Source organism: Armatimonadota bacterium (genome assembly GCA_039679645.1).
In the GTDB taxonomy this organism is placed as follows: Bacteria; Armatimonadota; UBA5829; order UBA5829; family UBA5829; genus UBA5829.
In genome coordinates, this window is the sequence record JBDKUO010000062.1 from 1 (window position 1) to 57,671 (window position 57,671).

The window sequence follows — 57,671 nt, forward strand, 5'->3', positions numbered from 1 at the left end:
CGCCAGGACGAGCAGTTCGCCGAATGAATAGGCGTAGACATAGAACGGTGAGCCGATGAAGTGGTTCACATACATCCACCAGACCTTGTGCTCCTCACCCATCTCGACTGAATCAAGGAACATAGCCTGGATATTGCGCTGCCACATATCGCTGATCTCGTCAGTGGTCAGTTCGCCCATCTCGCGGCGTGATTTGTGAAGTTCCTGCTCGAACCGATACATAGCCGCCTGGCGGAAGATAGTCGCGAAGTTGCCCTCTATCTTCTCGGCATAGAGAGCAAGTTTGTCCTCAAGACCGGCCTTGGAGACGATATTCTCAAAGACCAGCATCTCTCCGAATGTGCTTGCAAGCTCGGCTACCGGCAGCACACTGTGCATATTCAGATATCCAAGTGGACGGGCAAGATATGCATGGACGCCGTGGCCGAGTTCATGGCCGAGAGTCATGATATCATCCTGGCGGTTGAGATAGCTCAAAAGCACATATGGGTGCGTATCCGCAGTGACATATGAGCAGAACGCCCCACCCCGCTTGCCTTTGCGCGGCTCGGCGTCTATCCAGTTATTTGCAAAGAACTTATCCGCCGTGTCCGCCATAGTCTGCGAGAACTTGCCGAAGGAAGTAAGCACTGTCTCGCGTGCCTCATCGAAGCTGTATTCCTTCTTGGACTCGAAGAGGGGCGCATAGCGGTCGTAGTGCATGAGTTTATCGACGCCGAGAATCTCGCGCTTGGTCTTATAGTACCTGGCGACCAGAGGGAAATTGTCCGTGCAGGTCGAAATAACTGTCTCGACTGTCTGGGCGTCGAGCTCGTTGGATGTGTTGCGAGCCTGCTCGGGATATTCGTAGCGGCGGAGGCGGTCGTCGACTGCTTTATCGTACACCAGGGTATTGAATATAAATGTCAAAAGATGGCCGCTGGCATTCAGACCTTCTGAAAGAGAGCCGGCGGCAGCTTTGCGAGTTTCACGGTTGGGATCACGCAGGAGAGCGAGGACTTCAGGCTCTGTCATTGTCTTTTCCTCGCCGTTGACCGTGACTTTGAACGTTATATCCGAGACCATCTCCTCGAAAAGACGCTCGAAGGCGCGGCCCCCGGTATTGGCCTTCTCTTCAAGAATTTTTTCCTCAGGCTCGGAAAGCCTGTGCTCGCGGAAGAGCCGCATAGCCCAAATAAAGTGACGATATCTGGCCAGGATATCGTCCTGCATGAGCCGGTCGATGATCTCGGGCTTTGCGGCCATAAGCTCCAGGTCAAAGAACAATAGTTCCAGCGCGATCTCGGTCTGGCGCTCCTGAATGTGCTGGAGCAGCGCGCCGTGCTCGGGATTGCTTGTATCGGCGGAAAAGACCAACGAGGCGTAGCTCGCAGGCTTCGCCATCTCCTGCACCATGTCTTCGTATTCTTTGACGGAATCAAACAGGGTCCTGGCGGTCAGGTCATCGCTGTCTATCTTGCCGCGATAGGTATCTGCGAACTGCTTTGCGCGGGCAAGGGATTTGTCGAGTGTTTCGTCTATTTTGGGATCGTCGATTCCTATATAAAGATCGCTGAGGTCCCACGCGACTTTGGTCATATCAGGCATATCTATCTCCTTGAGGTTAAAACCTATCAATATATGCCACATTATACTAGCGGCCAAACAGACAGTCTAGTCATTTATATCAATGCCCTCGGCAAGACCCATGAGGTCTCTATCGGGATCGGAGCCGGTCGGGCACTTAGGACATTTGAGTATTTTCACCCACTTGATTGCGCAGTCGACTGAGACTATCACGGCAAGGATCATCATGATTATCGTCAGGCTTCCCTTGAGCCAATCCGCTTCGGGACCACTCAAAATGCCTATTGTATACTGCACCCCGGAGGTCAGGACCGTGACTGCCATAAAGAGAAACGGAAGGAACGTGGTGAGGGCATAGACGCGCTTGGCAGAACGCTGCAGGATGCAGGTTGTGCCGATAGCCAGAGCGATTATGCTCAGAAGCTGATTTGCGATACCGAACATCGGCCAGATGGTGCTGATGGTGCCGCCCTTGAGCAGATAATACCAGGAATATGTCACCAGAAAACTGGTAAAGATAACACCCGGCATCCATGTTCCCTTGCCCAGAGGCTTATATACGGAACCGAGCATCTCTTGCACTATAAAGCGAGCGACACGCGTGCCGGTATCGATGGTGGTCAGTATGAACAGCGCCTCGAACATAATTGCAAAGTGATACCAATACGACATCAGGTTCGTCATACCCGGCAGCTTGGAAAATATACGCGCCATACCGACCGCAAGAGTGACCGCGCCGCCTGTCCGGCCTACCAGACTGTGTTCGCCTACCATTCTGGTGAGTTCAGTCAACTGAACCGTATGATGGGCGAAATCTGGGAACTTAACGATGTTGGCATTGATTGCGAAATAGTCGCCCTGATACAAAGTGCAGGCGGCTATAAGGGCAAGCAGGCTGACGAAACCTTCAATAAGCATGCCGCCGTAGCCGATGGGCTTGATATCGGCTTCACTGCTGATCATCTTGGGAGTGGTGCCCGAACCTATCAGGGCATGAAAACCCGAAATTGCACCGCAGGCGATGGTCAGACACACATACGGCCATACGGGGCCTGGGACGACCGGGCCGCCGCCATGAATAAAATGAGTGGTCGCAGGCATCACCAGATGGGGATGCACGAAGAAAATCCCTATCGCCAGAAGCGCAACGGTCCCGAGTTTCATATATGTGGACAGATAATCCCTCGGGCACAGCAGCATCCACACCGGCAGGACCGCGGCAATAAAGCCGTATGTGGGCAGGGCAATCTTTATGGCATCCGGCGATAGCACAAAGTAGTGCGCAATGCTCTTAGGAAGCCAGCCTCCGCCGACTACACCTCCGATCAGCAGCACCACGCCTATTATAGTGGCCTCGGTCACCTTGCCGGGTCTGATCTTATACATCCACTGACCCATCAGGAACGCGATGGGTATGCTGCAAGCGATCGTGAATGTACCCCAGGAACTCTCCTGCAGAGCATTCACCACAGCTCCCGCAAGACCGGCAAGCGCGACTATGATAATAAAGAGGACCGCAAACGCCGTGCACCAACCGGCCACAGGGCCTAAGAACTTATGCGCGATCTTGGAGATCGACTCGCCTCTGTTTCTGACGGATGCATACAGAATGATATAGTCCTGAACTGCGCCTGCAAAGACAGAACCGATGAGTATCCAGATTGCTCCCGGCAAATAGCCGTATTGAGCGGCCAAAACAGGCCCGATCAGAGGTCCTGCGCCTGCAATGGCGGCGAAGTGGTGACCGAAAAGGACATACTTGTTGGTTGGATGATAGTCCTTGCCGTCCCTGAACTCATAAGCCGGAGTTTTTCTTTTTTCGTCGCAGACAGCTACTTTGGCAGCGAGAAAGGCGCCATAGTAACGATAGGCGAGCGCAAATACGCATATCGCGATGATAAGAAGAGTGAGTGCATTCATAATACCACCTGGTAATATCGTAGAGGTTTGTTTGACATAATTATCTCGCCGGACGGCGAATGTGTCAACCGTGATAAATCAGAGGGTTGTGCAGGTGTTTCCCTCCAGGTAAGATACCCGGAGGGATTGTAAACTCGCCCGCCGATAAAGTCTTAGCTTCCGGCGGGCCTGCCGTTTCGCGATTGCGAGAGCAGGGACGGAGCCTCATGCGGGGCACTCACCGGTTTTGGAAATGCCTGTTTGAGGACGGACCACCAGTCATAGTCGCGGACATACACCAGATCGAAGAGCATGCAGCCCTGAGTCTTATCCAGACACTGCCTGATCGCCTCAAGAAACTTATCGGGCCGACCGTTATACTGGCGCAGGTAGAGGCTGCCATAGACGAAAGTCTCGTCCTTGACGGCATTCATAGACTCCTGGGCAGCCGCCTCGACACTCTTCCACTCCTGTTCGCCTTTATCCAGGGCTTCTTTGCGAGTAGGGTAAGTATAATAACAGCCCGTGCAGATATAATCCGCAAGATCGGCATAGCCTGTCTCTTCGTAGCCGTTAGGCCACCAGTCCAGATCCGGTGCGCTGTGGCTTGGGCTGCCCCAGTTTACGCCCACGTCGAAATAGACCGGATACCATGACCCAACATATACACCAAGCTGGACTCCGCGCCTGATAGACTTGACCGTGGCTCTGACCTGCGCGAGAAAATCGCGTATCACCTGTGCTCTGAACTTCAGCCAGTCTTTGAATAACGGCCCGCGCGCGATATCACCGGGAACAAGCGGCCTGGCGAAGATATCTTCTGGCCAGCTTTGCACTTTCTTGCCGATGAAGCTCTCGAACTGTTTGCGCGTGACATCACTGAAATCGGTGTAAATATTGGGGTAGCGCATCCTGTCGAGCACTATGCCGTCAACATCGTATTTCTCGACGATCTCACGCATAATGCTCAACTCGTATGCCTGAACATCAGGATTGCAAGGGTTCACGAAAACAGCTTGGTGGAGGTTATCGGTCTCGCTGACACGGCGCATGGCTGCCTTGCCTTCGAGTGTAAACTTTGCCCCGCTGTCGGCTGTCTGCTTGAGCCAGCCACCCGCATCATTATTACCCAGTAAGATAAATCCGCCGTCAGGAGCGCAGAGATGCGCGCGCCCTATTACCTGCTCGGCACGGCTCGCCCGGCCGTCACCGGATACTCTCACATAGGTGGTGTCGGGAGGAAGATCACCGATAACACCTGAGTTGGAACCGTAGGCGCAAATATCTCCCTGATAAGGACCGTCGGCTGAACGCAGAGACCTCTTCTGGCCGTCACTTGTGCAGACGCAGCGGTCCATTTCATACTGAACGCACTGCCAGTCGCGATTCTTAAATGCGGGACCGCCGCCTGCGCTCTGGGATCCCTCTGAAAAGACATTGATGGAAGCATGGACCGCAATGCCTGCCTTGTGGCCCTCATCTACCACGGCTCTTAGCAGATCGTAATCGCGCGGATATGCGACCCCATTCAAACTGGTCAGGCGAGGGGCTATCCTGCTCTTATACAGCACCAGCCCCGAGAGGGGTTTGACGTCCACGATTATGGTATTGATATTGGCTTCACGGCATTTTCGGACGGTCTCGGCGACGCCTTTGCGGCTCGAAAGCTGCCGTAGGTTCGCCTCGGCATCAAACCAGATTATTCGGCCCTGCAGGTGTTTTTGCCTGCAAATCTCATTTAGACAGCTATCCGCCGCAGCGCCCGGCAGAACCCACATAAGCGATATCCCCATCAAAAAAAGTGTGTAACGCATCTTGCATATGCCCAAACGACCGGGCATATGTTTTCCCGGTCGTTATGACCTTACAACTAGAGTTGCGGGGTAGTTCGATCCAGCCACCGGCAGAGTCACGATCCTTACATACCTCACTTCGCCCGGCCTGAGCCGGTATGACTTCAGCGAAAACTCTGACGGCGGCTTGACATATTTCGTCGACACGAACTCTCCGTCAATAATAAATACCCCGGATGCGAGTCCCGCACTCGGATCGAACACCACTGTCACTTTTTTTGTAGTATCGGTCGGGTTGGTCACCTTGACGTTGATCTGATACGTTACGCCATAATTGCCGTAGAGCTTCTTCTGCTGGGTCACATCAGTGAGCGCTTTTTTACCTAATGGAATAAATGCCCACTGCTTACCTACTTCATAGTCCGCACTCACTTCTTTTATTGGCAGAGGATAGACGTGCTCGGACATTGTCAGCACCAGAGGGTTCGGAGCCGCGGCTATATCGCCCGCGGCAACGTTATCAAGACCCGGCGGGTTGGCAACGATCCTTATATAAGACTCGCCGCCGTCGATCTGGGTGATTTGCAAGATGCCGCTGGTGGTGTCCATGTGGCCGAGCATATCGGAGACGAGCACCAGGCGTGACTCGGGCGGGATAGTCTCGATTACACTGACATCGCTGCGATCGTCCTTCAAAAAAGAGAGGCTGGCTTTGTAGCCCACCAGCACTGTGTCTGTAATCGGACTGGATACGGCTCGCGCTACTTTGACCTTGATCGGCATAATATTAGGATTTATAACATCCACCAGGAAATGCACGCTCTTGCCCATGGCGTTCTGGTGATGGAAAAGTACTCTGGTTGGCTTGTTATCGGTCAGTTTGCCGGCAAAAAGGACCTGATACTTGAGCAGGCGCTCGGGATCGTTGCTGTAAAAAAGCTGGCTCACCTCGGTGCGACGCATCGCAATGTTGCGCACACTGACATCGGCCTTAGTATTGAAAGGTATGTAACCGGGGCCGCTGATACTCACGTCTACTTTTGCTGTGCGGTCTTTGGCGCAGGCCAGCGCATCGCCCTGGCAATTGACTGAACCGAGTTCAACCCTGGCTCCAGGCTCAGCAATTACATTGCGCGAGAGGGCCTGCCTTACGGCATAGCAAATGGTGGATGTCGGACAGGGATTGCCGGTAACCTCCGCGACAGCCTTGCCTGTAATATAACCCGCGTATTTTTTTACGCTTACAGGCAGGCTTACTCTCTCGCCATCTATGCTGACATCGACTAAAGTATCGCCAAGCCGGCGGCCTGACACCTGAACATAACGTCCGTTGGCACCGGAAGCGGCAAATGCAATATTCTCATCCTGGGATTTTGACATGATCTGGCCGATGGCCGCCCCACCGACTGAGACTGTCCTGTTTTCGCCCAGGGGAATGGTGAGTCTTTTATCACTGAGAACGACGGCAGGCATTGAGAGAAGCGACTTGATATTGGACGCCCAGGTCACCGCGAGTGTGAGCGCGTCTGATTGATTGGTTTTGGCGTCGGCGGCAGTGGCGATGCAGATCATTGTATCGCCCGAATATATGCGACCCTGCGACTTGTCGCCCTTGGCATACAGACTTTTGGGGTCCATACCCGAAGCTACCAACTGGATCAGTCGCCCGGCTGTGATCTCAGCTCTTTTGGCGGGGGCGAGAGCGCCGTTGCCGACTTTGAACTTTATTGCGGGCAGATCGTTGATCGTAACAGTCGAGTCAGTGACACTTACCCTCGGCCTGAATGCAGCCGATGCCGAACCGGCCAGAAACAGGGACAAGGCAATAACCAAAACAAAACCAATTACTTTACGATCAAACACACACATAACAGCTAAAAAGGGAAAAAGCCCATGAGCCTTTTCCCACGTACTCCTCTTGATTTATTTGCGCTTACATGGCTATTCTATATGCAGGCATTTCGAGTGTCAAGGCTAAGCGCACATAGTTATAGTTCCATGCTTTTTGGGTAATGCCCAAATCGTGGAGGACTCGTTTGATGAGATCGATTAGAACATTTTTTGTGGCGGCGTTGGTAATTGCAGTCTGCACTGCCGCATCGGCTACTCTGACATGGTACAAAACATTCGATGATCTGTACAATCCAAAGCCTGACAGCGCTATCACTAAAGCCAGGTGCGCGCTTTGCCATACCTCGCCGACAGGAACAGACGGACTCAACTGCTACGGCAAGATGCTTCAAAAGAAAAAAATCGAGCCGGCCAGCCTGAAGACCGTTGAGAAGAAGGATGCAGATAAGGATGGGTTCAGCAACATAGCCGAGATTAGGGCGGGCACGCTGCCGGCAGACCCAAAGAGCAAACCTCGAAAAAAGTAATATCGGAGCATGATATACTTTACATGCTGATATGAAACTCAAAGCATTACCACCATACATAAATAGGGCGATAGCCGTCATAATCGGCTTATTTGTCGTGCTGTCTCTGGCTTACTCATTTGCCGACAGACTTAAACTCGGGCCGGATGAGCCCGCGCATTTTATATACATACGCTCTCTTGCCATTGAACACACTCCACCGCCCATATCACATACAAAGACAGACTCCGAAGAAGCGACTTCAAGCCACGAAGGTCATCAGCCCCCACTTTATTACGCATTGATGGCTATCCCCTACGCGCTTCTAAATGCCCTTGGCGCTGATCAAGACACGATATGGCGTGTGTTGAGACTCTTGAATATCGTGTTGGGAGCTGTCTGGATATATCTTGTGTATCTGCTGTGCCGGGCTTTCTTTGCGGAATACGACCCAGCGGCAGACAGATACGCTCTGGCTTGTGCTGCGTTTACGGCGCTTATTCCAACTGCATCTTACATGGCGGCGGTAGTCAATAACGATATACTTATAGCTCTCCTCTTCACCTGGGCCATGATCCCAATGCTCGCATTCTTTAGAACAGGCAAGCTGACAGTGAAATCGGCTACGCTTTGGGGCGTTATAATGGGGCTTGCTATCCTCACTAAGGCTCAGGGGCTTGTATTGCTTATGATGAGCGTTATTGCGGGAATATGCGCCTGCGGGCGAACAGGCTGGAAGAATTACAAAGGCATCCTGCGCACGCTGGGCATCAGTCTGGGTATGGCAATACTGGTAAGCGCATGGTGGTTTGTGCGGTGTCAGATTATTTATGGAACACCAATGCCGCATTCACTATATCAACCCGCAATAAAAGGTGGCTTGATTCAACTGATATTTATGCATGAAGCAGTGGAACTTATCTGGAGAACAGCAGGACTGTTGATAGGTTACTTCTGGCTGCCATACTGGCTCATTGAAAAACATCTTCCATTTATTCCTTATTTGAAAGCTCTTTGCTTTCCCATAGTCTTCTGGCTTGTGGGGCTGATTATACGAATCAGGCGAAAAGGCAGTGTGGACTGGCGATCACTGTGCTTGTTATGCATCGCTCCGGTGATTACTTATGTTTCATGGATGCAGTATGCGCTGACTGTCGACTGGGGAACAAACCTGCAGGGCCGCCTGCTGCTGCCTTCGGCGGCAGTGATCGCTATTGCATCAATACTCGGCGCTGACGGCTGGCTTAAGAGCGTCAAGGCCAAGAAGATAGGCTTTGCTGTCGGGTGCGCTATTATGCTAATAGTCAACATACTCGTGCTGTGGAGCACGGTTACTCTCAGGTGGGGCGCATAGAGACTCACAACGCGTATTTGTATCGGTTGATCACGTGCTCCTGATACTCGGGAGCAAGCTCGCAGAAGTAACCGCTCCAGCCCCATACCCGCACGATCAGGTCACGATGTCTCTCGGGATGAGCCTTTGCATCCATCAACTTCTCATAGTTAAGTGTGTTGAGCTGAAGCTGCTGGCAGCCTAGCTGGGCAAAGGTGCGCACCAGCATGGCCACTTTGCGGACTGAGTCCTGATCGCGAAAGACGGCATCTGAAAGCTCCATTGTGATCGGTCCCCCATTGCATACGCGCTTATAGTCGATCTTAGAATAGGTCTGCAGCACACTTATAGGGCCATGCACCCGGATGTTGGGAGCCGGAGCTAGATTGGCACTGAAATACTCGCCTTTCTTGCGACCCTCGGCAGTTGCGCCCACCTCGTCGGCCATGTAAAGGTAGAACATGGCTGAGCCTGTGCCGGGGCGCATGATCCATTTGCCATCATGATCGCCAAGTTTCTCACAGGCATCGGCAAAGTAGTCGAAGAGTGTAGTGAGCATACTATCCGCTGCATCGTCATTGTTGCCGACCTTTGGAGAGTCGTTCTGCAGCTTTTGCTTTATATCCTCGAAGCCATCATAGTCGGCGTCCAGTGCGGCAAGCAGATCGGCAGGGTCTATATCGTGCTGATCGAAGACATGCTTCTTGACTGCAGCCAGTGCGTCAGCCGCGCTTGCTGAGCAGGCGCCATGAATGCCTACGTTGTTGTATTTGACTCCTGAGGACAGATCTCGTCCATTTTCTATACAGTCATCCATCAGTACTGAGTAGAAAGGCGCGGGCGGCAGTTGCCGCTTAGAATAGCAGTCGGCATAACGTCGTGCAGCCTCATCAATACCTACTTTAACGCGGTTCAGTATTCCATCGAACGTGTCTCCGGCGGCAAGGCCATTGCGGATAGCTTGGTCTACAATTTTCGGAAACCGCATTGTCTCGTAGTTTACTATCTCCATACCCTTACCGGGAATAATGAACTCCCAGCACGCAGCTACGGAATAATCGCGCGCATCCTCCAGGTCGTAGCCGTGGGCGACCAGAGACGGGATCACGACATCGTCATTTGCGTACTGTGGGAAACCCAGGCCCTTGCTGGTAAGCTCGGTAGCCAGGCACAAAAGATCGAGGTCCGTATCGGCGTTAATCCGAAGGTTAATCTTTGGATCGATCATGCCAACATCCCGCACCACCCGCAGGACCATGCGCGTGAGAGGGTTCACAGCGTCGGAGCCGTCGCGCTTGACGCCGCCGAGCATGATAGACTGGCCGTTATCGCCGCGCTGGACTCCGTAATAAACATCAGTGTCTTTATTGAGCGAGATGAAAAACTCGGCAAGCAGGTCTTCGGCATCGGATTCGGTAAGCACGCCGGATTTTAGATCGGCTTCGAGGTACGTCCACATATACTGGTCGAACCGGCCAAGGCCGACATGATAGTGCCCGGCAAGCCAGAGAGCGGAATGCATGAACTTGAGCGACTGCAGAGCCTCATGAAATGAACGCGGGGCATTAGCCGGGACGTTTCGCAGCATTTGGGCTATATCGTGCCTGCCCATCTGCTCTGCGGCTTGGGCGTAACGCGCGGCGAGAGCCAGCACGGCGTCGATTGACTCTATCGCGCAGTCCAGAAATTCAGATGCCTGAGGATTATCTTTATACCGCTCCCGCGCATCGGCTGCGGCTTCTCTACGCCCGAGCAGGCCCTGAGAGAGTGCCATCTGCCAATCGGCGCAGATATTGTTAATCAGACACACAGGGTCCATATCGGCATAAATTCGCGGTATGCAGGGTATTGTGCGCGTGAACACTATTCTCTCGCCAGGTTCTATCACAACGCTCTCCGCCTCGCACTGGCGCTTTATGAGCAGCGCTGCCCGCCGCATGCCCGACGAGTTCTCACGCTCGCATTCGGCCAACACATCCGGCGGGGCCTGCTGCCGGAAGCGCTTATGCTCACGCTCTCTGACGCTGTGTTTTTTCTCTATTAGAAGCTCGTTCATGCTACCCGCACTTCCACCTGCTCTTTCTTGAAGCAATCAATATTTAAATTCAACTGGGCGGACTCATCATAGCCCGGGTCAAAGACCATCCCGGCAGACGCGTATTTGCCGCCTGCAGCCTTATTATAGGGCAGCAGATCCACCCTAACCAGCCCGGGCAGGCCGCGGACTGTTTTTGCTATCGCGGATAAATTTTCATCCGTATCCGTAACCGTCGGCACAAGTGGGATCCGGATCACAAACGGTTTTTCAAACTCACTGAGGGCACGCAGGTTGCACAGAATAGGATCGTTGTCCACACCCGTATACTTGACATGCGCCTGGCGGTCGATCAGCTTCAGATCAAAATATACCATATCGACTCTTGCGGCAAGCATTTGAAAATCACTGTGTGTGCCGCAGCCGGATGTATCGAGAACGATATGCAGTTTCTTGTCGAGCAGGTCGATTATGTCTTTAACGAACCGGGATTGCATAAGAGGCTCGCCGCCGGAGAAGGTCACTCCGCCCTCGTTGGCGCAGAGGATATCCGCCTGGCTGTTAAGACGATCTGCCACCTCGGAGGCTTGATACTTCTCCCCCACTATGCGCCGGCTGCCCGCGCTGTTAATCATCTGAGGCTCGGCTGACATGCCCTCGGGGTTGTGACACCACTTGCAGCGCAGAGGGCAGCCTTTTAGAAAAACCGTCGTGCGGATGCCGGGGCCGTCGTGTATACAAAACTCACGAATGTCAAATATAATGCCCTCAGACACGTTAGCTTTACCCCCGGCAATTATCTACATGCATTCTAGCTGCGATAGATTATGTGGTCAATCCTAATCTTATAGCTCTGTCAGATTAATTTTACGACATCCATTTTCGAATAAATATTGACCACATTAGTGCGCCGATGTTATACTTAGAGTATGAAAATGGAGCAGGTGAGATAAGCTCCTGATTCACCGGACAAGATAAATTGAACTTATTTGGGGCATGGCTTAAATACCTCGCGGCTGCGGGGTGGACCAACATTATTTCAACATTTTTTGACATCATATTCGTGGCCGCGCTTGTTTACTGGCTGATTATGCTCTCCAAGCGCAGCCGCGCATGGCAAATCATCTGGGGACTGTTACTCTTCTTATTCCTCGTTCCGATTACCGATTGGCTTCATCTGCAGACTCTCAACTACCTGCTGCGCTCATTTTTGCCTTTGGGACCGGTCGCAATTGTTATCCTTTTCCTGCCTGAACTGCGTCATGCGCTTGAAAACATGGGCAGGTTCGCCGGATGGGGCGCAGGACTTGCCGTAATGGACGAAGAAGACCGCTCATCTCTGATAGATGTAATCGTGAAGGCGACATGCAGGATGTCGGAGAGGCAGATAGGCGCGCTGATTGTGATCGAACGCGAAGGCTCGCTCGACGATATAGCCGCTACAGGGACCCGTCTGGATGCGCAGGCAAGCGAGGGATTGATCGGCTCGATCTTTAATCCCGGCAGCCCCCTGCACGACGGCGCGGTCATCATTCGAGGCAACAGAATTATAGCCGCAGGCTGCACACTCCCCCTGAGCGAAAGCGCCCATGTCGGGACAATGATACATACCCGTCACAAGGCTGCGCTGGGTGTAGCTGAGGAAAGCGACGCTGCAGTGGTGGTGGTCTCGGAAGAGACGGGCACGATCTCGCTTGCGCTCGAAGGCAAGCTCCATCGCGGTCTGACCGAGGAATCTCTGACGCGCAGACTTAAGACTCTTTCGGGAATATCGGATGAAAAAGAGAAAAAATCGGATTTCGCACGCAAAGTCAATGGCACAATCAGGAAGGCGAGGTCCAGACTGAGATGATCCGCCATAATCTCTTCTATAAACTGCTTGCCCTTGGCGTGGCTGTCGGCCTGTTTTTGTATGTAAACGCTGAACAGAACCCAAGAGCACGAAAGACTTATACTGTCCCACTGACTGCAGGTAATGTCGCCAAGGGTTATGTGGCTGAGATTAGTCAGGATGAAGCAAGCGTGACAATAAGCGGTCTCAAATCGGTCATGGACTCTATACAAAGGGTGACCGCCGTTGTTGACCTGAGTTCAGCTACACCGAGTTTCGGCAGGGATGAAAAGACATTTAAGATCAAGGCAAACGTATTTGGAGTGGCTCCGGCAGATTTGGACAACCTTGATATCAAGGTTAGCCCTCAGTCTGTCAGGGTGCGCATAGAAGCTCTCAGCGGCAAAAAGCTGCCGGTCGAGGTAAAGTTCCCCGCCGCGCCGCCGCTTGGTTACTCATACTCCAACCCTGTGCTCATACCGGGCAGCGTCAGTGTATCGGGTAAAAGCACGGAAGTATCACTGGTAAAGAGAGTGGTGCTGACCCTGCCCAACCGGTTTTCCGACCAATCCATTGACGATTACTTTGCTTTGACGCCTCTCGATTCGAGCGGAAGCAAGGTGGAAGATGTGACTCTATCGCCTGAAAAGGTGAGGCTGAAAATCGAACTGGTCGAGGTCCCTGCAACCAAAACAGTGATAGTCAGCCCCAACATTCAGGGGGATCCGAAATATCCGGCCAAGGTCAATCGTGTGACGGCTGTTCCGGCATCGGTGACGATAATGGGCAAACCCAGCGCATTGGCGGCAATAAGCACAATTACTACGGACAGGGTTTCTATCGAAGGAGCAAGCGATACTGTTACCAGCAATGTTGACCTGAGGGTCCCGCCTGGCGCAAAGGTATCAGGACATGGAAGCGCAAGGATAACAGTCTATATAGGAGCGCACGATTGATGGCTGAGAGGACTTTCATAATGATCAAGCCCGATGGAGTGGCTAGAAAGCTCATCGGTGAGATAATAGGCCGGATCGAACGGCGCAACTTCACGATTGTCGCGATGAAGATGCTTACACCCTCTCGCGAGATTGCACGGAAGCACTATGCAGTCCACGAAGGCAAAGACTTCTTCGAGGGTGTGGTGGACTTCATTACCTCGGGACCGGTGGTGGCTATGGTGGTCGAAGGCGAAAATGCAATAACTCTGATGCGAAACACCATGGGCGCTACAAAGCCTGAAAACGCCGTCCCTGGAACAATCCGGGGAGACCTCACGATAAGCACGCGCGAAAACCTCATTCATGGCTCGGATTCACCGGAAACTGCCGCATGTGAAATTGGTCTGTGGTTTCCTGAGCTGCAGAGCTAATCGGAGTGTTCTTATTGCGAGAACACGTTCGCGCACAGCAGATTCCTCGACTTCTCTCGGAATGACATAACTTTCAGCTACGGCTCTCTCAAAACCTCGGCATAGGGCTGGTTTACTTTTGCTCCCTCGCCCATGAGCCTTTCAAGAAACGCCTTGCGGATCAGCATCCAGTAATACCACGGAGTCTCGGTGCGGTGCGCTCGGAGTGACTTGAGCTTAACCTGATAGATATCCTCACCAAAACCTATCCATAGATCAGGCTCGCGTGTGCCATAATAGAAAACATGGCTATCTGCCGACGCAATGCGGCCGGCATAGGCGGCAGCCTGGTGATCGGGGTGAGGATTGTAGATATAGTCCGGGTCCCATGAGAATATGAGGTCGGGGTCGGCGCTCTCGATGAGTGTTTTGAGATCGGAGGCGTAGGCGTCTATGTGCTCGGTGAGGGATTTATCGGGATAATCATAGAAGATGACATTGACGCTGCCTAAAATTGCCGCAGAGTCGAGTTGGTTGGATGTCCGCATACTCTCAAGCCGCCGCTTCATCCAGCCCTTATAACCCTTGCCTCCACGCGTGCCTATTGCGAAGGTGACATTAGTCCCGTTTTTGCCGAGCATGTGGACCAGCCCGCCGCAGTAGAACTCTATATCGTCCGGATGCGCGCCTATAAACAGGACTCTCTTCGCCATGAAGAGCTGATCCAGTCGGGGTGAGTTGTCTTGGGCCGGATTGTTCGCAGATACGGGCATAGGATTAGCGGGAGGTTTGTCCCACGGGCACCTTCATTAATCGATTGTAGTTATCAACAACAATCTGTGCAGCCTCTTTGAGCGTATTGGCGGTCCTGATATGGGTCTCGTAAATCAGCGGACCCTGATAGCCTATTTCAATAAACGCCTCAAGGACTGCGCTCCAGTCCAGTTTACCCTCAAAGGGCAGCCAGTGACGCTCGTGATCGTCCTGGTCGGATATGTGTGTGCTGAATATTCGTTTGCCCGCTTTTCTGATCATACCAGGTATGGCTGCCGCGGGAAAAAGATGATTGACATCTATATTTACGCCTGCGTTCGAGCGGTCTACCTGATCTAGAATCCAGAGGACTTCCTCAAGAGTGCTGCCGGGCTCATCATTGGGCAGGGGTTCGACTGCGATTTTGATATCGAACTTGGCGGCATAATCCGCGACCTTGGCTATGACCTCGGGAACCAGCTTTAGCCTCTCGGGCTGCGGCATGTCATACTCCGCTTTTGCTCCGGGGTGAGCCACCACCACTTTTGCGCCTAATCGATGCGCAACATCGACCCCCGAGCAATAGGCTCTATAGGCTGATGCGCGGATATCGGGATCGGGCGAAGAGGGGTCATTCAGGCGGCCATACGGAGCATGCACCGACCAGAACTCGACATTCGGGTTATCCAGGATCGGCTCGAGGACCATGTCTGCATCCCATATTGTTGAATGATAGCACTCCATGGCGGCGATATCGGAGCCGTTTATGGCGTCCATCATCTCATGCGTGAAATCGACCATCATTTTGTTTTGTCTGTCATCGAGCTGCTTAGCGGGTCCCATACACTCGACGATCTCTCTGGGCATCATGTAAATAAAGGCGCTGCTTGACAGGCCAAGGCGTAATGGTTGCTGCATTTCTACTCCTGAATAAATACTACTAGGTAATGCTTACCCAGGGCTGGAGTGATGTCCTTCGGCCATGCGCAGTGCATTTTGACCGAAAAAAAGTGTACACCCTCTTGACTACATATGTAGACCATGCTATATTGCATTCAGTCTACACATGTCGACACTAATTGAGGGTCAAATGAAAAAAGCTTCATTGGGAGAACAGGAACTCGAACTGCTCAGGTTTGTTACAGAGAATGCGCCAATCGCTCTGAGGGATGTGGCAGAGCGCTACGGAGCGCCGAGAGGACAGGCGCGCACGACAATTCACACCATGTTGGAACGGCTGCGCAAGAAAGGTTACCTCTCTCGCGAACAGGTCGATGGTGTTTTTCAATACTCTCCGTGCATTGAAAAGTCGGAGCTGCTCACTGACCTGGTCGGAGAGTTTATGCAGCGGGTCCTGAAAGGCTCACTCAAGCCTTTTACGGCATATCTGGCTCAGAACTCCGATCTGAACTCAGAAGAGCTTGATGATCTCAGAAAGATGGTAGATACGCTGGATGAACGCCGGAAAGGGGAGAAGAAAGATGCTTGATCCGCATGTATCTAGATGGATATGCGAAGCGCTCTGGCGAGCCAGCCTACAGGGAGGAGTCGCGCTGGCGGTCGCATGGATAATCTGCCGCTTTTGGATTCACATGCCCGCATCAGCCAGAGTCTGGATATGGCGAATTGCCTATCTGGAGATGATAGTGAGTCTGTGCTGGGCCGGAACCATAACGCTGGGGTTCTGGTCGGTCTCAAAGAGCAGCACATACTCGCCAGGAACTAGCAGGCAGGCGATTGTGCAGCTATCACAAACCAGCCACAAGTACAGTCCTCCTTCAATCCGGCATTCTAAGATTATTAAACAGCAAATGACTGATAACCGCGGCGCACTTACAACTCAGCGCTCAGATCTTCATATAAGTAATTATTTGTGCGGCATATGGCTCTTAGGTGTTTGCTGGGGTTTTGTGAGACTGTTGATTGGAAGGCGTTCTGCCAGTAGGCTTTGGCTTGCGAGCAAGCTTGTGGAGCGGACAGAGCTATATTCCACAATAAGTGAACTATGCAGCGATATGAAAATACGCAATGAGCCAAGGCTTTTGGCTGGAGATGCTGGACCAATGATTGTGGGAGTCTTGCATCCTGCGATCATACTGCCTGAAAGCATGCTTGAGAAAAACGACCGGCAACTGCGAATGGCGATGGCGCATGAATTAGCGCATGTGCGCCGCAGGGACCTGCTGTGGAACCGGCTGTCCGCATTGACTGAGATCATCTTCTTCTTCCATCCGCTGGTGTGGGTTGCCGCGAGCGAATCGCAGCTTGCGCAGGAGATCGCCTGCGACGAGACGGCAATTCGCTATACAAAGTCCGCAGGCGCCGAATATGCGGAAATGCTTGTTGCCGTCGCTGCAGGTTCTATTCGCTCACCGCACTATGCGACTGCGGCGCTGGGAGTATCCGAATCATTTGCTGCGCTCAAAAGGAGGCTGCACGCAATGCGCATGTATCATGAGATTACTCGAAAGCAGGTGGTAATTGCCGGGTTGGTAGTGTTAGGGCTTGGAGCCATTTTGCTGGCATGGAGGGTAGTTCCCCAGCCGCCAAAGAAAGGCTACTCCGGTGGTTATTTGTCGGAGCTTATTGTAAGCCCGGACAGCAGGCATGTTGCGGTGATGTATAAAGAAGACCTCACGAGCCGACCAGGTAAGAGAATCTATGCTGGAAAGTTAAGATACAATGTAATGATCCAGATCAGAGATATTGCCACAGGGAAGCTGGAGCATCAAATTGATAAGCAGAACTCCGGCAAGGTTTTTAAAATAGCGTTTACTCCGGACAGCCGTTCACTGCTCATCACATACCAGAAGCCAGTAATATCATTTGTACCGCATTCTCAGTGTGATCGTTTCGATCTGGCGAGCGGTAAAACGTATAGTCAGATGGATGACCTCAGATACTTCTGGATCAGTAAAAACGGCACAACACTCTGGACTGATGAAGGAGGGCCATGCATAAATGACGGTTATGAGTATCATGCATATCTCGTTGGGCGAGACGTGAACATAGGTAAGGAGCTTTGTAAACTCCCGCCTTTTATAGGACGCGTCGTAGATGTCAGCCCGGATAGGACAAAGGCGGTAACCAACTGCTACGGCTATACACTAGCTTCTGATAGAAGAGTTACCGGCTATACGAAAGTTGGCATGATCGTATGGAGCCTGGCAGATGGGAAGCAGCTTGTAAAACTGGAAGGAATAGGCAAATACCCAAGTTTTGCGACTGCAATAAGCCCCAATTCAACCATGTTCGCTGCATCCGAACAAAACGAAGACTACAGCAGCTATCCCCAAAAAACACTGCCGGTAAGGATATGGGACATGCGAACCGGAAAGACAATATGCACACTGACCGGAAACACATCCAATCTGCGCAATATCGAATTCAGCCCCGACGGCAGAAAGCTGGTGGGTGTAGACTTTGACGGTCATGTTATACTCTGGGACATTCAAGACAAGAAGCCGGACTGGGTATATCAAAATGACGAGCTAATGCGTGTTGCATTCACCCCCGATGGCGCAAAGATTATTGCCGGGGCAGAGCACAACACGAGAACGCCCTCCAAGCCGTATTGGATTCCTGCGCCATTGACGATAATGGATGCAAATACAGGGCAGGTGTTACAGAAAATTAATCTGTAGGGTTCAGGAGAATATTGCTGCTGATTGAGCGAATGCTGCTTCGATTTCCGCTTTAGGTAAAATCATACCGAGGTCGCGCAGAGTGGTCAGAAATTCTTTGTGGGGGCGGTGTCGGCGATATTCCGGCTCCTTTGCCGGATGTCTCAATATCGCTTCCACCAGATCAAAGTCAACATCGACAAGGATGGTACCGTGAAGCAGTATGGCATGCCATTTACGCGCCTGAGCGTTTCCTGATATCTTAAAATCGCCCACTGCGACATCTGATATTCCGCGCTGCCGCGCATTGACTCCGAAATCAGAAAGGACGCTGACAATCAAATCCGCTCCCTGGCTAAATACTTGCTGCATATCCAGGCGGCCATAACTGGGAGCGGTATACGAGTAGTTGAACACGCCGTGTGTTTGCAGCACAGTGCCGCCGCCGGTGATTCTCTTTACCCAGCCGACTCCGAGGCGGGCGCAATTATCCAGATTAAGAGACTTTTCGGGCTTGTCGGCGCAGCCAAGGACGGCAGTTATGCCGCTTCCCCACCAGAGGCGAAGGACCCGTCTGCCGGTGAGCCCGGCTTCGCGGGCAAGGCTCTCGTCTATTGCAAGGTTACCCTCGACTGTCGGCTCGGAGGATCGCATGATCTCAATATTGTCCTGATTGTCGGCAGACTTATGTGTTTTACAAATGTGATTTATCAAGCTCATATCCACTATTGTTACGTTGCGACATAGATAAGATAGACTCCGCCGCACATGACCAGCGCGCCGCAGGCTCGCTTTACTATATTAGCGCCTTTGGACTTTTCGTTCCAGTTGAGATAGTTTTGCACTGCTTCAGCCGAAGTGCCTGCAGCTACTATAACCGCGCAGTGCCCGATTCCATAGGCAGCCAGCAGCATGACTGCATATACGGCATTGGCGGCTGCAACTTTGAATGTGAGAGTGAGGACCGGAGCCATATATGCGAACGTGCAGGGACCGAGAGCGATACCGAACACCAGACCGAGTATGAACGATGCGAGCAGGCCCTTTCGCTGCATTCTGACGCTGCCGGGGCCCGAAAACGGCATTGGGATAACTCCGATCAGATGGAGACCAACTATAAAGAAAACTGCCGCCACGATATAGTTGCCGTATCTGCCTACATCACCCATCATCCGGCCCATAACTGCTGTCACGACACCTATGGCGGCAATCGTGACCAATATGCCGAGGCCGAACAGGAACGAGAGGCCGAACGCCTTTCGTGTAGTCAGATTGCCCTGCTCGCTGATGAACCCGATTATCAGAGGTATACTCGAAAGGTGGCATGGACTCAGGATCACACTGAGTATGCCCCAAATAAGAGATGCACTCAGTGCGACAGGCGCTGCGCCCTCAATTGCCCTGCTGAGTGTTATGAATAGTTGCTCCAAAATTAGTTGACACCTATTACTTCTTTTCAGGTTTCTTGGACTGGACGGATTTCTTGAGCTTAATGCCGTGCTTATCGAAGGTCTTAATGATATCTTCCTTTGGGAAGAAGCCGACGTGTCGTGAGAACTCCTTGCCCTTGGCATCAAAGAATATTTGGGTGGGAATGGTCTGAACTTTGTACTTACTTGACGCCGACTGGTCTTTCCATATATCGATAAACCGGACGTCGAGTTGTCCCTTGTATTCTTTTCTCAGATCATCGAGAACAGGAACCATCATCTTGCATAGTATGCACTTTGTCGCGCCGAGGTCGAGCAGTCGGGGAAGCTGCTTTGCGATCTTCTTTGCTGCAGGCTTCTTAGCGCTCTTTGCAAGCGCTTTCTTGGGAGCCACCGCGCCGGTCTTTACTTTGGGGGCAGGCTTTGGAGCGCTCTGAACCGGTGCGCTCACTCCAATCGCCGCAATCAATGAAACCAGAACAAGTAATTTGATACAATTGCTCTTCATGATTTTCTCCTGTAGGTTTTGTATGCCAAGATCAGAGCCGCCTTATAGGCGTTCTCTTCTTCAGGCTCGATTGCGTGATATATACGCACGGTCTCAAGGAGCTTGTCGCCGCATTTGTCATCCGGCGCCAAGCCGTTCACGGCCAGATGATCGAAGATAAGAGCAAGCCCGGCGACTGTAATGGGCTTGCCGTCGACCAAAATCTCCATACCCGGAACCGGCTTGGAGCATGCGCAGGTGGCGCTGTCCGTATCATCTTCTGAGTTGCAACAGCCGCCGTTTTCGGTAAGAATCGAATCCACAGCTTTGGCGATCTCTTCAGAGACCAGCCAGACGGCTTCCTTGTCGCTTTCGGTGCGGTCCTTTGCCGACCTGGCGCAGCATGAGCACTGACTGTCCAGTATATCCGAGACGACCAGCGCGGCGCTTACCGGACCGCTGTGCTTCTCGGTGCCTTTCTTGGCGCACAGCTTGCCGCAGCCGTCTACAGTTATCGTCGGGTGCTTGCGAGCAAAATCCTGCTCTGCCTCATTGCCTGCAAGGAACAAGGGCAGGCAGATGGTTACTGTATTACCCGGACGCATAAGTTCCAGAACCCTGCGCGTTGCAAGGCGGGATATTGTGCCCTCGGGGATCTCCTCACCGCTGCATGAAATGATACCTACTTTGATATCGCCATCAGACATATTTACTTGACCTCACTTTTGCCCAGGCCACACGCTATATCCGCTGCGATCTCACGCACTATCTTCCAGCCGTCATCGGCAAGTGCGGTCGCAGTGCCCGGCTCGGCTCCACGATGACCCCTAAATGAATCGACCACGCGCACGGACTTGACGACCCTGCCCCCGGCCATCTCCACATTTTTGGCTGCGCATAGCTTGGGACAGCCGTCTATCGCGATACAATCGGCATCCTTGATTTTAGCCCGAGCATCTTTATCGCCTGAGACCAGCAGAGCCAGACAAAGAGTCTCGGCGTTGGCCATATCCGCGGCGGCGTAAGTTGCCTCGCGCGCTATGAGGCCGTGGACCTTACCGATCCCGCTGCATGGCATTATGATTGTCTTTCGTTTACTCATATCACTCACTTTCAAAATCGCGAAAGCACGAAACCGCGAAATTCTCTCTTCGTGTTTCCTATTTTTGCACTTCCGCAGCTTTCTTCTCGACTATCCTAGAGTAAGATTGAGCGTCTAGAAGCAACTCTTTGTCGGAATCGAAATCGGCGAGTTCTATCTCGGCTATCCAGCCATTGCCGTATGGGTCCTCATTAACGAGTTCAGGCGAATCGGCAAGCCGTATGTTGACGGCAATGATCCGCCCCGAGACAGGGGAGAGGACATCCGTCATGGATTTACCGGACTCGAGTGAACCGACTTCATCGAACTGCTCTATCTGCGATCCTGCCTGCGCGGGTTCGAAATAGGTGATGTCGGTGAGGTTTTGCTGGACGAAGTCGGTGACACCTACTCGCGCTCTGGAGCCGATTACTCGCACCCAGGTGTCGTTTTCACTGAAGAGGTAGCCCTGAGATGGAATTTTGAAGATGAACTTGTCGTGCGTTACGCTCAGGAAATCGACCGGAGACTCGAAATCGCCTGGGATTAGCTCCTGCGTTGAAATATCAGACTCACGCGCGGCAAGATCATTAATCATCATATCCACAAGCTGCATCCCGACCGGGTCGGGGCGTAGTGAATCGCCTATCTCCAGACCGGAGCTTTTGGCCTGCTCGGAGACGAGTATCTTATCATCGACCTTAAGGCCGAGATTGTTGGCGAGCTTGGATGCGCAGCGGGTCGGACAGCCGTCTATCACCAGAAGATCCGACTCTGCCAGAGTTTTTTCATACCTGGCGGGAGAGTTGTTGAGCAGCACTGGACAGACTATTTGAGCGCCATTCGTCTCGCAGAGCTTCAGAGCCAGCTCACACGAGAGCACACCGAATGCTTTATCCAAGCCATTGCATGGCAAGACGACACGTTTCATTGCTCGCCCTCTTCCTCGCGGATTTTCTTGATAGCCGCGATGGTATCAGGCTTGCTGGGAAACGATATAGCGTCAGGCCCGCATGTCTTGGAGCAAGCCCGGCAGAAGACCACGCAGTTGTGCGGATTTGCTACCACCAGCTTGGGGTCTCCATCTCGCCGCTCGAACACTTTGTGCGGGCAGAACTTGTCGCACTCCATGCAAAAGTCGCACTTGGAGTAGTCTATGGTCGGGCACCAATCGATCTTGTCGCGCTTTACGCCCATGAATGTGTCGTCAGCCATCCTGGCTTACCTCCATATCTGCAAGGGCCTTCGAGACTTTTTCGACAGCTTCGTCTGTTGTCATCTCACGAATATCCAGGGGGACCATATCCGTCTTAATATTCATTCCCGCGGCCTCAAATGCGTCGCGGAAAAGCTTGATCTGCATATTTGGAGCGCACCCTGCTATGACCAGTTTCCGGCCTGCCTTGAGCATATCGGCCAGAAACCTGTCACCGTCTTCTTCGCAGAGCTGAGGGTGAATGAAGCCGTATTCGAGCGGAAGCTCGACGCGCACGCGGTTGATGAAATCCCAGATATCCATCCTGGCAAAACCGGGGCACTTGCCGGTGCACACGCACATTATCAGACCGGGAAGCTGCCTAGACATTTGACTCTCCTAAAAATTTCTTTATATCTTCAGGCGAAAGGAGACGACCTGCGGCTTTGACCTCGCCATCGATCACAAGGCCGGGAGTCATCAGAACATTGAACTTCATGATCTCCTTGATATCCTCGATCTTCTCAATCTCGGCTTCCACTCCCGCCTCATCTACCGCCTTCACAGTGTTATCGTACAGAGCTTTGCACTTGGCGCAGCCGGTGCCTAGAATCTGAATCTTTATCATACACATCCTCCAAAATATACTTGCGCTTGTTGGCTTGTTGGCGTAATAACCAAATATCAAAGAAAAAAGAAATGCCCTTACGAGCATGTTTCTTTCTGATACGAACTCACTAGCCGATCAGTTCCATCTTCTCTTCGGCGTTGTGTTTCATGACGGCCTCGACGCAGCCGAAGAAGCTGACAATGCACGGGCAGCGGAGGCTGTAAAACACCTGTTGGCCAACTTTGCGGTCATCGACTATGCCCGCCTCTTTCATGAGCGCCAGGTGCTTGGAGACGGTGGAGATGTCGGAGCCGACAAGATCACGTAACTCACAGACGCACTTCTCGCCGCCCACGAGCGCATCCACCATCATCAGCCGGCTTGGGTGCGCCAGCGCTTTTATAATCTTGGCTCTCTCTTCATATATACGTCTGTTCATACCCAATGTTTCCTTATATTTGGCATTATAACCAAATATCCCGCGCAAGTCAAACAATAGACAAGGCGAGAACGCATGTTAGATTTCGAGATGATCTTGTGGTATCCCTGTTTCAACTGCAGAGGCCCACGGGCTATGCGTTATGATATGATTGAGTTATAATGGCGGAGGTTGATTTGGAGGTGTGGTATGTCACAGTTGGCTAGAGATATTATCGAGGCGGGAGTGACGCTGGTCATTGCGGCAGCATTTGTGATCGGAGTGCGGATCGTCCTGGCAATGCTGGCTGACAGGTTCGACCAGAAAAACTCAAGCCTTACCGGCGATCTGCTTCGTGCTATGAGGCTGCCCGCCTCTATCATAATTTTGCTGGCGGGCGTATATGTCGCGCTCCTCCAGGTTGACCGGGTCGCCGATTACATAGTTAAATATAGCTCGCTCTTTGATGCAGTGACGGCTGTGGTCGTGCTTGTTGCAATTACAAGCATTATCAACCTGGCTATGCAATGGTACATAGGGTCGGGAACAGACAAAAAATCGCAGCTTTCGATGTTCAGGAAGCTGGCTGTTCTCATCGTCTGGCTGATAGGTGCGGTCCAGATACTCTCGATGATGGGTGTTAAGGTGACCGCGCTGGTCGCTAGTTTGGGTATCGCCGGTTTGGCAGTCGGCCTGGCTCTGCAGGATACGGTAGCCAACCTATTCGCAGGTTTCTACCTGGTTGTAGACCGGACAGTGCGGATGGGTGATTATATTAAGCTTGACAGCGGGCAGGAAGGGTTTGTGGAGACTGTCGGATGGCGAAATACCCAGATAAGGCTTGGGTCAAACAACCTGGCTCTCGTTCCGAATGCGAAACTGATACAGTCTGTCATCACCAACATGACCCTGCCGAACCCTACTCTGAGTGTGTATACATATGCCGGTGTGAGCTACACTAGTGACCTTGAGCAAGTTGAAAAGATAGCCATTGAAGTTGCAAACGAAGTGCTGCGCGCATTCCCCGGAGGCGACATGACATTTGCGCCGGTGCTGCGGTTCAAGGAGTTTGCGGACACAGGCGTTACGTTTGTCGTGATATTCAGGGCAATTGAAGTCGATGCGCAGTATGTACTGCAGCACGAGTATATAAAGGCTCTCCACAAGGCATTTAAGCAGGAAAATATTGAGATTTCAATGCCGGCACGGAAGCTCAACTAGAAAAAAGCAGATTCCACACATTCGGAGAGTTAAAACGCACAGTTTTGCAATCGGCTCAATCCGCATTAGGCGTAAATAATCAATACAAAATACTCAATATTAAATCAGCTGCCCCAACCCTCTCCCGCCATTGGGAGAGGGAAAACAGGTTAGAAGAGATTTCCGCGATTGAGTCTGGATTCGGGATCAAAAAGAGACCTGAGAGAGCGCATCTCGGCGATGCCCTCGTCACCGTACATCACTTGCAAAAACGGCGCTTTGATCTTGCCGATACCATGCTCGGCTGAGACCGAACCGCCCAAGGCTACCACTTGTTTGGCCCAGTCCATATACAATGATTTGCCTCGGCGGTAATCACCCATATCGTGCGGAAGGATGTTGACGTGGACATGATTGTTGCCAATGTGTCCGAAGATCACTGATTCAAGTCCGTCTTCACTCAAATCGGAGTTGTACATAGATATGACCTCTTCAAGACGGGCATCGGGGACGGACATGTCGGTGCCTAGTTTGGTAATATCCGGGCACTGGCGCTTGCGCAGGTCTATCAGCAGGTTCACAGCCTCGGGGACTGCATGGCGAAAGGCTTTGATGGGTTCGAGTTCACGCGCGGTGGTGGCGAACCAGGCATCTTCATCGCTGGCTCCAAGCTCCATAAGAGGCTCCATTGCTGCCATTACCGCCTCTTCAAGCTCCTCATCGCTCGACCCATGAAATTCGGCATAGAGAGCAGTATGGAAATCGGGCTTTAGGGCTGGTATCTTCTCAAATGCGGGATACTCGCCCTTCATACGGCGCAGCAGATTCAGCGCATCGGAGTTGAAAAACTCAATTCCGACCGGCCTTGCAGATATCGGATCAAAGCCATCGACCTTCTCGCCTCGCAAGACTCGCACGGACTTGAGCGCTGCTTCCTCTGATGGCAGGAAGACAGTCAGAGCATTGATTTCCCCTGGAGCAGGAATCAGCCTTAACTCAATTTCTGAGATCACGCCGAGTGTGCCCTCCATGCCTATCATAAGGTCGATGAGGTCCATGTTGTCTGCGACATAATAGCCTGCTGCGCTCTTTACATCCGGCTGGGTATAATTCGGCAGATTGCCTGAGATGACGCGCCCGGAATCGGTTGTGATGGTAAATGAACGACCTTGGGCAACGCACTCTCCGCGCTTGAGACTTATGATATCGCCATCGGCAAGCACTACGCGAAGGGACTCGACCCATTTGCGCGTAGGACCATAATGGAAAGTAAGCGCTCCGGAGGCGTTGGAGGCGACCATTCCGCCTATTGAAGCTGATGTTTCGGTAGGGTCGGGTGGGAAGAGAAGGTTGTGCTTGGCTGCAACTTCTCGAATTTCTGTTAGCAGCACACCGGGCTGGACTATCAGACGACCATCTCCCGATTTATTGCGCATAACCGCACTAATTGATTGCATCCGGCTGAGATTGAGCACGAGGCCGCCGGCGGGCACTGCGCCTGCAACGATCCCCGTCCGAGCGCCCTGTGTGGTTATGGACATGCCAAGCTTTCGGGCATATTTGACGGCATCGATTATGTCCTGCTCGCTCGTCGGAAACACTATGGCGTCGGCGCTGCCCAAGAGGCGGGACTCGTCGCGCAGATAGTCAACATATTCATTTGAGTAGGGAATTATCATAGCATATATTTCTTTATAAAGCTTTCGGCGCTGCTGTTGGGCAATCCTCCTGCTCCGCCTGTAACAAAAAACCGGAACGCATATATGAATGCGCTCCGGCTGTTGTTACGTTGAACTGTGGATCGGCCTTGAGGCGGCAAGCCACCCACTTTACCGCACTACCATGTTTTTGAATGTGCCCACGGCCATGAGCCACCGGTCCAGGTGCCGTTGCTTTGAGTAGCCGTATAGTGGCAGACCTGAACTGTAGTATCAGTTATACGTATTACATTTACGCCGCAATTTGCTGATGCTGAGCCATCATCATATATGTCTATACCATTCCACATATAGTGCTGTGAAGCATGCGTGTGACCGTTGAGTATGGCTATGACATTGTAGCCGGCGTTGAGCACATTAGCCAGGTACTGGCGCTGATTGGCAGTCCACCAATCGCTGTCAGAGAAGTCATAGTGCAAAAACAGAACTACGGGGGCATCGTAACCTACGGTCGAAAGATCATATGTCAGCCAGTCCAGGACAGCCGGGCTTGGATAACGCCCGATTGCGCAAAAATGCACGCCGCCCAGATTGAATGAGTAGTAGACATTGCCCTGCTCGATTGCATTTGTCGTGTAACGGGCTTTGAGCTTTTCGGCAACATATGTCGAAGTGCCGAGTGTGTAACCGCACCATCTCCAGTAATCATGGTTGCCCGGAACGCAGTAATTCGGGTATTTCAAACGATTATTGTCGCCGGCAACTCCATTTTTGGGGAAGTTGTAATCGAACCCGGTCCACTCATGCTGGTAGTTTCGATTGCTGTACCACTGAGGGGTATCGGTGGCTGGAGTTGTGCTTGACTTTCCGCCATCGCACAGATCCCCGCAGACTATAACCGCGCTTGGAGTGGGTATAGTGCCGCCATACGGCCAAGCCATGCCGGCTAGGCCATTCATCGCCTGAACAGTCGCTTTGGTTCCATTGGTCGGCGACGTGCCTTCGTAGTGCGTGTCCGACGTTTGGAATATTGTCAGGTTAATAGCCTGAACCCCGACAGACAGAACCATACATACAAGCATGGCAAACAATGCAATTCCGACAAATTTTCTTACATTCATCTCCCAATACCCTCCCTGAAATAGTTCTCTGACGGTCGCCTCACCCGCCTGCTGCTCAGACACTACTCTGATTTACACCCAGACAATGCCTAAGTGCTACAATATACCCTACATTTGTTTGCATGTCAATATGTATATACTAAAATATACATTATTATTCTTTTCACCGCGCATTCTTGTATTTGATCGTTTATGCCACAGCAATGATTATAGCAATTGTCCGTATGCAACTGCACATTATCTTATTAAAAACACAAACGGTGAAATCTCAATGGCGATCATTTGGGGGTGACCTTTTATAGGAGCGATATACTGCCACACAAAGTAAAATAAAAATCACAGCCAACAGCACAATTGCGAGCTTGCCATATGACATGGACCATATTGAGGTTATGCGCCTAGTTACCCCAATAATGATTCCCGCCAGCAGCACTGCGGCGATGTTGATCAGGCAGGAAGGACCGGATGCATACAGCGGAACTGTTTTAAGATCGGAAAATTCGCTTTCGCTTGGAGGAACATCAAAACGGCGCGTGCCGGGAGATGAAGAATCGTTTTGCCAAGCGCTCAAGGCTGAGAAAAGCGATTGTACATAGTTTCCCTTACCAGCGACATGAAGAGAGTCATACGTCTCAACGGCGGTTTCCTGAACTCCATCGATTCCGGGATGTGTCCATGAAATGATGACTCTTGTAACCTTCAAACCAAATGGAAGAATGCCGACATGGAGCGATATATCAGAAACCTGCACGTTTTTCAGCTCGAAATTGATCAGGTCGCCATAGAATACAAGCTTGCCGGGCTCTATAGACAAGAAGCCCACATCCATTACAGTATCGCTGCCGAATAGCCTCAGCATGCGCCCGGGGCAGATACCGACAAACCATGCTGAAGAGGGATCGACTTGATATTTCCGATTTATTTTATTGCCTACTCTGGGACGTAGATAGCCATGGATAAAGGCTCCACTGTATTGTATACTCGCTATGCACAACCCGATTAACAATGGGATAATAGCGAACAATACAGCGGAGCCCACAGCTATATAGCCATGCCGCAATAGTACATATCCTGCCGGAAAAAGGGCAGCAAACAGCCCAAGAAATCCTACCAGCGTAAAAAGCAGCAAAGCCATCTGAAGCCGCTTTCTGAGCTTCAAGTTATAGACTTGATCTGAAGACTGATATCTGCCGAAAGGATTAGATGGACTGTTGTTCATTATCTATTCCGTCTGAGCAAACGCACGAGTATTCTATGTGCGACTACGATAATAATCAACTTGATGTTCGGGCGTTATATCCGACAATGCACGAAACACGACTCTAGGGATTTGAAATCCCGAGATTCTGTTTCGCACGCGATCAGATATCGCGCGCGATCAACGAATAGTTTGTTAGGTCTCAGCACTTCTTGGAATCGTTTTTTTCATAGACGACACGCACGGCCTTGCCTTCATTACGAGGTAGGGTGCCCGGCTTATAGACATCACCCTTGGGGCTGAAGCCCAGGACTTCCTTGAGCTTCTTTTCCACCACAAAGCCTGTCACGCCCTCTTCGGCCTCGACATTAATGCGGACGTCCTTGACGCCGTCTTTCTCCTCGATGATGATCTGATAGTTGCTGCAGACGCCCGGGATCTCCATAAGAGCCTGCTCGACCTGTTTGGGGAAGAAGTTGACACCCTTCACGATGAGCATATCGTCTCTACGGCCTGTGATCCGGTCGAGACGCAGCGACGTCCTGCCGCACTCGCACTTCTGTCGCGTAAGAATGCGGGTAAGGTCACCCGTCTTGTAGCGGATAATCGGTATGGCCTGGCGGTTAAGCGACGTGAAGACCACTTCGCCGAACTCGCCGTCGGGGACGGTCTTGCCGGTGGTCGGATCGACTATCTCACAGATATACTGGTCTTCCCAGACGTGGATGCCTTTATGTGCCTGGCAGTCCATACCTGTAGTCGAAACACCGCCCGTCTCGGTCATGCCGTAGATATCGAACGCCTCGATCCCAAGGCCGTTTTCGATCTTCTCGCGCATCTTGTCGCTGAAGGTCTCCGCGCCAAAGATGCCGATTTTAAGGCTGGGTATCTCAGCTTTCTGGTCCTCTAAGACTTCCATAATCCTGATGCCGTAACTTACAACCGACATCAGAGCCTTGACGCCGAAGTCGTTCATCAGCTTTATCTGCCTGGGTGTGTTGCCGGCGCCTGCCGGGATTATGAACATGTCGGACTTGCGCCCGCCATGGTAGAACCCGAAACCACCGTTAAAGAGACCGAATGACGGCGTGATCTGAATAGTATCACCACTGACAAGCCCGGCCATATAATAGCAGCGAGACATGCACTCGCCCCACTGGTCGAGGTCGTGCTCATTATAGGCCATTACGACGGGAGTGCCGGTCGAACCTGAGCTCATATGCATCTCGCGCAGCTCGGACTTGTCTACACACAGCATTCCGAGCGGATACTGGTCACGAAAGTCGTTCTTGTCAATGAACGGCAGATTACGTATGTCCTCCAGCATCTCGATGTCCGCCGGTTTGATGCCAGCCGCGTCCATCTTTGCCTTATAAAACGGGCTGCGGTCGTATGCCCTTTTCACCGTTTCCTTGAGTTTTGTGAGCTGATGCGCCGCGAGCTCATCGCGCGACATAGTCTCTGCTTTTTCGTTCCAGTATCCGTTCATTGTCTTCACCTCGTTATTTCCCTCCAGGAAAGATTCTTGGAGGGATAGATTCTCTTTTTCTCCATCCCATCTTCGGCAGGTGGTTAGGAATCGTGGCATGAACACTCTCGCGATTCTCCTGTGGAGAACGCTGCCGTGTTCGCCACGAAGGAAACGAAAATGTTTCGCATTTTCGAAGGAGATAAGATAAATAGTGTCACGCTTTTACCTCTCCCCGGTTCCTGCCCAAAGACCCAGTAAGTAGTCTCAGCATTGCCCCAGCGAACATGACGTTTGCCATCTATCTACAAACGTACTTTTGTTATTTGAACTCAACTCAGGTCGAGCTCTTGGCGTATCGCTAAAATAAACATTATCTCAAACAAAACAGCTTGCCGCCGCCTGGGATTAAGTCGACATCAATTGCGCTGCCCGGTATCACGGACTGCACTTCAATCCACTCGCCGTCGGCTATGGAGAACTCCATCAACTTACCTTTGCCCATATCAAGCGTTAAGTGCGCGGTAGAATTAGTCTTGTAGTCACGGTTCATGATCATAAATGCATTGAGCTTGCCTTCTTCCGCGAACATACCAACCACAAACTGCCCACCGGTAACATAAACCGGACAACCATTGGCAATACTTTGCGTCCCTAGTGGCAGCGGGTCGGTATGATAAACCTGTGTCCCACTCAATTTCATGAGCTGTGGTCCCAAAGCCTTTATGTCCTGGTTTACGTTCGCCACCCAATCTGCGATAGGCATTCTTTTTTCATCTTGATACAGACCGCCTTGGGACACGGTTCCTGAATGGAGGAACCAGCATATTCCCCGTCCGCCATAGGCCATTGTTGTGTAGGCCAGCCAGCGAAGCTCATTCTGATTAGGGAGTCTCCATACCTTTTCACCGGAACAACACTGGACAATGTTCATGAACGGCACTCCTGCTTTTTGAGACGCATTTTTTATCAGTTCCAGATTCAGGAAATACTGTTCTCCATCGGGTGTGTCCTCAAAATTGAGAAAATGATAATGGTCGTAGCTAATGAGTTCCGGGTTGACGGTCTCTATATAAAGCCTCAGATGTTCGTTGTAGAATTTGATTGTTTCCTCGTAATCTCCAATTCCCGCGAAGTTGTCCGGAATACCTAGAGGACCACTTATAGGTTCCGTCAAAAACACACCCAACTGCTGCTGGCTGGCATATGTCGGCAGAAGGTTTATGTATGCAAGATGTTCGGGGTCTCTTTCTTTAAGATACTTCACCAACCTGGCCCAATCCGAAAACATAGGAGCGCTTGGTTCATCGGCCAGATGATATCCTTCGAAAGCCGGGAGCTTCCTGAGAATATCAATCAGTTCGTCGAGCTTCGCCTTCTTCGCAGGGTCATCCAGACTGTCGGGAACCAGGAGCGGATCGTAAAACAGCGATTTGATGCCATGATTTTGCGCCAAGTCGAGCAATCCAATGGGATTATTTACAACCTGTCCCCAAGAATTTGCAAATGCAACATTTGTTAGGTTATAACCGTCACGCAACAGTGTATCGATATTTTGGTCAGTTGCCGGCGGCGGACACCACATAGTTATAATAAACTCTTTCTGTTTCCAGCCATTTTCTGTTGCCATTTTGTTCTTTACTCCTACTGAATCGATCCCATCACCAACGTTTGAGAACTAGAACCAATTTTCGCTCCACATCCGGTCGAAGAGGATTATCCACTGCCTTAAGGCAACGGCTGGAACTACGACCCCGCTCCCCGAAGCGGGGAGCGGAGCAGGATTGCGATTATTTAATCAACGTCCACTTGCCGTTTTTGACTTCTATCATCACAAGAGAAGTGCTGCTCAGGCCGCAGTGGTCTTTTTTGGACATGTTATATATGCCGCTAACCCCTACATAGCCCTTTGTGTTTTCTATAGCTGAGCGAAGCTTGACCGGATTGGTGCCGACTTTCTTCATGGCGTTCGCAATTATCTGAATGGCATCCCAGGCATAGCCGGAATGGGTGCTGACCACGCCATAACCTCTCTTCTTGTACTCCTTTGCAAAAGCAATCTCAATTTTCTTCTGCGGGTCGGAATTCGGAAGCTGGCTCGCTACCATCAGCTTGGTCGAGGGCATGACCGTTCCGTTTGCAGCTTTGCCCGCGAGCTTAAGATAGATCGGATCGGGCTGACCATGGCACTGCACAACCTTAAAAGGCACCTTAAGCTGCTTCGCGCTCTTGGCGACGACCGCGCCACCGGGACCGATAGTCCAGACGATCATGGCCTGCGGCTTCTTTGAGGCTATCTTGCCAATTTGGACCGACGTGTCGGCATCATTGGGATCAAAGCGCTCATGGGCTACAATTTTCATCTTATAGCTGGGAGCAAGCTGTTTGAGAAGCTCTTCACCCTCCTGGCCGAACTTGTCCATAGCAGTCAGAAGAGCTATCTTGTTGATCTTTTTGCTCTGCAGATATTGATATATCCGCACTACGGCAGAAGAGCTCTTCTGAGGGCTTTTGAAGACCCAGGGACGCACGGGTGTGACCGGAGCCGCGCCGCCGACGCATGCGACAGTCGGGACTTTGGCTGCCTGGATCGCCGACATACACGCCATGATCTCACCTGTGGTGGTGGGACCGCAAATCGCCGCAACCTTGTCTCTTTCGACAAGTTTCTTCAGAGCGACAACAGCCTGAGACGGTTCGGAGCGGGTGTCGGCCACAACCAACTGCAGCTTCGCACCTTTTATACCGCCCTTGCGGTTGATGTCGTCGATGACCATATCGGCCACCTGCTTGGTCGTCACGCCCACATTGGCAGCTTTGCCTGAGAGCGCGAACAGGCCACCGATTTTGATCACCTTCGCCGCGCAGGCTCCGCCTGCCGCCAGAAGTGAGATCATAACTACTAATGCAACTACCTTCGCCAGATTCCTCATTTCCCTTTTCCTTTCGTTGTGTGTTTTCCCCTCCAGGTAGGATACCCGGAGGGATACGAGATATTTGTTATGGGTTGTGAGTTATGGGTTAGACTCCCAAGTATGCCTTCTGTATCTGTTCGGAGGACTTTAGAGCGTCCCCGGTGTCTTCCAGTATAATTCTGCCGTTTTCTATTACGTAACCACGGTCGGCAATATCCAGCGCCTTATGGACGTTTTGCTCGGCAAGCAGAATGGTCATGCCCTGATCTTTGAGAGCGGCGATCTTCTCGAATAACTCCGCTACAAGCACTGGCGCAAGACCCGTAGACGGCTCATCCAATAACAGGATTCTCGGACTGCTCATCAAAGCCCTTCCAAGGGCAAGCATCTGCTGCTGGCCGCCGCTCAGCTCCCCTGCCCTGCTCGCCAGACGCTTCTTCAGATCAGGGAAAAGTTCGAAAACCATATCGAAACGACAGTTGGTCTCCGAGCGAGACGCACGCGCTGCATTCGCGCCGACTTTGAGGTTTTCATAAATTGTCATGGATGAAAACAGCGCTCTGCCCTCGGGAACCAGAGCAAGTCCCATCCGTGCTATCTTCTCTGCCGGCTGACCAGTGATGCTTACACCGCCAAGCATTACACGCCCCTCGCTGACTTTTACAAGCCCCGCTATGCTCCTAAGCAGTGTGCTCTTACCCGCACCGTTGCCGCCCACCAGCACTACGACTTCGTTCTGCTGCACTCTCAGCGAGATGGACTTAATTACAGTGAGCTTATCGTAACCTGCGCTCAGGTTTACTGCCCTCAGCATTCGGCGACCCCCAAATAAGCTTCTATGACCCTTGGATTGCTGCTCACCTCGGATGGGTTGCCGTCCGCGATGAGCGCGCCGCTGTCGAGCACTATCACGCGCTCCGCAAGCCTCATGACAAGCTGCATGTCATGCTCGACCAGCAAAACCGTGATCCCGCTGCTGACTATATGGCGTATCAGCTTGGAAAGCTGGGCACTTTCGGTTCTATTAAGACCGGCTGCAGGTTCGTCCAGAAGTAGCATCTTAGGCGAAAGAGCGAGGGCGCGCGCGATCTCAGCAAGCCTCTGTTTGCCGAAAGGCAGGTCCCCTGCCCTTGTGTTTATATCATCGCCCAGACCCATATCTTCGAGTATATAGTTTGCGCGCTTCATACGCAGGCGCTCATCTTCCCGATACCGGCCGGGCCATATAGAACAGCCAATAAAAGAGCCTGTGTTCCAAGCGCACAGGACATTTTCGAGCAGAGTCATATCGTGAAAGAGCCGGACGTTTTGAAATGTGCGCGCTATACCCCGCTTTGCAGCCTTATGCGGCTGAGGCGGCAGCTTCTTGTCCAGAAAGCTGATGTGACCATCGCTGGGCGGCATGGCAGCGGCTATCAGGTTGAAAAGAGTGGTCTTACCCGCGCCGTTTGGCCCGATGATAGCAGTAAGGCTCCCCTCATCTATCGAGAAGCTCACGTTATCCACGGCGCGCACGCCGCCAAAGGTTTTGGTTATGTTAGTCAGTTCAAGCATAGCATAAGCTGAGAGTAGAGAGTGGAGAGCTAAGAGCTTGGCTCTGCGCGTTCTACTCACTTTGATCCCAATAATCGAGCGCGATATCTGATCGCGACCGCGGAGAATATCGCGATCTGAAATCGCACAGTTCTTTTTCGGGCTGGATCGGATATCCAGCCCGATCAGAGAATATTACACCACCATGCCCTTGTTTCGGCCAACCATATGCAGGTAATCGTGCTTCCACGCGAAATCTACCAATGTGGAGAGTTTAGCGGTAGCAAGGCCGACTACAGTATCGGCGGCGCCATAATACATCCAGACTTCATCACCGCGCACTACCGCGCCGCATGTAAAGACCACGTTAGGCACCAGGCCATACTGTTCGTAATCGACCTCAGGGGCGAAACACCAGTCCGATGCCCTTGCGAGCACCTTGCGCGGGTTCTCAAGATCGAGCAGCGCCAGCCCGAGTCTGTAGACCGGATGACCCGCCGCCTCTTTTACGCCGTGATATATCAAAAGCCAACCCTGATCGGTCTTGATAGGGGGCGCTCCGACGCCTATCCTGAGGCCGTCCCACCAGGGTCCGCCGCGCTCGGGAATAAGCACACCCGGCTGGCTCCAATAGACCATATCATCGGGCGAACTTGCATACCATATGTGCTCCTGGCCGCCCGTGACGGGCCTGTGAAGCATTATCCAGTGGCCATCGAACTGCTCTGGAAAAAGGCAGGCGTCCTTGTTTGTCGGCGGGAGAACGGTTCCCAACCTCTCAACAGTTAAGAAATCCTTGGTCCTTGCCAGAGCTACCGCCGGGCCGTATCTGGAATAAGCCGTATAGGCGATGACCCACTCGCGCGGGGCGATCTGCGTGACTCTCGGGTCTTCACAGCCCCACTCTTCGTATGGAAATTCGGCTTGGTCAGGACAGAGCAGAGCTTTGTCGTCAAAGCGCCATGCATCGACCCCGTTTTTGCTCCTGGCTACGCGAATCTCTGAGATCCCTCGGCGCACCTCTATACGCAGCAGCAATAGTGTCTCGCCGTCGTACTCGACAACACCGGGATTGAACACCGAATTTGCCTTAACCGGCACATCCATCGGTGTTATCAGCGGCTTATTCGTCATTCTTGTGAAAGGCCCATCAGACATACTCATCACCTCCGAAAGATATGTCCATCATTTCCTTCTGACTGCACCCGCAATACGGGCAGCGGCTCTCTTTAGTCCGGGAATCATCCCTGAAGGAGACAAAATAAGGATCAGCGCAAGCATAATCCCAAAGATCATATGCTCAATGCGAGATGTATCTGCTGCGCCCGCTGCCGTGCCGACAAGATTGATTATCTCGTGCAGGACAGTCAAAATCACTCCGCCCGCCACGCTGCCCCAGATGCTGCCCATGCCGCCTATCACGACCATCATGACAAGCTGCACGTTCATCATCAGACTGAACTCTTCAGGCAACAGCATACCGTCGGACTGGACAAACGCAAAGAGCACACCCGCAATTGCGGCGAGTACGCACGATGCGGTAAACACCTTGACCTTGAGGGCGAATGTATTGATTCCAAGCGATGCGGCCGCGGACTCGTCACCCTCGATGGCTCTAAGGCTCCTGCCCTGAGGCGATTCGATAAGCCCAATCGCCCAGACTATGCATAAAGTCACCATCGCCCATATGAAATAGAACTTGCTGAGACTGTCTTTGACTAAACCGAAAAATGTGATCTGCGGAAGACCCAGAATTCCGTCGGCCCCGCCTGTGATCGGGAACTTGGATATCCCCTCACCTATTATTATGCCTATCGCCAGAGTCGCCAGCGCAAGGTGGTTGCCCTTGAGCCGGAGTATGGAACTGCCTACCAAAAACGATATCAATGCAGTCCCGATGATCCCAGCCAGAATTGCAGACCACATCGGCCAATGCAGCGATTTGATCAGCACCGCAGGAATGTATCCGCCGAGAGCATAGAAACCGGCATGACCGAGAGATATCTGACCAGTATATCCCATCAGCAGCGTCAGACCGCATACGATGATAACATATATCCCGCAAAGTTGAGCCAGATCGAGCAAATATGAGTAGTCACCAGGCAAGAGTCTTGGAAAAACAATAACCGCCAGAGCCATAGCCAGCGGACCCATATATATCTTCCAAAGCGGCTTGGGGCGCGGATATTTGCTGATCATCTCGACAGAATCCCCCTCGGCCTGATCAAGAGCAGCACGACAACAATCGCAAGCGCAAGGATATCTTTATAACCCGAACTGAAGAAGCATATAAACTGCTCCAGCACCCCGATAATCAGCCCGCCAAGCACACATCCTATGGGATTTCCCAGTCCGCCAAGTATCGCTGCCGAAAAGCCCTTGATGCCGATCATCGTACCGCCGTCGAACTGCATGCTCATGATCGGAGTAATCATCACACCGCCTACCGCCGCAAGCGCCGCACTGAGGGCAAAAGACATTGCCGAAGCAGTATCCACGCTGATCCCACAGAGCCTTGCACCCTCACTGTTTTCCGCACATGCGCGCATGTTCATGCCGAACCGAGTGAACTTGAAAAAAACAACCAGCAAAAGCATACATATGCCGGCCACAGGGATTACCAGCAGCGAGTGGGCATCCACTTGGCCCGCTCCTATTTTGACTGAGCCATCCATCAGCTTGGGAAGGGTATATGGATCAGTCCCCCATATGAATGAAGCAGTTGACTTGGCCACAATTGAGAGCGCAATTGTCAAAATTATATATGTGACCGGCGAAGCGCCCTTGGCTGGGCGCAAGGCAATCAAATATGAGAGCAGGCCTATAAGAGCTGCGACCAAAATCCCCAATCCTATAGCATACGGCATTGGGAGTTTGAGAGCGACATGACACCATGCGCTGGTCAGCGCTCCAATCATTACAAACTCGCCCTGAGCAAAGTTGATGATCCCGGTCGTTGAGTAGATGACGTTAAACCCGAGCGCTACGAGCGCATAGATGCTGCCTATCACCACCCCGTTTGAAAAAAATAAGCCGATGTAATGTCCCATATATTAACCGATACTTAAGCTCCTCAATAAGCATAACGCAATATGAAAACAAGTGCAAGACAGCGCCTCAGCGCCTATAGAAGTGAAGACGTGGGGTGGTAAATACATCAACCGCGAGTCCGCCTCGCACCCAATTACAAACACAGGCCGGAGAGAGGTCCGGCCTTGTGTTGATTTCTGTGATGACTACTCGAAAGACGGCGGGGAAGGTGGAGTTTCACCCGGCACTTTGAATGTGCAAGACGCCTTAGAAGTATTTCCCGCCGTATCTGTTGCGGTAATAACTACTGTGTATGTTACTGAAGAAGTATTACCATTTTCGGCAGCCTCATAGCCGCTGCAACTGAAAGTGCTGCCTGTAGTAAGACTCATAGTCAGCGTGGAAGATGATTTATCATAAGGGTCCGTAACAACCGCGGTTACTGACTTCACTGCAGTGTTATCGGTAACATTCGCCTTAATTGTTACATCGCCGCCCGCGCAACTGCTTGGAGATGCAGCCGAAGCGCCGGATATCGTGGGACCGGTGGTGTCGCCGGAGTTTGTGCCGCCTCCACCGCCTCCGCATCCTGCGATCATTGCAATCGCCAGCAGCACACCGCAGGCAATTAGAATACGTCCTTTAATTAACATAACATTTAACCTCAATAGTTTCTATAATGAATTACCTTGTTGCGCACATATGAGGTTCCCGACTTATGGAGCCGGGATTACCAGATAGCACTCCTGCAGCGCCTTAATCCAATAAGCGCGCCAGGGCGCCATCTTATCGGTCGCACCGGAAATTGCACCAGGATTACCTACAAGGTAGTATTTGCCTGTGAGAGGATTATCATCGTCCTGCTGCCAACCCCAGGCATAGCTCTTTACGTATGTTCCAGCTTTATTTAACGCCATCGATGCACTATCAACCGTTTGGACCGTGATCGCTGTCGTATCCCATGTAACTGTCTTCATAAAGGGCTGCCCGATAAGGTTCCAACCCTTATAAAGATGAATTGAAACCACATTAGGATCTTTCTCGGTTGAAGCCGCTTGATCCGGAACTTCACCACAAGGCTCTATGGGCGTATCTTCAAACATAGCCCAAAATCCTCTTCCGGGTGTTGCGCTGGTCGGATCAAACCAGCAGTAGTGGTTCGTATCGTTGCCGTAGCCGAAGTACTTACCGCTCTTCGTCCTATACATCATCCAATCCATATCATAGAAGCTCACTACGTTTTTCGGATCGGTATCGTCAGGAATGATCGGCAGAGACACCATGACCATACCCTTCCAGGCATCTTCGACCGGAGTGGACTCTCGAGTAACCTGAAGAGAATCAAATGCGCTCTGGCCGGCTGCGTCACGCGCGGTTACCGTGATAACATTCGTGTCTCCCTCGACAATCTCAATTCCGTCTATCTTCCAGCTTGTGGCGCCGGATATCGTCCCGGATGCGCCGGTTCCCAAATTAGCCCACTTGATTGTCGTAGTATCGTCCGAAGCGGTCCCCGACAGATTGATGCTCGCCCCGGTGCGGGTGGTGCTGTCGTCGGAAGTCGGACCGGTTATCGAAATTATTGGCTTCGGATTTGTTACCGTAAGAACAGCAGTACCGGTAGCCTTGGTTGTCGAAATGCTTGTACATGTGGCAGTGCATGTTATGTTAATATGCTTGTCACCGTCGGTGGTGTTTGTGGGTGCGGTATAGGTCGGATTCTGAGCGCTCACACTCGGACTGAATGTGCCGCCTGCTCCCGAATCGGACCATCGATACTTAAGCAAGTCGCACCTGGAATCTATGGCTGTGATAGCACAGACCGTTGTCTTTCCGGGATCAATAGTTGATGGAGTCAGTGTCGGACCCGTTAATGTTACCACATGCCCGCCGGTCACAATCAACTGAGCGGAGGCGCTGCCGGTAATAGCGGAATCCACTTTGCATACGGCATGACAGGTGATGGTAACGACCTTGTCTGCGCTGCTTGAATTGACAGGAACCGTATAGGTAGTGCTTGATGCGCTCGGATTTGCGAATGAACCGCCGGCACCTCCATCAGACCATGAGTAGGTTACGTCATGCCCCTGCGAATCGACCGCAGAAGCGCCGACCGTCGTTGTCGACCCCGATTCAACAGTTGAAGGATTCAAAGATGGCGTTGTAACCACCAGCGCATGAGCATTTTGCGTATAGTAAATAGTCAGAGTCTGCTTCACTTCATTGCCAGCGGAATCCTGTGCGGTTATGACTATATTATTGCGGCCCAAAGTAAGAGGCACACCAGCCACCGACCAAGTGCGGACTCCCGTGCATATGCCGCTGTCACCGGTAGTGGAGTTGGACCATGTCAGCCCAACCACGATTCCGGTGGTTGTCCCGACAACGGGTATGCTTGAATTATGCCAGAAACCGTCAAAACCAGCCTCCGGAGAAGTGATAACAACCGTAGTATCTTCGTCCGGAACAAATTTTTGCACGCGGTCGTTGTTCATATCGACGACGTAAACATTGCCGTCCGCATCCTGCCTGATCCCAGTCGGCTGAACAAATTGGCCGCCACTGGTGCCGTATTCTCCCCACTTGCCGACAAAATTGCCTGTTGAATCAAAAACCTGAACGCGATTGTTGATATAGTCGGAGACAAACACATCACCGGTCATGCCGACTTCTATACCGGTAGGGTTCATAAACTCACCGTCTCCAATGCCGCCCGAACCCCATGGTTTAACCAGGTGATAGGTAACGCTCTGACTTAAGCCGGTATTTGTCACGCCCAACTTGCTGTCGTAAAGCACCGTCGTAAGTGAGCTTGAGGTTGTTTCGGTAAACATAACAACTCGATTGTTGAGTGTGTCAACCACATAGATATAGCGAGTTCCATCCTTGTCGACGACCGAAACGTCACGCGGCCATGAGAAATCAGCACCGGTGGTGGTAGATGAAGAAAGTTGAGCAAGATAGTTGCCGTTACTATTAAACTTCTGGATTCGATTGTTGCCACTGTCGGCAACATATACGTTATCGCTTCCATCAACAGCGATGCCATGCGGAGATACAAATTGCCCATTGCCTGTGCCGTATGAACCCCATCCGGCAACAAGCTCCCAATCGGGACTGTATTTTTGTATGCGGTTGTTTCTGGTATCGCTGATGTAAAAGTTGCCCAATGAGTCGATTGCAATGCCGCGCGGCGTATCGAACGGATCGGAGCCGATGCCGGAAAACGAATCATCATAGGAGCCGGTCGAGCTGTATTTCTGTATTCTGTTATTCAGGCTGTCGGCCAGATATACCGACCCGTCCAGACCTATCGCTACGCCTATCGGTTTATCCACATTGCCGCCCCACCAGCGTTCCAGCGCGTAACCTCCGGCTTTCGTCGCAGAAAACACCTCAACGTTCACCTGAGATGCCGCACTGCCGGATTTTACAGTGACTACACTCGACCCGGAACCCGCTTTGAACAGACCGGTTTGAGAGTCGATTTCACCGGTTGTGGCAGACCAAGTCAACGATGAACCCTCGGCAAGGGGCCTGATATTTCCATTGATGTCTATTGGAACCGCCTTAAACTCCTGCGACATTCCCTGAACCAGACCGACCTTACTGGGAAAAACCCGGATATCTTTCAAGGCCGGATAATGTGTGACAGTGAGAGTGTCGGTGGCTGTGTGGCCCGCCAGATCGGTAGCCGTAACTGTTATGACATTAGCGTTTTCACCATCCGCAAGCGCAAGTCCCGAAGCGCTCCAGGTGGCGTTTTTCTTGCAGTCGCAGGTATAGGTGCCAATGGCTCCCGTACCTGAATTGAACCAACTCACACTCACTACACCAAGGTTGTCGGAGGCAGTCCCACCGATATCGATTGTCGATGTTTCCGGCCAGTAGTGGTCCTCGGATGTCGGACTTGTGATAGTAACGCTCGGGCTTATCGAATCATTAATTATGGTAATAGAAGCAGTAGTTTGATTGCCGTCACTATCGGTCGCAGTAAAGACTATGTTGTTGGTGGTGTTAGGCTCAATGTTAATATCACCAGTCCACCAGGTCGTCCAATCTCCACCGTCCTGACATAACTGCGCTGGAGTTCCCTGAGTCGTATTCTGCCATGTTACCGACGAGACCGCTCTGTTGTCGGATGCTATGCCACAGATGTTAATGGTATTCTGCGATGTGCAGTAGGTCGGCTCAGTGGTAGGGCTGGTTATTTGCAGCTCAGGAGGAACCGTCGCTGGGGAACCCGCATAAACCTTCAGACAGTTGTTAATCTTTTTATCAGAATAGTCTACCCAGTAGTCTTCCCAGTTGTTACCATCCGGACTTATATAACTCTCACCCGGATTGGATGTGGCTGATGAAGCATGACGATTATCATCCGCCAGTTCGACCGGAACAGGAAATGTATAATCCGGAGTCGTCAGTTTTACCACCGCTGAAAACTTCTGGCCCTTGGTAACGCCGACCGGTGTATCAAGCTGTATGGTCGTATATCCCGGATTGGCGACCGTGCCGGTTTGTTTAAGCGCATAGCCGCCGGAACTAACAGGACCGGATGTAGGATCCTTGTAGATATAAATCTCATACGGCGAGTTCGGCTCGGCAGTATACCAGCCGACCGCTGTCAGCGGCTGATTATCGGATGCGGTAAACACATTTGCAAACCACGCTGTCTCATTATTGTAGCCAAAACGGGACACCCAGCCAAGAGGATCATACTGGTAGATTTTAGAATAGTTGTCCGTTGAATCAGCCGTAAAAACACAGCTCGCAGCCCACATCATCAAATTGGCATCATAATAAGAGATATAAAAATAGCCGTGGTCTCCCCAGGAGGCTGCCCAACTGTTCTTTACGATAAATGCGCCATCGCCGGGGGGTGTTATGGTGAAGTTTGACTTTGAATAATTGTCATCCCAACCAACTATACACACCCCATGATTGGTGCCCACCGCCATATCCATATAATATGCATAAGTTGCCGGGTTGTAGAAACCATAACCACTATAGGTATAAATAGCAAATGATACAGCCACCGCGCCATAAGTCATTATTGCCTGTTTGATATTGTCATTATCCAGAGAGGATTCACGCGGCGGGATCTGAATATATTCCTGAACATGCTTCTCTGCTGTGTAAGATGTGTGACTTGTAGAAACACAAGAATTCTCATCATAGGGGTCGTCTGATTCACTCACGGGGCCGGCCCACCTTAGAAGATAGGCTGCAGCCATATCATAATTACCGCCACTGCAGCAATCATAGTCTTCTCCGGTAAAACCGGACAAGTTTTTCATATTATTCTCTGAAAAATCCGTGTTCTCAGCCGACAGAAGACTCGATTCCAAAGAACCTATGGCCGCAAACGCCCAGCAACTGCCGCAACCGCCTTGGTTTTTGACAGGAGTTACCTTGTTGTGATCGCGAAGATCATATGAGGTGGGAAGAGTGGCCATCAGCCGATTTCCGGTAAGATTCAGGTGTTTGCCTTTTAGGTAGGACGTGTCACAAAAAGGCGGTATCAATCCTGTGCCGTGCTCGCCCGTCTCTTGAAGCAATGACGAGACTTTGCTTTCACCCTTCAGGTATTTTGCATACTCCGGATTTATCGGCGCCCGCTCAAGCTGTAATTTATCGGCAAAGCCTGCAACCGACAGAAAAAGCGCTGCAGTAAAAATTAACAATGTAGTAGATATGCTTCTTACGAATGACCTGCTTACCTTCATTTCTTCTTCTCCACCTCTTGAGTCGGCATCTCATCAAGCCGATGTAACACAACTGACCTTATTATTCGACACAGTCGGGAAAACTCATTCCGCCACAGTAGTAAATTGAGGCAGGCTGCCTGCTTGGATAATTGCATTGTATCCCCGCTGCGAAGCTAAAGTCAATAGCCGAAGACCAAAACACACGCATATTACTCAGCCCTGGTTCTATTAGCACACAAGCGTGTGCTATACACAAAGATTGACACCCAAAACCTACAAAATGTTCCAGGAATAACCATCATGCAAAAACAATAACAAAATGACTGGAGCAAAAGCCCGGATGATTTGCTCAAACGCGGGAAATGGAAAGGAGTAATTCAGTTCAGGGTATCGAGGAAACCACTGACCTCACGGAACAGGTAATCATACGCGGCATCCATCTTCGATTCGGCAATAGCAATATCATTAAACGGGTTTGGATGCTGCACATCAAGCTCCACATAAAGCTGTGTCAGATCGCTGAAAAACGGCTCAAACTTAAGCTCATGCACCCCATCTTGATGAAGCACGACACGCAAACCTACGCCCTGCCTTCCGGGACCGAGAAGATCGAGGTTATCTTTGATTGAACTGAGCGCGCTGCTCTCCAACAGTTCAGCAGCGTTGCGACCACCCTCGACTGGCAGAAATGCCGTCAACTTGATGCCGAATGTCATAAACTGGGGAATCTTGAGCCTCTCCTGGGCCATCTTGAAAAGGTCCAGCGACTTCTCTTTGGATGACTGGAAGTAGTCTACATTGTCATTGACCTGCATGCGCGTGGTCTGAATGAAAAAATCTCCACTTGGGTTTGCCATGCGAGCGCCATCAGGCAAATGCTGAAGAGTCTGGAACGGATAGCGTTCAGTAATATCCGCATAGATGTGGTTTACCTGCTGAGGCTGCAGTTGATATGGCGGATAGACAATTCCGGCGGTCATACGCCGACAAGTGAGAAGTTGTGTTTTCATGGCTCTCCACAGGAAGATTTGGTGAGTTGATTTTACATCACACGCCAGGCATAGTCAAGAGGTTGGCTGTCACTATACCTGTAAACATGGCGCGTCCAGACTGCATGCGAGAAATGAGCGGCAATTCATAGACTGCCGCCCATTTCCAATCCACATGTTCTTTGAAATTAGCCCTCCGGCACATAAGGCGGATGCCAGAGCTTGCGGATATCATCTAAATCCAGTTTGACCTGTGCACATCGTTCTAGACCAAATGCAAAACTGACCACGCCGAAACGCGATGGGTCAAGCCCGGCTTTGATGAGCCATTCATCTTGCGCAATTCCTCCGCCTGCTATACCCATCCACTTATTACGCCATAGTACTTCATAGTTTTGAACATCACCAACGAATAAATAGCTCTGTGTTGAGCCTGGCCTGAATTCTGCTCCGTGAACAAGTTTGGCTGCCACTCGTCGCATCGTTTCATCGAGCTTCCGAGTATTCATGCCTTCCTCAGCCCACAGAACTTCTGCCTGATGAAAAACCTCAAGTCTTGTCTCTGATTCAATATCTGCCGGTCTGAAGACACGACCTACTGTAATCAGTTTGCATGGCCCACCGCCGTTATTGATCCAGAAATTGGCCAACTGTGATGTCAGCTCAGGCCGCAATATTCTATGCTCATCGACGATATTTTGCTGAATATCAAGCTCCAACATTAATTCTTCGCGTTCGCACACCTCGTCAAGCGTCACTTCTTCAAAATCCGGAAAACACGAACGAAATGCCTCCCATAACTTGCGAATTGGATGACCTTCTATTTCCAATGGCCGCGGCAATTCCAGGAGCTTGCGGATTCGCTCCGGAAAATCCTTCGGCAGGGCATGTGTTTTGAGTTCATCGTTTACCATTTGGACCATCCTCTCTTTGAGCCGGGTCCGCGAAGAGTGCAGGCGGTTATTGACTGTCGATACCGGCACTTCAAGGAACTCGGCAACGTCTTTTTGGCTGTAACCGTTGATATAGAACAGGGTGGTCACTATCCTCTCGCTCTCAGACAGGGTCGAGATCGCCTTAAGCACCATCTCACGCATCTCATGTGCCTCGGCAAGCGCTGCCGGGCCAGGATCGTTGGAAGCGACCTCGATCACAGACTCCAGAGGCACTGTTTGGTGTCTTTTGCGCTTGATGCGGTCGCAGTGCTTAAAGATGATCTTCCTGAACCAGCCGGGAAAAGCATCAGGCTCTCGAAGCGCGTCCAGATCACGATACGCCTGTATGAACGCTTCCTGCGCTGCATCTTCCGCCAGATGAAAGTCACCCGTCACGGAATACGCATACGCAAGCGCCATGTCCTGAAAACGCCCGACTATCATCCCGAACGCATCCAGGTCACCGCTCCTTGCCCGATCTACCAGCGACTTCAGTTCGTCCATGTCCGCTCCTGTTCTGTTTTGGAAGGCCCTCCATATTATAAGACCCAGTTATGCGATGATATCTTTAATGCAAAACCGCCACCTGAACTCGTCAGGTGGCGGGAAAAAGCAGGCTGTGGAAACGATCTATCCGAATTTCAAAGCTAATCGGCCATCTTTGGGCAGTATCAGAACAAATTGGTCCTGCCGCCTCTCAAAGCGTCCTGATGAACATTGAACCTTGTAATCAAACCCTTCGTGCTTGTAGGCCAAAGAGTCGGCTGTCACGTCGACCAAGTCAATCGACTTATCAGCGCTCCAGCTCATCTCCAGCGCCCAGTCAGAACCATTGTTCTCAATCTCCAGACAATCAGGCTTACAGAAAATTTCAAAGTTACCACAATCAGCCAGAGGCCATGAAATGTGCAGGTCAGTATCTGATGACTCACTAACTGTCGGGGATGACCCAATAATCGGCTCATACTCACTGTTGCCTGCCAGATGTACAAGCCTGATCCCCGCAAGACGATCCTTAGTGCTCCAGTTGTAGCCGTCCATAACCGGCAGCGCATCGTATATACACGCTTCGCTCTTGCAGGTATCCTGCAAATATCTCTCCGGGTAGCGCTGGTCGAAGAGGTGAATATCGCGTATTCTCAGTTTGCCGTCTTCCCAGAAAAGGTTGGTGCGGTAGAACCGGCTGTCATACCATACACTCTTACGGCCCTCGCCCTGCCAATCAGTTAAGGCTGTGACAGCCGTCGGTGGAGTAACATCGAACTTGGACTTGAACCACTTGCCTGAATCGACAAGCCTCTCGATGCGCACGATACCCTCATCGCGCAGCCTTGCAAGCTCTTCAAACTGATAGGTAAGTCCTTTTTGCATACTCGGCCAGCCGAATGAGTTTTCTTGACCCACCTGAGCATAGCCAAAGGCAAGACATGGCGATTTGAAATTGACATCAAAGAACCAGTCGACCCATTCCTTGCATCCACCGCCACCTTCATATACAGGCTCCAGCGTCACCACGCCCTGCCTCTCCTCGCCGAGGCTGTAGTCATATTGATAGATGGGGTCGCTGCCCAGCATCCTGAAGACCGGGACGGATATCTGATGCGACTTGTCCTGAGCCGGGACTATAGCATTAGCCCTGCTGGGATAATAGCCCTGATTCCAGTAGCCTCCCCAAAGGGTATAGCCGTCTGTTCCGCACTGGTCCTTGCAGTTGCAGGCGGCTGTGATTCCGTACTTATCTGCCAGGTAGCCAAGTGTGTAAGAATCCAGAACCCATGATCCCACCGACTTGGGGTAATATCCGAAAGCCTTGCGAAAGTCTTCCATGAAAACGTCAATTGTCTTCTCGCGCTCGGCTGGGCTGTAGCCTACCATCATACCCACATCTGAAAACCAATCCCAAGCCCATCTGCCTCGCCACTTAATGCCGGCTTTCTCTACAAGCGGCTGGACCATCTCCAGCCAGAGCCCTACTTCGTATCGCGAGTCTAGCTTCTTAAGCAGGTCCGTGAACTTACTATCTATAAGCGCATCATACTGCGCCAGGAATGTGGTGGGCAGGTCTAGCCTGCTTGTAAGCTCAATAGCTTTCGCCACAGGCTCTACCAGGTCTATAGGCTCGCGCGGCTCAAGGCCTCGAATGAAGAAAATTGGATTTACAATGCGTGGTGATGTCAAGACTTCCTCCAGAAATTGTCCTTGGCAATGAAGGCTTTGCCAACTGTGCGGTCTAAGAATAGAATGATAGTCCATTTTACCAGATGTAAACCGGAAAATACGAGAAAAATGAGTTCAGCTTTCATGGGAATAAAAAAAGCTCAGCCGAAGCCGCCCTGCGAGAGGGCTAACCTTCGGGGCATCCGCCCGCAAAGTATAGAGATCATTAGGCAACCTTCGGGGCATCCGCCCGCGAAGTATAGAGGCAATCTCGCATCTTTTCCGGCAAATAGGAGATAGATATGAAGATTTATATATTGACTGATTTGGAGGGAGCAGGCGGGGTTATCAACCGCAGCCATGTATTTTCCGACCAGCCCGGATATCCGCAGGCGCGGCACTGGCTGACTATGGACGTCAACGCAGCCGTCGAAGGCGCTATAGCAGGCGGAGCGACGGAAATACTCGTGCTCGACGGTCACGGCGGCAACGGCGCATGTAATTTTTTATACGATGAACTCCACCCGGGCGCGCAATATATCCAGGGTGCGCCATACACACAATTCCCGCAGGGGCTCGACGACAGTTTCGACGGTTTCTTTTTTGTAGGAGCACACGCCATGGCTGGTACGCCGGGTGCAATCCTCGAACATACGATGTCGTCCATGTCCTGGGTCGAGATGCGCATAAACGGAGCGCCTACAGGTGAGATCGGCCTCTTTGCCGCTGCTGCGGGTATGCGAGGTGTGCCGTTTGTGATGGTAAGCGGCGATGACAAGGCCTGCCTTGAAGCTGCATCGATCAGCCCGGATGTAGAATGCGCAGTCGTCAAGGAAGGCATAAGCCGCCACTGCGCAAAGCTGTTGCCGCCTGCAAAAGTGCGAGAGTTAATTAAAGAGAAAGCCAGGCTTGGAACGGCCAAGATCAAATCGATTCAACCGGTCAAGATAGATGGACCCGTCGAGATTCAAATCAGGTATTTCCGAAACGATCTCGTTGAAGCAGTCCACGAGCGCGAAGGGGTCCGCAAGGTTGACCCGCAGTCGGTTGTCTTTTCGGGTAAGGACTTGCTGGATGCATGGAAAAAAGTTATGGGCGGATAGGCTTTTACGCTCTGCTTTTAGCCATCACTATAAATGAAAACTGGGAGGTTGCGCCCTCACCCCGGCCCTCTCCCCCAGGAGAGGGAGTGGGATAGGCTGAAGTATCTTACCTCTTGCTTCTTACACTTAACTTCTGTTTTTTGAGGGAGGAATATATATTGAATAAACCGACAGCAGTTATAAGAAGAGAAATAATGGCAAACACTGGCCCTGATATCTACGGGATCAAGCGCAATGACAGGGTCCGATCACCCAAGGGTGAGATTTTTATCTTTTTAGGCGTCAGCGAAGGGATAGCCCATGTAGAGCGCGTCGATAAGACTAAAGGCAATCCCTTCGTTGAAGTCGACAGTGGCGAGTTTTCACGCTGGCAAAAAGTGTGAGAACTCCTTGATCATCAATAATGCCTAAAAACTATCTACTCTAATCCGACCGAATTTCGGCGGGTTGTAAGAATGCAGGCTGTGGACGGTGCCCTCTGCCTGAGCTGCAGCGGTTCTGTGCTCAAATCGAAGCTTGCCCGAATACAGCGCTTCGCGCATAGATTCTACGCTGCGGTGGCCCATATCCTGGAAGCTCTGCTGCAAGCCCTTCATAAGATACGGAACGTAATCGGCGAGCGAGCCACGGTCAAGCACGGTTCCGCTCACTCCCTGCGGCACCAGGACTTTATTGTTGTCCTCGCTCAAATATCTCTTGCCGCCGCCTGCGCCCATCGCCTCAACGCTGGCCATGCCTCTGTAGCGCTTCACGCGCATGCCGTTTTCATAAAAATAATCGCCGGGAGCCTCGGCTGTCCCAGCCAGCAGATAGCCTGCCATAACAGCGCCCGCGCCTACCGCGAGAGCCTTGGCGATATGGCCTATCCCCTGGATCCCGCCGTCGGCGATTACCGCAACACCATGCTCTTTTGCGAACCTGGCTGTGTGATATACGGCTGACGCTTGAGGTCTGCCGACTGCCATCATGGTCTGAGTTATACAGATTGAGCCGGGGCCCATCCCGACGCGAAGGCCGTCCGCCCCCGCCTCGATCAGAGCGCGGGACTGCTCCATGGTGACCACATTGCCGGCTATAACATCTATCTGCGGGAAATGCTCCTTAATAAACTTGAGCATCTCTATCTGGAAGACCGAAAAGCCCTGTGCGGAGTCTATAAGCAAGATATCGACGCCCGCCTCTGCAAGAGCCTCGACTCTCTCCCGGTCTTCAGGTTTGGTCGAGACCGCTGCGCCGACCAGGAGCTGTTTGTCCACGCTCTTGGAGGCATACGGGTAGTCTTTGTTTTTCAATAGGTCTGTGCGTGAGAGCAGCGCAACCAGTCTATATTGGTCATCGACTACCGGCAGCTTGCCTCTCTTGCTCTGTTTCAAAATCTGGTTGGCTTCATGGAGAGTGACACCCTCTCTGGCAGTAATCAGATCAGTGGTCATAACTTCCGAAAGAGGCTTGGAGCGGTCCTTCTCGAAGTCGACATCGCGATTGGTTACTATCCCAACGAGTTTAGAATTGAGCGTGCCGTCTTGTGTAATGGGAATTCCTGAAAAGCCGTGCTCGGCTTTGATTGTGTCTACATCTTTGATGCTGTTTCGAGGGCTCAGGACTACAGGATCGATAATAAAACCGTTTTCAAACCGTTTGACCTTGCGCACATGCTCGACCTGAGCATCTATAGTATTGTTATAGTGAATGATCCCGATGCCGCCCAGCAGTGCCAGGTAAGCGGCCATTTTCCATTCGGTGACTGTGTCCATCGGCGAGCTTACAAGCGGTCGCTTGATCTTGATGTTGCGAGTCACATTGGTCTCCAGGTCAACTTCGCTCGCCTGGAAATCGATATAACCCGGAAGAACGATGAAGTCGTCGTAGGTCAGGCCCTTGCCCGAACCGAATAGTTCGCTTGCCGAGCGGCCATCCTGCTCAGCCATTTCAGCGCCCATCGTTATTTCGTCTGCCGCCATTTGTCACCTCTACTTATGTTTTACCTATTGACGCGTATTATACCGCAAAATGTTCCCTCAGAAAAGAGAAAAGTTGTGAGTTATGGGTTACGAGTTGCACACTGCGGGCCATCCTGCTATCCTACTTCTATGGGCAAGAAATGGCGAAGTGAGGCCGAGCGCCATGCTTTTTTCCTGAGCAAGAGTGTGGACAAGGCCGTTCGAGAACATAATATGATCGAAGAGGGTGACCGCATTCTCGTGGGCGTCTCTGGCGGCAAAGACTCTATGTCGCTTATGCGCCTGCTGGTCTACCGGCAGAAATATTCCCCTGTTCAGTATGACCTGGTGGCTGCTCATGTGCGGGGTGATGCGCGCGGCTGCGATATCGACGTTCCCAGATCATTCGTCGAATGGCTGGAGGCTGAGGGCGCGCCGTATCATATCGAAAGTCTAATTCTTCCAGAAAATGAACCTCTTCCAATGAACTGCGAGAGATGCGGTCGCAACCGCCGCAGGACTCTCTTTGAGATGGCCGATAAGTTCAACTGCAATAAGGTTGCGCTGGGCCACAATCTGGAAGACTTTGCCCACACCGCGCTCATGAACCTCTTTTTGCACGGCAGGCTTGAGACCATGGCAATGCGACGAGACTACTTCGGCGGAAAGCTCGCTCTTATCAGACCCCTGGCCTATATAAGGGAGCAGGACATTATCCGCTTCGCAAAAGTCTGCGAATTTCCAATTGTGCAGACAAACTGCCCGATGGCCCCCATATCGCGCCGAGCAGCCGCAAAAGGACTTATGCTTCATATCGGCAAAGAGTTCAGATCAGCCTGCTCCAACATAGTGTGCGCCGCCTCTCAAGAAGACTAGCAGCCATTTACCTGGTATTTTTCACAGGCAGATTACTTCCAAAAAGCGGAATAAAATACATGCCCATAACCATATTTGAGGTAAGCCATGGCAGCAATAAGATCCCGGCGAGGCGCTGGCCTCATAGACTTAATGATAACTTTATTTCTTGTTGGCACAACCGGAGCCATATTTTCTGCGGCGTTCCCGACCGCGATTTCGGCTTCCCGGCAGGCTAAAGAATATAAGATGGCTACGGCAATAGCTCAGCGCAAAATGGAGCAGCTTCGCTCGGTGGGCTTTGAATCACTGACACAGCCGCTGCTTACCAACGCCAGTGTAATTGATTCCACCAGCAGCGGATCAACGTACACTTTCACATCGGCAGACAGCATCGCTTCACAAATCCCTTCGGGAACAGGTACTCTGAGCATTGAGGATTTGCCACTGGGTGTGTCACCAGAGCAGTCACATCTTAAAAAAGTAAAAATCACCGTGACATGGCTGAGCAATTCAAATGCCCAGCGCAGTATTCAGATAACATCTCTTATCGCCGACAAGAAACCCAGGGCGGTGAACTGATGAACATGCGTAGCAATAGAGGCATGACTCTCATTGAAGTGATGATAACGGTTGCGCTGCTATCTATGGTGGGTACCGCGCTTACGACTATGCTGATCGGCTCGATTCGCGGGTGGAGATCAGGTGTCAGCAGGGATGACGCTGTCAGTGAAGTCACCATAGCGATGCAAAAGCTGAGCATGGAGATACGCGATGGCCGCTCAGCTTCGACCAATGAATCTAATGACGTACTCACGGTGACTTTTCCGGGGACCCTTACTGACGGGACCACGCACGAAAGTGTCTACGACCTGAGCATCGCCAGTTCAATTACAAGAAGCTATTACATCTCTGACGGCAATCTGGTAAGGAATGTCGGAGGCACAGTCAGTATATTGGGCAGGGGTGTGACCGACGCTACTTTCGGCACCACCGGAGGTGCGGTATCGGCCAAGCTCGAACGCCGGGACAAGGAATGCCAAGACAGCACAGGCGAGTATCCTTATGTTAGGGGAAAAATAAACCTGCGTAACTATCGTGACTAAGTAAATACGGCCTTTTAGGAAGACAGGGACTATGATGATATACGCCAAAATGAAATCACGTAGAGGAAGCGGAATGATACTCGGATTTTTTGCTCTGAGTATTGTTTTCGCCTTAGCAGTATCGTTTATGTCGGTTACATCATCGTCTCTTATTAGTGCAAAGAGGGATGTTATACGAACTCGCGCCCTTTCATACGCTGAAGCGGGAATTGATCGGGCAATAGACTTCCTGATGGAAGGCGGACCCAATGGAGAAGAGCCGGGCAAGTGGAGAGCCCTTTATCAAACTCCAGCGGAAAACGGCGGCGGCTATAGAGTATACGCGTATGACGGAAGCGGAATAACTGAAGGCAAGATAGTAATTATCTCGGTAGGAACCGTAAACCAGGCTGGATCCAAAGTCTTTAAGACAATCAAAGTAGTGGTCGGTTATAATCAAGAGAATGTCTGCGTGTGGAACAATGCCATATTCGGCGGTGTTGGCCAAGCCGGTAAAAGTATCAATGGAAACGTGGCCATACGCGGCTCGGTGCACCTGCTTGGAGACGGTGAGGACTATACCGACGTTGATGGCGATGGCCACTGGGATAGCGGCGAATCATATACTGATCTCAATGGCAATGGGCAATACGATCTTGGCGAAACTTATGATGATACCGATGGTGACGGCCATAGAGATGGACGCGAGCCTTTCTATGACGATAACGGCAATGGAGTAAGGGACCCTGCTCTGACAGTAACCGATATGGCAAGTGAAATCTCCGGTAATGCAAATATCGGCAACAATTACATGGGCATGCCGACCACTCTGCGCAGCCGGATTCCCACGCTGGAGCAGGAAGCGTATGGCGGAGAAATGGTCGATGCACTTGACGCTAAGATGCGCGTCAAGCACGGCAGAGTCAATATATCAGGATCGGCTACAATCGGAGAACCGAATTCGACTAGTGACGCCAACAAAGAGACAGTTGACGGTGTTTATGTCAGTGATGGTTTCGGCGGTAATGCGGGTTCAGCAAGCGTATATTCCGACAATGGCTACGCTCATGGCTATGACCTTGGCGACGGGGCTGTAAGCTTGCCTATCATCGACCGCGGCTCATATACAAAAGACGGCGTTACATACTCAACCTATCTTAACTATTTGCAATCGAACGGCACTGTCGTTACCGGTGATTTGAATATTGCTAATGGAACCGCTATGACAAAAAGCGGGCCAAATGGATCACTTACCATCGATGCGGCAGGCAATATGACAATCAGCGGGGTTGTGTATGTAACCGGCAATATTACTTTTGGGCCAAGCAAATCGACCATTACCTATTCCGGCACCGGGACGCTGGTCAGCCCTAACAGTGCATTTATACACTGCAATCTGCTCCCAAAGACCAACTTTCCTGAAAGCGACGTGTTGGGGCTTTGCTGCGGAGACAGAGTGGAACTGGCAACAGGCGGAGGCGATGCGCAGCTTACCATGGCCATTGCCATGTATGCGCAGCATCAGATAGTTTCGAGCAAACAGAACCAAATTGCAGGAACTATGGTCACCAGCTTTTTCTCGATGAGTAATGTGCCCAGCTTGTATCAAGTGCCTGAATTGGCAAATCATCTCCCGGAGGGGATACCGGGAAAGGACCCTATCTGGATAGCCAGTATATCTATAGAAAGCTGGCAAGAAATCAAATAATTCTGAGATGCTGAGTGTGGAACGTGGAAACGTTCCGCGTTATCTGGCCACCGAACCAAGTTTCCCTTCCTGATGGAAGGGAAAGGGGAGGTGATGCTGCCGCATGGACGCACTACAGCACTCTCCCCTTGAGTCCGGCGCAATTGCGTGCCGGGCTTTGCTGTCCCTCGGCCGGGACCCCAGCCCCCCTGGCCGAGGGACTCAAACATTTGGTAATTTGTATTTTATATTGTATATTTGGTTTTAGGCCCTCAGCTCAAATATCTCGTCAACAGACTTCTTATCTAGCCGGCTGACATCGTGCGCGGCTTTTCCAAGAGCCACCATTGCCGCAAGCCGCCAGTTTTCACCAATGCCAACACACTCCTCAAGAGCCTGCCGAGCAATCAATGGCCCGCTGAGCCAGCATGCGCCATAGCCCATATCCACAGCCGCAAGGATCAAATTCTCTATCGCTGCTCCTATGCTCTCGATATCAGGATGGCCGCGAAGAGCGTTAACATCATTGTGCGACATCCCCGAGTGCTTCAGAGCATCATCGACAATCGCTTCATAAGGGCATTGAATAACCGCTATAACCGCGGGCGCATCACCGAAAAACGTCGAGAACCACTCTACCTGCTCCCTCGCGTGCTTCTCTTTCTCATCGCCGCAAATGGGAAGACATTGTTCAACCGCCATATGGACCGCATCGGCCATCTCCTTAAGCAGGCTGCGATTGGTGATGGCAATAAACTTCCAGGGCTGAGAGTTGTTCACACTCGGAGCAAGCCCGGCTAGCCTTACCATTTCCTTTAGATCATTCTCGGGCACAGCGTCGCCTGCAAACTGCCTTACACTGGCTCTCTTTGCTATCACATTCTTAAGCTCCATCTTCTCCTCCTTTTTGCAATCCTATTAGCTTTCTTCCATATACCCACATTAACCAAGAAAAAATAATCAAAATAGGCGAACAAAATGCCTGCCGGCAGACTATATAGTAATGGTGTTACTTTGTATCATTGAACAGAAACGATACGTTTGGGCGGGAGTCTGCGACCCCGGCTTCGGGACATGCGTCCGCGAAGCATTAGTCACACTGAGCGTTGAGGGTTCCGTGCTCTTGGCTTTCCACTCTCAGCTCTCAGCTATTTTCTGAGGAGGTAAATCGTGCAATCCCTTTTGGGCAAGATCGTAAGCATTACCGCAAGTGAAGCCGGACCCGGTTGTTTGGAGATTTCATTTAAACCCGCGTGTATCATGCCTCGCCGCACAGGAGTGCCGGAATGGCTCAAGGACCAAACATTAAAGGTCGAGCGGGTTGCCGCCGATCCGCGAGAAGCAGGATATCCCGGCGACAGCATCATCCTTACTCCATCTGAGTCTGCAAAGTGGCTGTACCCTTTGACTCTGACTCCTGACGTGGCCTATGGTGAGCTGCCGAAAAAGATCAGGATAGAGCTTCGCTGGTGGAAAGACGAAAAAGCGCCTGATTGCATAATCCATGCAAACGGGCGGCGGATCACAGCCAGGCTGGAAAAGGATGGAGAGATATTTTCTGCGGAGGTCGATGCGAAAGAATTCTATGAGACCGATCCCAAGCTGCCGGTAGACTTCGAGGTCACCTGCGATAAATTAAAGGCATGCTCCAGCGTGCTGCCAGTGGGTGAGTCTTTTTGCAAAAAACTCCTTAAGCCTCAGGGCGAGATATATCGTATCGAGAATGACTGGTTTTCAGTGGATGTCACCACTAAGTCCAGAGCGGCGGGCATCCTTGCGCTGCGTGAAAAAGGGCGTGGAATCGACCATTTCCGTGCTCCGGAAGACCTGATCCAGGCTCCGCTGGAGCTTGCCGGTCACTCCGACAGACTGCGAAAGTGCTTTGTCTGGTGGGGACAAATGGATGATGTAGCAATGACCTCATCGGGCGCTCGACATGAAGGCAGCGCGACGAATCTGGTCCTTGAGGGCATGCTCGATGAAGGGATGGGCTTGCGAACTACTCTCAACTGCACTCTTTATGACACTATGCCCCTTATCAGTTGGCGGCGCGATTACCATATGCTGCCTTCTCAGAAGAAAGATGAAAACAAAGGCAAGCCGGAGGCTCCAAAAGAGCCATCGGACAATCTGTCCTCACTCTCGCTCGCTTTTCATGGTGGATGGGTCGCGGAAAAGAATGAACACTCAGGAAGCCGGGTGCTGTGTGCGGATAACGGCAGGCTTGCAGTAGTTCGATGCTCGCAGACCAGCGAAGCTGTGCATGCCCACAGTTGGAGGATGAGCAGCGGCTGGGCTGTCGTAGAGCATCCGACAAGGCGCGAATACACGATGTATCTCTTTGATGAGAACTCGTTACCATATCTGCTCACATGGCTCAAGTCTCACACAATTACGCTTGAACCGAATTGGCCGTCCAGCCTAATCAAACCCGAAAGCAGCCTGGGCAAGACTCTCGGCATCACTGTCGGAGAGTGCTGCGGTGCAAGCGGAGAAGGTGCATGGGTTGCAAGCCGGATCAAAACCGGCAGCGGCATTCGCTGCGGGGCTATAGCTCGCCTGAGTTCGACCTCAGATAAGACTGCTGTTTTCACCATAGGAAAAGAGAAAAGAGAAACTGAGCTTGAAAAGATAGTCGTAACCGGGATCGGCACCATATACTTTGCCGCCGCGGACTTTACTCAAGCTGGAATGAGTGATAACTTCGACGTCGCGATAGCCGATATTACCGGCAGGAGGCAGTCATGAACGTATTTGACCCTAGAACATACAGCACCGACTGGGAGATAATGGTTGTCGACCGGTTGGACCGCTGGGTAGATAATTTTGAAATACTGCTCGGGTTTGCAGGAGAGCTGCGAAGCGAGCTGGATTTGCCCGTGCAGATAGACTGGAACTCTCTCGAGTTTGCCATGGGTATCAACACATCTTTCACCCAGTTCTGGGAGCGTGTAAAGCTGGTCACTGACCGGGCATCGCAGTTATTGCATGAGTATGATCTCGATCTATTTCCGGCAGGCTCGCACCCGATTGCTCCGATGTTCAATTCATCGCACATTCATGTCGGCACAATACACGATGAGTCCGCCGGAATACGCATGGAGAGCCGCTTGATGCGATATTCTCCCGCATTTGCGGCTCTGGCTGCGAACTCTCCTGCCGCGGAAGGGCGCAGGGGCGAGTTTAAAAGCTATCGCGTGCGCTACACAGCTCGCGGATGCACCAGGCCGGGCACTCTGCGCGATCCTCAATTCGCCCAGCCTGAATGGGGCACCGATGCCGCCCCGAAGGTATACGGCGCTCCGACTCTGGAAGTCAGGATCTGTGACT

General features: G+C 51.6%; 52 protein-coding genes (1 of these 52 running past the window's edge). 16 read left to right on the top strand and 36 right to left on the bottom strand.

Translation table 11 applies throughout. The features are described 5' to 3' along the window. The 4 genes from ABFD83_12775 to ABFD83_12790 form a co-directional block, all read right to left on the bottom strand. The coding region (locus tag ABFD83_12775; protein ID MEN6357943.1) for a M3 family oligoendopeptidase at nucleotides 1-1,587 on the bottom strand (1,587 nt) is incomplete at its 3' end. Between the two features lie 66 nt (nucleotides 1,588-1,653). Beyond that, nucleotides 1,654-3,486: a carbon starvation protein A gene (locus ABFD83_12780; GenBank protein MEN6357944.1), complete on the bottom strand. Its 1,833-nt coding sequence runs from the start codon at nucleotides 3,484-3,486 to the stop codon at nucleotides 1,654-1,656. Between the two features lie 152 nt (nucleotides 3,487-3,638). Then, a complete protein-coding gene (locus ABFD83_12785; protein ID MEN6357945.1) occupies nucleotides 3,639-5,279 on the bottom strand; it encodes an alpha amylase family protein in 1,641 nt (546 codons plus the stop codon). Between the two features lie 42 nt (nucleotides 5,280-5,321). Next, nucleotides 5,322-7,121 (bottom strand): hypothetical protein, encoded by a 1,800-nt coding sequence (locus ABFD83_12790; GenBank protein MEN6357946.1) that lies wholly within the window; start codon nucleotides 7,119-7,121, stop codon nucleotides 5,322-5,324. Nucleotides 7,122-7,297: 176 nt separating this feature from the next. Here ABFD83_12790 and ABFD83_12795 point away from each other — a divergent pair, with 176 nt between their 5' ends. Both ABFD83_12795 and ABFD83_12800 read left to right on the top strand, forming a co-directional pair. After that, a complete protein-coding gene (locus tag ABFD83_12795) occupies nucleotides 7,298-7,636 on the top strand; it encodes a hypothetical protein (GenBank protein MEN6357947.1) in 339 nt (112 codons plus the stop codon). Nucleotides 7,637-7,667: 31 nt separating this feature from the next. Further along, nucleotides 7,668-8,969: a hypothetical protein gene (locus ABFD83_12800; GenBank protein MEN6357948.1), complete on the top strand. Its 1,302-nt coding sequence runs from the start codon at nucleotides 7,668-7,670 to the stop codon at nucleotides 8,967-8,969. A gap of 4 nt (nucleotides 8,970-8,973) precedes the next feature. On the opposite strand, the gene ABFD83_12805 is transcribed toward ABFD83_12800, so the two are convergent. Both ABFD83_12805 and ABFD83_12810 read right to left on the bottom strand, forming a co-directional pair. Beyond that, nucleotides 8,974-11,004: a pyruvate formate lyase family protein gene (locus ABFD83_12805; protein MEN6357949.1), complete on the bottom strand. Its 2,031-nt coding sequence runs from the start codon at nucleotides 11,002-11,004 to the stop codon at nucleotides 8,974-8,976. Beyond that, entirely contained in the window at nucleotides 11,001-11,759 is a 759-nt protein-coding gene (locus ABFD83_12810) for a radical SAM protein (GenBank protein MEN6357950.1), read from the bottom strand. The genes ABFD83_12805 and ABFD83_12810 overlap by 4 nt, the downstream gene beginning before the upstream one ends. A 203-nt stretch (nucleotides 11,760-11,962) precedes the next feature. On the opposite strand from ABFD83_12810, the gene cdaA reads away from it, so the two are divergent. From cdaA to ndk, 3 genes are read left to right on the top strand one after another with little or no spacing between them, the layout of a single operon-like run. Continuing rightward, on the top strand, nucleotides 11,963-12,835 hold the full coding sequence (cdaA, locus tag ABFD83_12815) for a diadenylate cyclase CdaA (protein MEN6357951.1): 873 nt from the start codon (nucleotides 11,963-11,965) through the stop codon (nucleotides 12,833-12,835). After that, a complete protein-coding gene (locus tag ABFD83_12820) occupies nucleotides 12,832-13,770 on the top strand; it encodes a CdaR family protein (GenBank protein ID MEN6357952.1) in 939 nt (312 codons plus the stop codon). The genes cdaA and ABFD83_12820 overlap by 4 nt, the downstream gene beginning before the upstream one ends. Continuing rightward, nucleotides 13,767-14,183, top strand: coding sequence for a nucleoside-diphosphate kinase (ndk, locus tag ABFD83_12825; protein MEN6357953.1), 417 nt, complete (start codon nucleotides 13,767-13,769; stop codon nucleotides 14,181-14,183). The genes ABFD83_12820 and ndk overlap by 4 nt, the downstream gene beginning before the upstream one ends. Before the next feature lie 77 nt (nucleotides 14,184-14,260). On the opposite strand, the gene ABFD83_12830 is transcribed toward ndk, so the two are convergent. Together ABFD83_12830 and ABFD83_12835 are read right to left on the bottom strand one after the other, a co-directional pair. Then, nucleotides 14,261-14,875 (bottom strand): PIG-L family deacetylase, encoded by a 615-nt coding sequence (locus ABFD83_12830; GenBank protein ID MEN6357954.1) that lies wholly within the window; start codon nucleotides 14,873-14,875, stop codon nucleotides 14,261-14,263. Between the two features lie 64 nt (nucleotides 14,876-14,939). Next, nucleotides 14,940-15,833 (bottom strand): sugar phosphate isomerase/epimerase family protein, encoded by an 894-nt coding sequence (locus tag ABFD83_12835; GenBank protein MEN6357955.1) that lies wholly within the window; start codon nucleotides 15,831-15,833, stop codon nucleotides 14,940-14,942. A 172-nt stretch (nucleotides 15,834-16,005) separates the two neighbouring features. Between ABFD83_12835 and ABFD83_12840 the strand changes: the two genes are divergently transcribed. Then, nucleotides 16,006-16,404 (top strand): BlaI/MecI/CopY family transcriptional regulator, encoded by a 399-nt coding sequence (locus ABFD83_12840; protein ID MEN6357956.1) that lies wholly within the window; start codon nucleotides 16,006-16,008, stop codon nucleotides 16,402-16,404. Then, nucleotides 16,397-18,559, top strand: coding sequence for a M56 family metallopeptidase (locus ABFD83_12845; GenBank protein MEN6357957.1), 2,163 nt, complete (start codon nucleotides 16,397-16,399; stop codon nucleotides 18,557-18,559). Before ABFD83_12840 ends, ABFD83_12845 begins: the two co-directional genes overlap by 8 nt. Nucleotides 18,560-18,562: 3 nt before the next feature. On the opposite strand, the gene ABFD83_12850 is transcribed toward ABFD83_12845, so the two are convergent. From ABFD83_12850 to ABFD83_12895, 10 genes are all read right to left on the bottom strand, one after another. Continuing rightward, complete coding sequence (locus ABFD83_12850; GenBank protein MEN6357958.1) at nucleotides 18,563-19,252, bottom strand: lipoate--protein ligase family protein; 690 nt, start codon at nucleotides 19,250-19,252, stop codon at nucleotides 18,563-18,565. Nucleotides 19,253-19,269: 17 nt separating this feature from the next. Beyond that, entirely contained in the window at nucleotides 19,270-19,968 is a 699-nt protein-coding gene (locus tag ABFD83_12855; protein ID MEN6357959.1) for a cytochrome c biogenesis protein CcdA, read from the bottom strand. Nucleotides 19,969-19,984: 16 nt separating this feature from the next. Then, entirely contained in the window at nucleotides 19,985-20,476 is a 492-nt protein-coding gene (locus ABFD83_12860; protein ID MEN6357960.1) for a thioredoxin family protein, read from the bottom strand. Continuing rightward, complete coding sequence (locus tag ABFD83_12865) at nucleotides 20,473-21,162, bottom strand: putative zinc-binding protein (protein ID MEN6357961.1); 690 nt, start codon at nucleotides 21,160-21,162, stop codon at nucleotides 20,473-20,475. The genes ABFD83_12860 and ABFD83_12865 overlap by 4 nt, the downstream gene beginning before the upstream one ends. A gap of 2 nt (nucleotides 21,163-21,164) precedes the next feature. Continuing rightward, the gene (locus ABFD83_12870; GenBank protein ID MEN6357962.1) at nucleotides 21,165-21,557 is read right to left on the bottom strand and encodes a putative zinc-binding protein; all 393 of its coding nucleotides are present in this window, start codon (nucleotides 21,555-21,557) and stop codon (nucleotides 21,165-21,167) included. A gap of 58 nt (nucleotides 21,558-21,615) precedes the next feature. Further along, nucleotides 21,616-22,467: a glycine cleavage system protein GcvH gene (gene gcvH, locus ABFD83_12875; protein MEN6357963.1), complete on the bottom strand. Its 852-nt coding sequence runs from the start codon at nucleotides 22,465-22,467 to the stop codon at nucleotides 21,616-21,618. Then, a complete protein-coding gene (locus tag ABFD83_12880) occupies nucleotides 22,464-22,751 on the bottom strand; it encodes a 4Fe-4S binding protein (protein ID MEN6357964.1) in 288 nt (95 codons plus the stop codon). The genes gcvH and ABFD83_12880 overlap by 4 nt, the downstream gene beginning before the upstream one ends. Further along, nucleotides 22,744-23,121, bottom strand: coding sequence for a hypothetical protein (locus ABFD83_12885; GenBank protein ID MEN6357965.1), 378 nt, complete (start codon nucleotides 23,119-23,121; stop codon nucleotides 22,744-22,746). Before ABFD83_12885 ends, ABFD83_12880 begins: the two co-directional genes overlap by 8 nt. Further along, entirely contained in the window at nucleotides 23,114-23,356 is a 243-nt protein-coding gene (locus ABFD83_12890) for a thioredoxin family protein (GenBank protein ID MEN6357966.1), read from the bottom strand. The genes ABFD83_12885 and ABFD83_12890 overlap by 8 nt, the downstream gene beginning before the upstream one ends. A gap of 112 nt (nucleotides 23,357-23,468) precedes the next feature. Further along, nucleotides 23,469-23,780, bottom strand: a complete 312-nt coding sequence (locus tag ABFD83_12895) for a metalloregulator ArsR/SmtB family transcription factor (protein MEN6357967.1) — start codon at nucleotides 23,778-23,780, stop codon at nucleotides 23,469-23,471. 189 nt (nucleotides 23,781-23,969) lie between these two features. Between ABFD83_12895 and ABFD83_12900 the strand changes: the two genes are divergently transcribed. After that, the gene (locus ABFD83_12900) at nucleotides 23,970-24,980 is read left to right on the top strand and encodes a mechanosensitive ion channel family protein (protein MEN6357968.1); all 1,011 of its coding nucleotides are present in this window, start codon (nucleotides 23,970-23,972) and stop codon (nucleotides 24,978-24,980) included. A gap of 149 nt (nucleotides 24,981-25,129) precedes the next feature. Here the strand turns inward: ABFD83_12900 and ABFD83_12905 are convergent, their stop codons facing one another. The 16 genes from ABFD83_12905 to ABFD83_12980 all read right to left on the bottom strand — a co-directional run bounded on the left by ABFD83_12905 (nucleotide 25,130) and on the right by ABFD83_12980 (nucleotide 47,692). Beyond that, entirely contained in the window at nucleotides 25,130-26,638 is a 1,509-nt protein-coding gene (locus ABFD83_12905) for an FAD-binding oxidoreductase (protein ID MEN6357969.1), read from the bottom strand. 158 nt (nucleotides 26,639-26,796) lie between these two features. Then, a complete protein-coding gene (locus tag ABFD83_12910) occupies nucleotides 26,797-27,738 on the bottom strand; it encodes a metallophosphoesterase (GenBank protein MEN6357970.1) in 942 nt (313 codons plus the stop codon). 268 nt (nucleotides 27,739-28,006) lie between these two features. After that, on the bottom strand, nucleotides 28,007-28,957 hold the full coding sequence (locus ABFD83_12915) for a hypothetical protein (GenBank protein ID MEN6357971.1): 951 nt from the start codon (nucleotides 28,955-28,957) through the stop codon (nucleotides 28,007-28,009). 181 nt (nucleotides 28,958-29,138) lie between these two features. Then, nucleotides 29,139-30,425, bottom strand: a complete 1,287-nt coding sequence (locus tag ABFD83_12920; protein MEN6357972.1) for a phenylacetate--CoA ligase — start codon at nucleotides 30,423-30,425, stop codon at nucleotides 29,139-29,141. Nucleotides 30,426-30,777: 352 nt separating this feature from the next. Beyond that, complete coding sequence (locus ABFD83_12925) at nucleotides 30,778-32,034, bottom strand: hypothetical protein (GenBank protein MEN6357973.1); 1,257 nt, start codon at nucleotides 32,032-32,034, stop codon at nucleotides 30,778-30,780. A gap of 160 nt (nucleotides 32,035-32,194) precedes the next feature. After that, the gene (locus ABFD83_12930) at nucleotides 32,195-33,337 is read right to left on the bottom strand and encodes an ABC transporter substrate-binding protein (GenBank protein MEN6357974.1); all 1,143 of its coding nucleotides are present in this window, start codon (nucleotides 33,335-33,337) and stop codon (nucleotides 32,195-32,197) included. 88 nt (nucleotides 33,338-33,425) lie between these two features. Continuing rightward, a complete protein-coding gene (locus ABFD83_12935; GenBank protein MEN6357975.1) occupies nucleotides 33,426-34,133 on the bottom strand; it encodes an ABC transporter ATP-binding protein in 708 nt (235 codons plus the stop codon). Further along, complete coding sequence (locus ABFD83_12940) at nucleotides 34,127-34,933, bottom strand: ABC transporter ATP-binding protein (protein ID MEN6357976.1); 807 nt, start codon at nucleotides 34,931-34,933, stop codon at nucleotides 34,127-34,129. The genes ABFD83_12935 and ABFD83_12940 overlap by 7 nt, the downstream gene beginning before the upstream one ends. Before the next feature lie 114 nt (nucleotides 34,934-35,047). After that, nucleotides 35,048-36,010 carry a glycosidase gene (locus tag ABFD83_12945; protein MEN6357977.1) on the bottom strand — a complete coding sequence of 321 codons (963 nt, stop codon included), beginning with the start codon at nucleotides 36,008-36,010 and terminating at the stop codon, nucleotides 35,048-35,050. Between the two features lie 27 nt (nucleotides 36,011-36,037). Then, nucleotides 36,038-37,051: a branched-chain amino acid ABC transporter permease gene (locus ABFD83_12950; protein MEN6357978.1), complete on the bottom strand. Its 1,014-nt coding sequence runs from the start codon at nucleotides 37,049-37,051 to the stop codon at nucleotides 36,038-36,040. Beyond that, on the bottom strand, nucleotides 37,048-37,902 hold the full coding sequence (locus ABFD83_12955) for a branched-chain amino acid ABC transporter permease (GenBank protein MEN6357979.1): 855 nt from the start codon (nucleotides 37,900-37,902) through the stop codon (nucleotides 37,048-37,050). The genes ABFD83_12950 and ABFD83_12955 overlap by 4 nt, the downstream gene beginning before the upstream one ends. A gap of 186 nt (nucleotides 37,903-38,088) precedes the next feature. Next, nucleotides 38,089-38,535 (bottom strand): hypothetical protein, encoded by a 447-nt coding sequence (locus ABFD83_12960; protein MEN6357980.1) that lies wholly within the window; start codon nucleotides 38,533-38,535, stop codon nucleotides 38,089-38,091. Nucleotides 38,536-38,598: 63 nt separating this feature from the next. Then, nucleotides 38,599-43,608, bottom strand: coding sequence for a lectin like domain-containing protein (locus ABFD83_12965; GenBank protein MEN6357981.1), 5,010 nt, complete (start codon nucleotides 43,606-43,608; stop codon nucleotides 38,599-38,601). Nucleotides 43,609-43,967: 359 nt separating this feature from the next. After that, nucleotides 43,968-44,600 (bottom strand): hypothetical protein, encoded by a 633-nt coding sequence (locus ABFD83_12970; GenBank protein MEN6357982.1) that lies wholly within the window; start codon nucleotides 44,598-44,600, stop codon nucleotides 43,968-43,970. A 167-nt stretch (nucleotides 44,601-44,767) separates the two neighbouring features. Beyond that, nucleotides 44,768-46,018 carry a sigma-70 family RNA polymerase sigma factor gene (locus ABFD83_12975; protein ID MEN6357983.1) on the bottom strand — a complete coding sequence of 417 codons (1,251 nt, stop codon included), beginning with the start codon at nucleotides 46,016-46,018 and terminating at the stop codon, nucleotides 44,768-44,770. A gap of 126 nt (nucleotides 46,019-46,144) precedes the next feature. Continuing rightward, nucleotides 46,145-47,692 (bottom strand): hypothetical protein, encoded by a 1,548-nt coding sequence (locus ABFD83_12980; GenBank protein MEN6357984.1) that lies wholly within the window; start codon nucleotides 47,690-47,692, stop codon nucleotides 46,145-46,147. A 281-nt stretch (nucleotides 47,693-47,973) separates the two neighbouring features. Here ABFD83_12980 and ABFD83_12985 point away from each other — a divergent pair, with 281 nt between their 5' ends. Both ABFD83_12985 and ABFD83_12990 read left to right on the top strand, forming a co-directional pair. Further along, nucleotides 47,974-48,774, top strand: a complete 801-nt coding sequence (locus ABFD83_12985) for a M55 family metallopeptidase (GenBank protein MEN6357985.1) — start codon at nucleotides 47,974-47,976, stop codon at nucleotides 48,772-48,774. Between the two features lie 158 nt (nucleotides 48,775-48,932). Next, on the top strand, nucleotides 48,933-49,157 hold the full coding sequence (locus ABFD83_12990) for a hypothetical protein (protein ID MEN6357986.1): 225 nt from the start codon (nucleotides 48,933-48,935) through the stop codon (nucleotides 49,155-49,157). 24 nt (nucleotides 49,158-49,181) lie between these two features. On the opposite strand, the gene guaB is transcribed toward ABFD83_12990, so the two are convergent. Next, complete coding sequence (gene guaB / locus ABFD83_12995; protein ID MEN6357987.1) at nucleotides 49,182-50,702, bottom strand: IMP dehydrogenase; 1,521 nt, start codon at nucleotides 50,700-50,702, stop codon at nucleotides 49,182-49,184. Nucleotides 50,703-50,810: 108 nt separating this feature from the next. On the opposite strand from guaB, the gene ABFD83_13000 reads away from it, so the two are divergent. From ABFD83_13000 to ABFD83_13015, 4 genes are all read left to right on the top strand, one after another. Beyond that, the gene (locus tag ABFD83_13000) at nucleotides 50,811-51,590 is read left to right on the top strand and encodes an ATP-binding protein (protein ID MEN6357988.1); all 780 of its coding nucleotides are present in this window, start codon (nucleotides 50,811-50,813) and stop codon (nucleotides 51,588-51,590) included. 87 nt (nucleotides 51,591-51,677) lie between these two features. Continuing rightward, nucleotides 51,678-52,151: a hypothetical protein gene (locus ABFD83_13005; protein MEN6357989.1), complete on the top strand. Its 474-nt coding sequence runs from the start codon at nucleotides 51,678-51,680 to the stop codon at nucleotides 52,149-52,151. A gap of 5 nt (nucleotides 52,152-52,156) precedes the next feature. Beyond that, nucleotides 52,157-52,675, top strand: a complete 519-nt coding sequence (locus tag ABFD83_13010; protein MEN6357990.1) for a prepilin-type N-terminal cleavage/methylation domain-containing protein — start codon at nucleotides 52,157-52,159, stop codon at nucleotides 52,673-52,675. A 49-nt stretch (nucleotides 52,676-52,724) separates the two neighbouring features. Next, nucleotides 52,725-54,362: a hypothetical protein gene (locus ABFD83_13015; GenBank protein MEN6357991.1), complete on the top strand. Its 1,638-nt coding sequence runs from the start codon at nucleotides 52,725-52,727 to the stop codon at nucleotides 54,360-54,362. 243 nt (nucleotides 54,363-54,605) lie between these two features. On the opposite strand, the gene ABFD83_13020 is transcribed toward ABFD83_13015, so the two are convergent. Beyond that, nucleotides 54,606-55,235, bottom strand: coding sequence for a nitroreductase family protein (locus tag ABFD83_13020; GenBank protein MEN6357992.1), 630 nt, complete (start codon nucleotides 55,233-55,235; stop codon nucleotides 54,606-54,608). A gap of 276 nt (nucleotides 55,236-55,511) precedes the next feature. Between ABFD83_13020 and ABFD83_13025 the strand changes: the two genes are divergently transcribed. Together ABFD83_13025 and ABFD83_13030 are read left to right on the top strand one after the other, a co-directional pair. Further along, a complete protein-coding gene (locus ABFD83_13025) occupies nucleotides 55,512-57,089 on the top strand; it encodes a hypothetical protein (GenBank protein MEN6357993.1) in 1,578 nt (525 codons plus the stop codon). Beyond that, a protein-coding gene (locus tag ABFD83_13030) for a glutamate-cysteine ligase family protein (GenBank protein MEN6357994.1) crosses the window boundary here: on the top strand, nucleotides 57,086-57,671 show its 5' portion. The gene runs 638 nt beyond the window's last position; only the first 586 of its 1,224 coding nucleotides appear in the window; it begins with the start codon at nucleotides 57,086-57,088; its stop codon lies off the right edge, out of view. Before ABFD83_13025 ends, ABFD83_13030 begins: the two co-directional genes overlap by 4 nt.

What these genes read in the sequence shown, in the direction of transcription:
- ABFD83_12780 (MEN6357944.1), bottom strand. Translation starts at nt 3,486, where the DNA reads ATGAATGCACTCACTCTTCTTATCATCGCGATATGCGTATTTGCGCTC.
- ABFD83_12785 (MEN6357945.1), bottom strand. Translation starts at nt 5,279, where the DNA reads ATGCGTTACACACTTTTTTTGATGGGGATATCGCTTATGTGGGTTCTG.
- ABFD83_12795 (MEN6357947.1), top strand. Translation starts at nt 7,298, where the DNA reads ATGAGATCGATTAGAACATTTTTTGTGGCGGCGTTGGTAATTGCAGTC.
- ABFD83_12800 (MEN6357948.1), top strand. Translation starts at nt 7,668, where the DNA reads ATGAAACTCAAAGCATTACCACCATACATAAATAGGGCGATAGCCGTC.
- ABFD83_12805 (MEN6357949.1), bottom strand. Translation starts at nt 11,004, where the DNA reads ATGAACGAGCTTCTAATAGAGAAAAAACACAGCGTCAGAGAGCGTGAG.
- ABFD83_12820 (MEN6357952.1), top strand. Translation starts at nt 12,832, where the DNA reads ATGATCCGCCATAATCTCTTCTATAAACTGCTTGCCCTTGGCGTGGCT.
- ABFD83_12830 (MEN6357954.1), bottom strand. Translation starts at nt 14,875, where the DNA reads ATGGCGAAGAGAGTCCTGTTTATAGGCGCGCATCCGGACGATATAGAG.
- ABFD83_12835 (MEN6357955.1), bottom strand. Translation starts at nt 15,833, where the DNA reads ATGCAGCAACCATTACGCCTTGGCCTGTCAAGCAGCGCCTTTATTTAC.
- ABFD83_12840 (MEN6357956.1), top strand. Translation starts at nt 16,006, where the DNA reads ATGAAAAAAGCTTCATTGGGAGAACAGGAACTCGAACTGCTCAGGTTT.
- ABFD83_12845 (MEN6357957.1), top strand. Translation starts at nt 16,397, where the DNA reads ATGCTTGATCCGCATGTATCTAGATGGATATGCGAAGCGCTCTGGCGA.
- ABFD83_12860 (MEN6357960.1), bottom strand. Translation starts at nt 20,476, where the DNA reads ATGAAGAGCAATTGTATCAAATTACTTGTTCTGGTTTCATTGATTGCG.
- ABFD83_12865 (MEN6357961.1), bottom strand. Translation starts at nt 21,162, where the DNA reads ATGTCTGATGGCGATATCAAAGTAGGTATCATTTCATGCAGCGGTGAG.
- ABFD83_12870 (MEN6357962.1), bottom strand. Translation starts at nt 21,557, where the DNA reads ATGAGTAAACGAAAGACAATCATAATGCCATGCAGCGGGATCGGTAAG.
- gcvH (MEN6357963.1), bottom strand. Translation starts at nt 22,467, where the DNA reads ATGAAACGTGTCGTCTTGCCATGCAATGGCTTGGATAAAGCATTCGGT.
- ABFD83_12880 (MEN6357964.1), bottom strand. Translation starts at nt 22,751, where the DNA reads ATGGCTGACGACACATTCATGGGCGTAAAGCGCGACAAGATCGATTGG.
- ABFD83_12885 (MEN6357965.1), bottom strand. Translation starts at nt 23,121, where the DNA reads ATGTCTAGGCAGCTTCCCGGTCTGATAATGTGCGTGTGCACCGGCAAG.
- ABFD83_12895 (MEN6357967.1), bottom strand. Translation starts at nt 23,780, where the DNA reads ATGAACAGACGTATATATGAAGAGAGAGCCAAGATTATAAAAGCGCTG.
- ABFD83_12900 (MEN6357968.1), top strand. Translation starts at nt 23,970, where the DNA reads ATGTCACAGTTGGCTAGAGATATTATCGAGGCGGGAGTGACGCTGGTC.
- ABFD83_12905 (MEN6357969.1), bottom strand. Translation starts at nt 26,638, where the DNA reads ATGATAATTCCCTACTCAAATGAATATGTTGACTATCTGCGCGACGAG.
- ABFD83_12910 (MEN6357970.1), bottom strand. Translation starts at nt 27,738, where the DNA reads ATGAATGTAAGAAAATTTGTCGGAATTGCATTGTTTGCCATGCTTGTA.
- ABFD83_12915 (MEN6357971.1), bottom strand. Translation starts at nt 28,957, where the DNA reads ATGAACAACAGTCCATCTAATCCTTTCGGCAGATATCAGTCTTCAGAT.
- ABFD83_12920 (MEN6357972.1), bottom strand. Translation starts at nt 30,425, where the DNA reads ATGAACGGATACTGGAACGAAAAAGCAGAGACTATGTCGCGCGATGAG.
- ABFD83_12925 (MEN6357973.1), bottom strand. Translation starts at nt 32,034, where the DNA reads ATGGCAACAGAAAATGGCTGGAAACAGAAAGAGTTTATTATAACTATG.
- ABFD83_12930 (MEN6357974.1), bottom strand. Translation starts at nt 33,337, where the DNA reads ATGAGGAATCTGGCGAAGGTAGTTGCATTAGTAGTTATGATCTCACTT.
- ABFD83_12935 (MEN6357975.1), bottom strand. Translation starts at nt 34,133, where the DNA reads ATGCTGAGGGCAGTAAACCTGAGCGCAGGTTACGATAAGCTCACTGTA.
- ABFD83_12945 (MEN6357977.1), bottom strand. Translation starts at nt 36,010, where the DNA reads ATGTCTGATGGGCCTTTCACAAGAATGACGAATAAGCCGCTGATAACA.
- ABFD83_12950 (MEN6357978.1), bottom strand. Translation starts at nt 37,051, where the DNA reads ATGATCAGCAAATATCCGCGCCCCAAGCCGCTTTGGAAGATATATATG.
- ABFD83_12955 (MEN6357979.1), bottom strand. Translation starts at nt 37,902, where the DNA reads ATGGGACATTACATCGGCTTATTTTTTTCAAACGGGGTGGTGATAGGC.
- ABFD83_12960 (MEN6357980.1), bottom strand. Translation starts at nt 38,535, where the DNA reads ATGTTAATTAAAGGACGTATTCTAATTGCCTGCGGTGTGCTGCTGGCG.
- ABFD83_12965 (MEN6357981.1), bottom strand. Translation starts at nt 43,608, where the DNA reads ATGAAGGTAAGCAGGTCATTCGTAAGAAGCATATCTACTACATTGTTA.
- ABFD83_12970 (MEN6357982.1), bottom strand. Translation starts at nt 44,600, where the DNA reads ATGAAAACACAACTTCTCACTTGTCGGCGTATGACCGCCGGAATTGTC.
- ABFD83_12975 (MEN6357983.1), bottom strand. Translation starts at nt 46,018, where the DNA reads ATGGACGAACTGAAGTCGCTGGTAGATCGGGCAAGGAGCGGTGACCTG.
- ABFD83_12985 (MEN6357985.1), top strand. Translation starts at nt 47,974, where the DNA reads ATGAAGATTTATATATTGACTGATTTGGAGGGAGCAGGCGGGGTTATC.
- guaB (MEN6357987.1), bottom strand. Translation starts at nt 50,702, where the DNA reads ATGGCTGAGCAGGATGGCCGCTCGGCAAGCGAACTATTCGGTTCGGGC.
- ABFD83_13005 (MEN6357989.1), top strand. Translation starts at nt 51,678, where the DNA reads ATGGCAGCAATAAGATCCCGGCGAGGCGCTGGCCTCATAGACTTAATG.
- ABFD83_13010 (MEN6357990.1), top strand. Translation starts at nt 52,157, where the DNA reads ATGCGTAGCAATAGAGGCATGACTCTCATTGAAGTGATGATAACGGTT.
- ABFD83_13015 (MEN6357991.1), top strand. Translation starts at nt 52,725, where the DNA reads ATGAAATCACGTAGAGGAAGCGGAATGATACTCGGATTTTTTGCTCTG.
- ABFD83_13020 (MEN6357992.1), bottom strand. Translation starts at nt 55,235, where the DNA reads ATGGAGCTTAAGAATGTGATAGCAAAGAGAGCCAGTGTAAGGCAGTTT.